At 70.1% G+C, this 57,671-nt stretch carries 51 protein-coding genes (1 of these 51 cut by a window edge); 27 read left to right on the top strand and 24 right to left on the bottom strand.

Annotated elements, in window-relative coordinates; all coding sequences use genetic code 11:
* Positions 1-445 precede the first annotated feature (445 nt).
* The 3 genes from ABNF93_RS07755 to ABNF93_RS07745 all read left to right on the top strand — a co-directional run bounded on the left by ABNF93_RS07755 (position 446) and on the right by ABNF93_RS07745 (position 4,649).
* On the top strand, positions 446-1,261 hold the full coding sequence (locus tag ABNF93_RS07755) for a hypothetical protein (RefSeq protein ID WP_349327037.1): 816 nt from the start codon (positions 446-448) through the stop codon (positions 1,259-1,261).
* 113 nt (positions 1,262-1,374) lie between these two features.
* Complete coding sequence (locus tag ABNF93_RS07750; protein WP_349327035.1) at positions 1,375-3,486, top strand: bifunctional polysaccharide deacetylase/glycosyltransferase family 2 protein; 2,112 nt, start codon at positions 1,375-1,377, stop codon at positions 3,484-3,486.
* Positions 3,486-4,649, top strand: a complete 1,164-nt coding sequence (locus ABNF93_RS07745) for an acyltransferase family protein (RefSeq protein ID WP_349327033.1) — start codon at positions 3,486-3,488, stop codon at positions 4,647-4,649. Before ABNF93_RS07750 ends, ABNF93_RS07745 begins: the two co-directional genes overlap by 1 nt.
* 60 nt (positions 4,650-4,709) lie before the next feature.
* On the opposite strand, the gene ABNF93_RS07740 is transcribed toward ABNF93_RS07745, so the two are convergent.
* From ABNF93_RS07740 to ABNF93_RS07705, 8 genes are all read right to left on the bottom strand, one after another.
* Positions 4,710-5,090, bottom strand: coding sequence for an antibiotic biosynthesis monooxygenase (locus ABNF93_RS07740; protein ID WP_349327032.1), 381 nt, complete (start codon positions 5,088-5,090; stop codon positions 4,710-4,712).
* Positions 5,087-6,079: a hypothetical protein gene (locus ABNF93_RS07735; RefSeq protein WP_349327031.1), complete on the bottom strand. Its 993-nt coding sequence runs from the start codon at positions 6,077-6,079 to the stop codon at positions 5,087-5,089. Before ABNF93_RS07735 ends, ABNF93_RS07740 begins: the two co-directional genes overlap by 4 nt.
* Positions 6,076-6,681, bottom strand: a complete 606-nt coding sequence (locus ABNF93_RS07730; protein WP_349327030.1) for a TetR/AcrR family transcriptional regulator — start codon at positions 6,679-6,681, stop codon at positions 6,076-6,078. Before ABNF93_RS07730 ends, ABNF93_RS07735 begins: the two co-directional genes overlap by 4 nt.
* 196 nt (positions 6,682-6,877) lie before the next feature.
* The gene (gene manA / locus ABNF93_RS07725) at positions 6,878-8,047 is read right to left on the bottom strand and encodes a mannose-6-phosphate isomerase, class I (protein ID WP_349327029.1); all 1,170 of its coding nucleotides are present in this window, start codon (positions 8,045-8,047) and stop codon (positions 6,878-6,880) included.
* Between the two features lie 17 nt (positions 8,048-8,064).
* On the bottom strand, positions 8,065-9,102 hold the full coding sequence (locus tag ABNF93_RS07720) for an SIS domain-containing protein (RefSeq protein ID WP_349327027.1): 1,038 nt from the start codon (positions 9,100-9,102) through the stop codon (positions 8,065-8,067).
* 6 nt (positions 9,103-9,108) lie between these two features.
* On the bottom strand, positions 9,109-9,438 hold the full coding sequence (locus ABNF93_RS34845; RefSeq protein WP_502877552.1) for a Trm112 family protein: 330 nt from the start codon (positions 9,436-9,438) through the stop codon (positions 9,109-9,111).
* Positions 9,439-9,493: 55 nt separating this feature from the next.
* Positions 9,494-10,855: a phosphomannomutase/phosphoglucomutase gene (locus ABNF93_RS07710; protein WP_349327026.1), complete on the bottom strand. Its 1,362-nt coding sequence runs from the start codon at positions 10,853-10,855 to the stop codon at positions 9,494-9,496.
* Between the two features lie 36 nt (positions 10,856-10,891).
* Positions 10,892-11,194, bottom strand: coding sequence for a DUF3499 domain-containing protein (locus tag ABNF93_RS07705; RefSeq protein ID WP_502877551.1), 303 nt, complete (start codon positions 11,192-11,194; stop codon positions 10,892-10,894).
* A 350-nt stretch (positions 11,195-11,544) separates the two neighbouring features.
* Between ABNF93_RS07705 and ABNF93_RS07700 the strand changes: the two genes are divergently transcribed.
* A complete protein-coding gene (locus tag ABNF93_RS07700; protein ID WP_349327024.1) occupies positions 11,545-12,081 on the top strand; it encodes a metallopeptidase family protein in 537 nt (178 codons plus the stop codon).
* 10 nt (positions 12,082-12,091) lie between these two features.
* On the opposite strand, the gene ABNF93_RS07695 is transcribed toward ABNF93_RS07700, so the two are convergent.
* From ABNF93_RS07695 to ABNF93_RS07680, 4 genes are all read right to left on the bottom strand, one after another.
* Entirely contained in the window at positions 12,092-13,618 is a 1,527-nt protein-coding gene (locus ABNF93_RS07695; protein ID WP_349327023.1) for a DUF5719 family protein, read from the bottom strand.
* Positions 13,615-16,935 (bottom strand): glycosyltransferase, encoded by a 3,321-nt coding sequence (locus ABNF93_RS07690; RefSeq protein WP_349327022.1) that lies wholly within the window; start codon positions 16,933-16,935, stop codon positions 13,615-13,617. Before ABNF93_RS07690 ends, ABNF93_RS07695 begins: the two co-directional genes overlap by 4 nt.
* A gap of 314 nt (positions 16,936-17,249) precedes the next feature.
* Positions 17,250-17,507 (bottom strand): WhiB family transcriptional regulator, encoded by a 258-nt coding sequence (locus ABNF93_RS07685; RefSeq protein ID WP_349327021.1) that lies wholly within the window; start codon positions 17,505-17,507, stop codon positions 17,250-17,252.
* 330 nt (positions 17,508-17,837) lie between these two features.
* Positions 17,838-19,508, bottom strand: a complete 1,671-nt coding sequence (locus ABNF93_RS07680) for a hypothetical protein (protein WP_349327020.1) — start codon at positions 19,506-19,508, stop codon at positions 17,838-17,840.
* A 161-nt stretch (positions 19,509-19,669) separates the two neighbouring features.
* Here ABNF93_RS07680 and cofD point away from each other — a divergent pair, with 161 nt between their 5' ends.
* Positions 19,670-20,647 (top strand): 2-phospho-L-lactate transferase, encoded by a 978-nt coding sequence (gene cofD, locus ABNF93_RS07675; protein WP_349327019.1) that lies wholly within the window; start codon positions 19,670-19,672, stop codon positions 20,645-20,647.
* A complete protein-coding gene (locus ABNF93_RS07670) occupies positions 20,644-21,858 on the top strand; it encodes a coenzyme F420-0:L-glutamate ligase (RefSeq protein ID WP_349327018.1) in 1,215 nt (404 codons plus the stop codon). Before cofD ends, ABNF93_RS07670 begins: the two co-directional genes overlap by 4 nt.
* A gap of 134 nt (positions 21,859-21,992) precedes the next feature.
* On the opposite strand, the gene ABNF93_RS07665 is transcribed toward ABNF93_RS07670, so the two are convergent.
* On the bottom strand, positions 21,993-22,925 hold the full coding sequence (locus tag ABNF93_RS07665) for a DNA-3-methyladenine glycosylase family protein (protein ID WP_349327017.1): 933 nt from the start codon (positions 22,923-22,925) through the stop codon (positions 21,993-21,995).
* 314 nt (positions 22,926-23,239) lie between these two features.
* Here ABNF93_RS07665 and ABNF93_RS07660 point away from each other — a divergent pair, with 314 nt between their 5' ends.
* Positions 23,240-23,947 carry a DUF3105 domain-containing protein gene (locus ABNF93_RS07660; protein ID WP_349327016.1) on the top strand — a complete coding sequence of 236 codons (708 nt, stop codon included), beginning with the start codon at positions 23,240-23,242 and terminating at the stop codon, positions 23,945-23,947.
* Between the two features lie 29 nt (positions 23,948-23,976).
* Here ABNF93_RS07660 and ABNF93_RS07655 read toward each other — a convergent pair whose 3' ends face one another.
* Positions 23,977-25,089 carry a mannose-1-phosphate guanylyltransferase gene (locus tag ABNF93_RS07655; protein ID WP_349327015.1) on the bottom strand — a complete coding sequence of 371 codons (1,113 nt, stop codon included), beginning with the start codon at positions 25,087-25,089 and terminating at the stop codon, positions 23,977-23,979.
* A gap of 186 nt (positions 25,090-25,275) precedes the next feature.
* Between ABNF93_RS07655 and ABNF93_RS07650 the strand changes: the two genes are divergently transcribed.
* The gene (locus ABNF93_RS07650) at positions 25,276-26,130 is read left to right on the top strand and encodes a TIGR03089 family protein (protein WP_349327014.1); all 855 of its coding nucleotides are present in this window, start codon (positions 25,276-25,278) and stop codon (positions 26,128-26,130) included.
* Here the strand turns inward: ABNF93_RS07650 and ABNF93_RS07645 are convergent.
* Positions 26,127-27,536: a SpoIID/LytB domain-containing protein gene (locus tag ABNF93_RS07645; protein ID WP_349327013.1), complete on the bottom strand. Its 1,410-nt coding sequence runs from the start codon at positions 27,534-27,536 to the stop codon at positions 26,127-26,129. The genes ABNF93_RS07650 and ABNF93_RS07645 overlap by 4 nt on opposite strands.
* A 118-nt stretch (positions 27,537-27,654) precedes the next feature.
* Between ABNF93_RS07645 and ABNF93_RS07640 the strand changes: the two genes are divergently transcribed.
* Complete coding sequence (locus ABNF93_RS07640; protein ID WP_349327012.1) at positions 27,655-29,139, top strand: M81 family metallopeptidase; 1,485 nt, start codon at positions 27,655-27,657, stop codon at positions 29,137-29,139.
* 27 nt (positions 29,140-29,166) lie between these two features.
* Here ABNF93_RS07640 and ABNF93_RS07635 read toward each other — a convergent pair whose 3' ends face one another.
* Positions 29,167-31,167 (bottom strand): acetoacetate--CoA ligase, encoded by a 2,001-nt coding sequence (locus ABNF93_RS07635; protein WP_349327011.1) that lies wholly within the window; start codon positions 31,165-31,167, stop codon positions 29,167-29,169.
* A gap of 38 nt (positions 31,168-31,205) precedes the next feature.
* Positions 31,206-32,195: a UDP-glucose 4-epimerase GalE gene (gene galE, locus ABNF93_RS07630; RefSeq protein WP_349327010.1), complete on the bottom strand. Its 990-nt coding sequence runs from the start codon at positions 32,193-32,195 to the stop codon at positions 31,206-31,208.
* A 108-nt stretch (positions 32,196-32,303) separates the two neighbouring features.
* Here galE and ABNF93_RS07625 point away from each other — a divergent pair, with 108 nt between their 5' ends.
* The 11 genes from ABNF93_RS07625 (at position 32,304) to ABNF93_RS07575 (ending at position 43,758) form a co-directional block, all read left to right on the top strand.
* Positions 32,304-32,822, top strand: coding sequence for a PadR family transcriptional regulator (locus ABNF93_RS07625; RefSeq protein WP_349327009.1), 519 nt, complete (start codon positions 32,304-32,306; stop codon positions 32,820-32,822).
* Positions 32,823-33,571: 749 nt separating this feature from the next.
* The gene (locus ABNF93_RS07620; protein WP_349327008.1) at positions 33,572-35,620 is read left to right on the top strand and encodes a DUF5941 domain-containing protein; all 2,049 of its coding nucleotides are present in this window, start codon (positions 33,572-33,574) and stop codon (positions 35,618-35,620) included.
* The gene (locus tag ABNF93_RS07615; RefSeq protein ID WP_349327007.1) at positions 35,617-36,399 is read left to right on the top strand and encodes a phosphocholine cytidylyltransferase family protein; all 783 of its coding nucleotides are present in this window, start codon (positions 35,617-35,619) and stop codon (positions 36,397-36,399) included. Before ABNF93_RS07620 ends, ABNF93_RS07615 begins: the two co-directional genes overlap by 4 nt.
* Before the next feature lie 61 nt (positions 36,400-36,460).
* Positions 36,461-37,540 carry an iron-containing alcohol dehydrogenase family protein gene (locus ABNF93_RS07610; protein ID WP_349327005.1) on the top strand — a complete coding sequence of 360 codons (1,080 nt, stop codon included), beginning with the start codon at positions 36,461-36,463 and terminating at the stop codon, positions 37,538-37,540.
* A gap of 18 nt (positions 37,541-37,558) precedes the next feature.
* Complete coding sequence (locus ABNF93_RS07605; protein WP_349327004.1) at positions 37,559-38,326, top strand: CDP-alcohol phosphatidyltransferase family protein; 768 nt, start codon at positions 37,559-37,561, stop codon at positions 38,324-38,326.
* Positions 38,323-39,189, top strand: a complete 867-nt coding sequence (locus ABNF93_RS07600; protein WP_349327003.1) for a glycosyltransferase family 2 protein — start codon at positions 38,323-38,325, stop codon at positions 39,187-39,189. Before ABNF93_RS07605 ends, ABNF93_RS07600 begins: the two co-directional genes overlap by 4 nt.
* Positions 39,186-40,103 carry an ABC transporter permease gene (locus ABNF93_RS07595; protein WP_349327001.1) on the top strand — a complete coding sequence of 306 codons (918 nt, stop codon included), beginning with the start codon at positions 39,186-39,188 and terminating at the stop codon, positions 40,101-40,103. The genes ABNF93_RS07600 and ABNF93_RS07595 overlap by 4 nt, the downstream gene beginning before the upstream one ends.
* Complete coding sequence (locus tag ABNF93_RS07590) at positions 40,096-40,935, top strand: ABC transporter ATP-binding protein (protein ID WP_349327000.1); 840 nt, start codon at positions 40,096-40,098, stop codon at positions 40,933-40,935. The genes ABNF93_RS07595 and ABNF93_RS07590 overlap by 8 nt, the downstream gene beginning before the upstream one ends.
* Positions 40,936-41,082: 147 nt before the next feature.
* The gene (locus tag ABNF93_RS07585) at positions 41,083-41,946 is read left to right on the top strand and encodes an ABC transporter ATP-binding protein (protein ID WP_349326999.1); all 864 of its coding nucleotides are present in this window, start codon (positions 41,083-41,085) and stop codon (positions 41,944-41,946) included.
* Between the two features lie 74 nt (positions 41,947-42,020).
* Complete coding sequence (locus ABNF93_RS07580; RefSeq protein ID WP_349326998.1) at positions 42,021-42,935, top strand: ABC transporter permease; 915 nt, start codon at positions 42,021-42,023, stop codon at positions 42,933-42,935.
* A gap of 88 nt (positions 42,936-43,023) precedes the next feature.
* Complete coding sequence (locus tag ABNF93_RS07575; RefSeq protein WP_349326997.1) at positions 43,024-43,758, top strand: ABC transporter ATP-binding protein; 735 nt, start codon at positions 43,024-43,026, stop codon at positions 43,756-43,758.
* 4 nt (positions 43,759-43,762) lie between these two features.
* On the opposite strand, the gene ABNF93_RS07570 is transcribed toward ABNF93_RS07575, so the two are convergent.
* Both ABNF93_RS07570 and ABNF93_RS07565 read right to left on the bottom strand, forming a co-directional pair.
* Positions 43,763-44,806, bottom strand: a complete 1,044-nt coding sequence (locus ABNF93_RS07570) for a glycosyltransferase family 2 protein (protein ID WP_349326995.1) — start codon at positions 44,804-44,806, stop codon at positions 43,763-43,765.
* Positions 44,807-44,839: 33 nt separating this feature from the next.
* Positions 44,840-46,342, bottom strand: a complete 1,503-nt coding sequence (locus ABNF93_RS07565) for an LCP family protein (RefSeq protein WP_349326994.1) — start codon at positions 46,340-46,342, stop codon at positions 44,840-44,842.
* A 99-nt stretch (positions 46,343-46,441) separates the two neighbouring features.
* Between ABNF93_RS07565 and ABNF93_RS07560 the strand changes: the two genes are divergently transcribed.
* Entirely contained in the window at positions 46,442-48,184 is a 1,743-nt protein-coding gene (locus ABNF93_RS07560) for an LCP family glycopolymer transferase (RefSeq protein ID WP_349326992.1), read from the top strand.
* Positions 48,181-49,053 carry a phosphotriesterase family protein gene (locus tag ABNF93_RS07555; protein ID WP_349326991.1) on the top strand — a complete coding sequence of 291 codons (873 nt, stop codon included), beginning with the start codon at positions 48,181-48,183 and terminating at the stop codon, positions 49,051-49,053. The genes ABNF93_RS07560 and ABNF93_RS07555 overlap by 4 nt, the downstream gene beginning before the upstream one ends.
* Before the next feature lie 241 nt (positions 49,054-49,294).
* Here ABNF93_RS07555 and ABNF93_RS07550 read toward each other — a convergent pair whose 3' ends face one another.
* Positions 49,295-50,482: an acyl-CoA dehydrogenase family protein gene (locus tag ABNF93_RS07550; RefSeq protein ID WP_349326990.1), complete on the bottom strand. Its 1,188-nt coding sequence runs from the start codon at positions 50,480-50,482 to the stop codon at positions 49,295-49,297.
* A 296-nt stretch (positions 50,483-50,778) separates the two neighbouring features.
* Between ABNF93_RS07550 and ABNF93_RS07545 the strand changes: the two genes are divergently transcribed.
* The 3 genes from ABNF93_RS07545 (at position 50,779) to ABNF93_RS07535 (ending at position 53,095) form a co-directional block, all read left to right on the top strand.
* Positions 50,779-52,101 carry a UDP-glucose dehydrogenase family protein gene (locus ABNF93_RS07545; RefSeq protein WP_349326989.1) on the top strand — a complete coding sequence of 441 codons (1,323 nt, stop codon included), beginning with the start codon at positions 50,779-50,781 and terminating at the stop codon, positions 52,099-52,101.
* A gap of 99 nt (positions 52,102-52,200) precedes the next feature.
* Positions 52,201-52,623: a CoA-binding protein gene (locus ABNF93_RS07540; RefSeq protein ID WP_349326988.1), complete on the top strand. Its 423-nt coding sequence runs from the start codon at positions 52,201-52,203 to the stop codon at positions 52,621-52,623.
* A gap of 46 nt (positions 52,624-52,669) precedes the next feature.
* The gene (locus tag ABNF93_RS07535) at positions 52,670-53,095 is read left to right on the top strand and encodes a TIGR03667 family PPOX class F420-dependent oxidoreductase (RefSeq protein ID WP_349326987.1); all 426 of its coding nucleotides are present in this window, start codon (positions 52,670-52,672) and stop codon (positions 53,093-53,095) included.
* Here ABNF93_RS07535 and purE read toward each other — a convergent pair whose 3' ends face one another.
* The 3 genes from purE to ABNF93_RS07520 are packed head-to-tail and all read right to left on the bottom strand — an operon-like array spanning position 53,096 to position 55,548.
* Entirely contained in the window at positions 53,096-53,638 is a 543-nt protein-coding gene (gene purE, locus ABNF93_RS07530) for a 5-(carboxyamino)imidazole ribonucleotide mutase (protein WP_349326986.1), read from the bottom strand. It lies immediately after the preceding gene.
* Entirely contained in the window at positions 53,631-54,755 is a 1,125-nt protein-coding gene (locus ABNF93_RS07525; protein ID WP_502877560.1) for a 5-(carboxyamino)imidazole ribonucleotide synthase, read from the bottom strand. The genes purE and ABNF93_RS07525 overlap by 8 nt, the downstream gene beginning before the upstream one ends.
* A gap of 43 nt (positions 54,756-54,798) precedes the next feature.
* Positions 54,799-55,548 carry a helix-turn-helix transcriptional regulator gene (locus ABNF93_RS07520; protein WP_349326984.1) on the bottom strand — a complete coding sequence of 250 codons (750 nt, stop codon included), beginning with the start codon at positions 55,546-55,548 and terminating at the stop codon, positions 54,799-54,801.
* A 121-nt stretch (positions 55,549-55,669) separates the two neighbouring features.
* Between ABNF93_RS07520 and folE the strand changes: the two genes are divergently transcribed.
* Positions 55,670-56,263: a GTP cyclohydrolase I FolE gene (gene folE / locus ABNF93_RS07515; protein ID WP_349326983.1), complete on the top strand. Its 594-nt coding sequence runs from the start codon at positions 55,670-55,672 to the stop codon at positions 56,261-56,263.
* 37 nt (positions 56,264-56,300) lie between these two features.
* Here folE and ABNF93_RS07510 read toward each other — a convergent pair whose 3' ends face one another.
* Positions 56,301-57,242, bottom strand: a complete 942-nt coding sequence (locus ABNF93_RS07510; protein ID WP_349326982.1) for an aminoglycoside phosphotransferase family protein — start codon at positions 57,240-57,242, stop codon at positions 56,301-56,303.
* A 142-nt stretch (positions 57,243-57,384) separates the two neighbouring features.
* Here ABNF93_RS07510 and ABNF93_RS07505 point away from each other — a divergent pair, with 142 nt between their 5' ends.
* Positions 57,385-57,671, top strand: partial view of a GtrA family protein gene (locus tag ABNF93_RS07505; RefSeq protein WP_349326981.1) — the 5' portion only. It continues 235 nt past the right edge of the window; the window shows 287 of its 522 coding nt (coding positions 1-287); it begins with the start codon at positions 57,385-57,387; the stop codon falls past the right edge of the window.

The raw sequence follows: 57,671 nt of genomic DNA, 5'->3' as shown, positions 1-57,671 counted from the left end.
GACCCTCGGATTATCACCCGCTCTCTCCATCCCCACGGCGATCTCGCTCATTATTCACCGACCACCACGGTGTGCAATCAGACCACCACGGCGGTTGGACCAATGCCCGGCCGAACTCGTGACAAAAGTCCCGCCCTTCACCCGTTATCCGCCATTTTGAATGGATCGCGACCGCCAGCCTCGCAGTTCGACACGGCCACCAGCTCGCCACAATTCGGGTCATTGGGTCGACCTGCGCCGACCTCACGAATGCCTGAACTGATACCCCAGACGCAATTCTCCGAAAGGTCCGACAAAAGCGTCTGGCCGCACCTAGTCTGAACAATCGATGGCGAGATGATCACGCCAACGACAAGCCAGCGACTCTCCTACCAACACCATGTCTCCATTACGCGTCCCGTAGTGGATCGAGCGATTCTCGAGCACACATCCGGGGGGATCTGTCGTGCCCAGTCCACGCAATGACGTCCATCATTCCGTACCGTCATCAAACGATTACGCATTCTTTGGTGAAGGCGCCGAAACACAGCGCGACCCGGTATTCGTCGACTCGACAGGTCGCCGCGCCCGCGTCGTACGCCTCGTCAAGTTTGGCGTCACCGGGTTGTGCGCGGCCTACACCACTGTGCTGGGCCTCAGCCTCGTCGGCGCCGCCGCCATCGCTCCCAGCACGCTCCTTCCCCTGCCCGGCGTGCCGTCGACGTCGTTTCGCATCGAGCCCGCGGACGAACCTGACAAGCCGCAGGCGGCGCCACTGCCCAAGAAGGCTGTCACCGCAGACGAAGCCGTGCCGGCCGCACCGGAACCCGTCGGCTCGTGGGACACGTACCCGGGAGCCGAGCCGGTAGCGACGACGACCGGGGGACCAGCTTTACCGACGAAGAGCGGCCCCGCACCGAAGCCGGCGCCAGCACCTGCGCCCAATCCCGGCCCAGGAAGGGATCCGGCGGAGCCGAACCTCCCACCGCAGGAGTCGGGCGGCGGTGCAGAGGAGCCCGAGCCCGCGGAAACTCCGACGCCGGAGCCGACGGTCACGCCGACGCCCGAACCAACCACGGAGCCCACTCCCACCGTCACGGAGCCACCGGACACCGACCCCGGCGAGAGCGGCAGCGAGCCCTCCGGCGGTACGGGCGAGGAGGACGGCGCAGGCGGCGAGACGACGGAACTGCCGATCCTCGGCGGCACTCTGGACGCCCTCACGACGTTCTCCGTTCCGTGGTTCGCCGTCGGGGCCCCCATTGATGGACGGGCAGGGTGAGCGGCCATCGCTTCGGGCTGGGTCGGTCGGAACGCATGGCACGACACCAGGACCCCGCACGACACCAGGACCCCCCTCAGGCACCTCGCATTCCGCCGACCCCGCGATGGCGGGTGCCGCGGCTGCGCCTCACCCCCGTCGTCGTCCTGGTCGCGTTCCTGTGCGTTCTGCTGCTCGAGGGCTACGTCCACGGTGAGTTCGCCGCGGACCACCGCGTCCACCCGCCGGTCGCCTACGACCGGGTCCCCGCCAAGGTGCTCGAGGGCGGGCCCATCCTCGACACGACCCACGCGCGGCCCCACCACCACCAGATCCCGGCGAAGACCGTCGTCCTCACCTTCGACGACGGCCCGGACCCCGTCTGGACGCCGAAGGTCCTTGCGGTGCTGGAGAAACACGGGGTGCACGCGACGTTCTTCGTCGTCGGGCAGATGGCGGCCCGGAATCCAGGGGTAGTCCGCGATCTCGTGGACTCGGGCCAGGAGATCGGGGTCCACACGTTCTCCCACCCCGACCTCGTCTACCAGTCGAAGGAACGCATCGACCGCGAGCTCGCGCAGACGCAGGTCGCACTCGCCGGGGCCGCGGGCATCAGGACATCCCTCTTCCGCCCGCCGTACTCCTCCTTCGCAGATGCACTCGACAACCTGTCCTGGCCGGTTGTGGAGTACCTCGGGACCAAGGGCTACATCACCGCGTTCAACGACACCGACAGCCTCGACTGGCAGCGGCCCGGCGTCGAGGCGATCGTCGAACGCGCGACACCGAAGTCCGACGACCACGGAGCCGTCGTACTCCTCCACGACTCCGGCGGCGACCGGTCTCAGACGGTCGCGGCGCTCGACGTCCTCATTCCCCAGCTGAAGGACCAGGGCTACCGGTTCACCACGGTGGCCGAGGCTCTGGGCGCTGAGAGCGTCCACCATGGCGTCACCGGCCTCGAACGCTGGCGCGGTCTCGCCCTCGTCGGGGCGGTCACCATCTCCGACGCGCTGGTGCCGGCACTGGTCGTGCTGCTCGTGCTCGTAGGCATCGCGATGTTCACCCGGTTCGCGACGATGCTCGTGCTTGCCCGTCGACACGCGCGGCAACGCAACAGTCCGGGCTTCACCTGGGGACCCGCGGTCACCGAACCGGTCAGCATCATCGTTCCCGCCTACAACGAACGCGAATGCATCGCCAACACCGTGCTCTCCCTGGCGCCCCGCGAGCATCCGCTCGAGATCATCGTGGTCGACGACGGCTCGACCGACGGTACGGCGGACATCGTGGAGGCGCTCGGCCTGCCCTCGGTCACCGTCGTACGCCAGGAGAACGCCGGCAAGGCGGCGGCGCTCAACACCGGGATCTCGTGGGCCTCGCACCAGATCATCGTGATGATGGACGGCGACACGGTCTTCGAGCCCACCACCGTGGGCGAGCTGATCAAGCCGTTCGCGGACGCACGGATCGGCGCGGTCGCCGGCAACGCGAAGGTCGGCAACCGCGACACGATGATCGGCCGTTGGCAGCACATCGAGTACGTCATGGGGTTCAACCTCGACCGCAGGATGTACGACGTCCTGCGCTGCATGCCGTGCATCCCCGGTGCGGTCGGCGCGTTTCGCCGGTCCGCCCTGCGCGACGCGGGGCTGATGAGCGACGACACGCTCGCCGAGGACACCGACGTCACGATGGCGCTGCACCGCGCAGGCTGGGACGTCGTCTACGCCGAGCACGCACGGGCCTGGACCGAGGCACCTGGCACGCTGAGCCAGTTGTGGCGGCAGCGCTACCGCTGGAGTTACGGCACGATGCAGGCGATGTGGAAGCACCGCCGGGCCGTGTTCGATCGCGGGCACTCCGGTCGGTTCGGCCGGGTGGGCCTGCCGCTGGTGGCGGTGTTCCAGGTGCTGATGCCGTTGTTCGCGCCACTGATCGACATCTTCACCCTCTACGGCCTGCTCTTCCAGGATCCGTTGCGTACCGCGCTCATCTGGTGCGGCGTGCTCGGTGTGCAGGCGGCGTGTGCGGTGTATGCGTTCCGGCTCGACGGCGAGAAGCTGCGGCCTCTTTGGGCACTGCCGTTGCAGCAGCTGTGCTATCGCCAGGTGATGTACCTCGTGCTGTTGCAGTCGTGCCTCACGGCGGTGACAGGGGGACGCCTCTACTGGCACAAGCTCCGGCGTACCGGTGAGGTCGGCGTGCCCGCCGGCCCTTCGTCCCGGCACAAGGTGTCCGCCTGATGACCGCCACGATGCCAATGTCGGCGACCTCTCCGGTGCCGCCGGCGGCGGCGCATGGCCGGCAACGGGATCCGTACCTCGACCTGTTGCGCGCCGTCGCGCTGGTCCGGGTCGTGACCTACCACGCCTTCGGGTGGGCCTGGCTCAGCCTGCTCTTCCCGTCGATGGGCGTGATGTTCGCCCTGGCCGGTTCGCTGATGGCGCGGTCGCTCGACCGCCCAGCGGTCAGCGTCGTACGCGGTCGGATGCGGCGGCTGCTGCTGCCGTTCTGGCTGTTCGGTGCGCTGGTCGTGGGCGCGATGCTGCTGCACGGTTGGGGCCCCGGACGAGAGGAGGACGGTCTCGCGTGGTGGTCGCGGCTGCTGTTCTGGATCGTGCCCCTCGCCGACCCGCCCGCCAATGCGTGGGCGTTCCAGGTGACCGGACCGCTGTGGTACGTGCGTACGTACGTCTGGTTCGTCCTGCTCTCCCCCGTGCTGCTGCCGACGTTCCGGCGGCTGCCCTGGGCGTCGGTGCTGGGATTTCTCGGCCTGGCGGTCGTCGCGCAGGCCGGGTCGTCGTTCGTGCCGGAGAGCTTGGAGACCGTGGCGACCAACCTCACCGACCTCGCGACGTTCGGTGCCTGCTGGCTGCTCGGCTTCGCCCACCGTGACGGCCTGGTCGACCGGCTGCCGGCCGCGTGGGTGTCGACACTCGCGGTGGTGGGCATGGCGATCGGCGGCTGGTTCGCGTTCACCCATCCCACCGAGGAGGGGTACGACCTGGGTGAGATCCCGCTCGGCCAGGCGTTCTGGTCGCTCGGATTCGTCTGGCTGTTGTTGAGATTCCGGCCCGACCCGCGCCGCTGGTTCGGGCACCTCGTCAGCTGGCGACCCGTGGCCGCGGCGGTGAACCTGTTCAACGCCCGCGCCGTGACGGTCTACCTCTGGCACGAGGTCGCGCTGGTCGCCAGTGTTCTCGTCATCGACACGATGTGGGACGTTCCGCTGTTCGAAGAGGTGTTGCCCCTCGACTCGGCATGGTTCTCCTTCGCGGTGGCGTGGCCCCTGATCGCGGTGGCGATCGTCGCCGTCGGGTGGGTCGAGGACCTCGCCGCCCGGCGCCGGCGCCGGCTCTGGCCGACGCGGGATCTCACCCTCACCCCATCTCCCCGTCTCGGGTGACGGACGGCTGTGCGGTGAAGGTCGACGCGCGCGCCGAGCCCCACCGCACGCCAGCCCCCGTCAGGCCGCCCGGGTGAATCCGGGCAGGGTTGCGGGCGAGACGGTCACGACAACCCCACGGTCCGCGTTGGCCCGGAGGGCTTTGGCGACCACGGGACCTGGCTCGCCGTACACCTCGACTCTGACCGGGCGGCTGAGTTCGCCCGCTCGAGCGAGCATTGGCTCGACCAGCTGAAGGTGCCGGTCGGCCGATGCGGCGTCCTTGTGTATCTGGACCAGGGAGACCTCGCTCCGCTCGGGATCGAGGTAGGTGTGATGCGCGAGCATGGTCGGTTCGTTGGCGCGTACGAACTCGGTGTACTCCGCGGTCAGTGCCCGGAATTCGTCCTGGCGCCGCGGGTCGACCTCGTGGGTGGTGACGAAGATGAACGGTGTCGTCATCGTGGATCCTTCCTGTTCTCGGTGATTGAGGGATTCGTGGCGACCTCTATCCCCGCGCGGGACAGTCCTTCGCGGAGGTCGTCGAGACGTGCCAGCTCGTCTGCGGCGTACACCCCGGGCGGGGCGGTCGCCAGGCGTTCGAGGCACAGCGCGGCGACGGTCGCCGTGGCGTCGACCTCGCGCCGACCGGTCGCCCACGCGCGTGTGCTGGTCGCATCGGAGACCACGACCGTCCACCGGTCCCGCTGCGCAAGCAGGGTCGCTGCCGGGCCGCTGAGCCGGTCGAGGTACGCGGCAGCGCCCGGCGCGATGCCGGCGACCGCGAGGAGGGCGGTGGCCCAGGCGGGGTCGAAACCCAGCCAGGTCGACACCGGTCGGTCCAGGCTCGTGGCGAGCTGGTCCTGCTCCCCGAACCCGGCACGAAGCAGCGTGCGGCGGCCGAGTCCTGGTACGTCGAACCGGCGGGCGGTTCGATAGACCCGCTGCTTGGTCCCGCCGGACGTGACCTGACGACCGCTGACGCTCCAGACCCAGGCGCGCGCCGCGTCCCCGTGTGGTTCGCCGATGCCAGCGACGATGCCGATGTGGAGAGGGCCCTCGCCCGACGCGGCGACTGCCAGCAGGTTCGTCAGCCCAGGTGCCAGGCCGATGCCGGCGGCGATGGGGCGCGCGGGTGCCAGCCGCGACAACTCGCCGAGATAGTCGCGCTCGGCGCTGATGTCCATGAACGCCGCACCGCCCTCCGTGCTCGCGAGAGCCAACTGCGAGTCCTCGACTCCGGTCGCGTTGACCACGACATCGTGGGCCGCCGCCATCCTGCGCACACCGGCCAGGTCCGTCATGCTCAGTCGGAGGTGATCGTGCGCGGGGACGCCGGACAACCGGGTGCCATCGCGGCCGACGGCCGTGACCGCGTGCCCGAGGGTGGCTGCCTCGACCGCGAGACGTCGACCCACAGCACCGTACGCACCGAGCACCGCCGCTTTCATCGGTCCACCCCACGTGCGGCCCGCTTCGCGGGTGGGCGGAAGAGGGCGTCGATGGTTCGCCACACCACCTGGTCGGCGCCGGCCTGGGCGAGGCGTCCGGATCGCACCTCCTCGGCCGCGCCGTGGAGCACGGCGTAGTAGCAGGTGACCAGCCAGTCCGCCGGCAGGTCCTTGCGGAAGGCACCAGTGCGCCGGCCCCGGCGCACCAGGCCACGCACACGTTCCATCGACTCGGCGTGGTGCCGCTTGACGGTGTCGAGCCCCAGTTCCTCCTCTGCGGCCTGCAGGACCAGCCGAGACTCGTCGACGATCCGCCACGAGGCGAGGACCAGCCGCTCGAGCGCGTCAAACGGCTCGCCGTCGAGGGCGAGACCCGAAAGGCTCGCCTCAGCCCGGGTCATCGCCCGGGCGAACGCCGCCTCGATGACCTCGCCACGCGAGGAGAAGTGGCCGTACAGCGTGACGCGGCCGACGCCGGCCCCCGCGGCTATCGCCGCCATGCTGGCTCGGGGGTTGACACTGAGGCAGCGCATCGCGGCGTCCAGGATCGCCTCCCGGTTCCGCTCGGCGTCGGCGCGCCGCGGTCGCTGGATCTCCGACATCCCAGTTCCTTATCTCGAACAGCTCCTGTACGAGATACACGGTAGCAACTCAAACAGCAAGCGTCCAACTTAGGAGTCGTTCCGTGTCCCGTGCCACCCGTCCGTCCGTGGGACGCGGGAAACGGCTGGGTGACGGATGTGGAGGTCGGGTCGATCGTGGCGGCCTCGGCCGCTCGTGCACTGGGGGCGACAGAGCTCAGCGGAGTCCGGAGGTGGCGCGGAACACCGTGCCCTCCCCCGCCAGGGAGACGACGCCCTCCCGTGCACCGGCGTACGCGGAATGACCGCGGGTCAACCCCACCTTGCCCAGCTCACTACGCGCGACGACGTTCCCCTCGACGCACAGCAGGATCTGCGGTCCCGCCGGGGCGAGAGTGATCTCCGTCCCGCCCGCCACCTCGAGCCTCGCCAGCCGGAACTGCGGTGCGGGTGTGTCGAAGTCGCCGTCCGCGTCGACCGTGAGGATCCGCGTCGAGCCCGGTGTGAAGTCGAGGACGCGGAGCAACTCGGGCAGGTCGACGTGCTTGGTCGTCAGACCGCCCCGGAGCACATTGTCGGAATTGGCGAGGAGCTCGACACCGACGCCTTCGAGGTAGGCGTGCAGGTTGCCGGGTGGCAGGTAGGCAGCCTCCCCCGGTGCAAGGTGGACGTGGTCGAGCAGGATGGCGGCCACCACGCCCGGATCACCCGGATACCGCTCGGCCAGCCGCACCACCAACCGGGCGGTCTCGAGCTCGTCCTGCCTGACCCGGCAGGCGTCGAGGACCGCTGCCACCACCGAGCGCTGTTGGTCGGCCGGCGCGGTCATCAGCAGCGTGAACACCGCCCGCAGACCCTCACCGTCGGGTTGCTCCCGCAGCACGGCCAGCAGCGGGTCCAGCGCCGCGACACCGAGCGCGTCCGCGACCGCGAGCGTCTCGGCCGGCGGCCGGAATCCCATCAGCGCCTCGATCGGAGTCAGTGCACAGATCATCTCCGGTTTGGCCGAGGGATCCTTGTAGTTGCGGTGCGGCGCGTCCAGGGGAATGCCGTCGGCGTTCTCGCGTTCGTAGCCCTCCTTCGCCTGCACCGGATCGGGATGGGCCTGCAACGACAGCGGGTCTCCGGCGGCCAGCACCTTCATCAGGAACGGCAGGCTGGGCCCGAACTCCGCCAGGCACGCCGCCCCCAGCTCCCCGGCAGGGTCGGCGGCGATCAGGTCCACGAGAGACGTCGACGTGCCACTGATGCGCGACGGCGCGGCGGGATGAGCACCCATCCACAGCTCCGCCTGCGGCTTACCGGACGGCTCCACGCCGAGAAGTTCCGGGATGGCGGTGTGCGAACCCCAGGCGTACGGCTGGATCGGGTTGTCGAGAAGCTGCATGGTGTCCTTAGTTCAGGTCACGGTGCCGGCATGTAGCGACCAAGGCCGACCGCGAGGTAGACCGCGGCATAGGTCCCGAGCGCCTGAAGGGCGGCGTAGCGGGCGACCTCCGGGCCCTCGGTCCAGCTGAGCGTACGGGTGTGAATGCCATGCGACTCCGCGGTGGCGAGGAGCCGGCCCCGGGCTTCACGGATGGTCGGTTGCTCCGCCCCGTCGTCGAGAACGAAGAGCGCGGAGCGAAGCGTCGGAGCCTCGGCGTCGGCGAACGGATCGGCGAACACGTCGCGCGGTGCCGAACCCTCCAGGACCGGCATGAGGTGGTCGGCATCGGCGGCCAGCGTGGGCCGGTTGGACGCACGACGCAGGGTCTCCGCCACCCGGCGCCCCGCTCGGGCGGCCAGCACTGAGCCGCCCCAGACGAGCGGGAGCGCGTCGGCGAGGACCAGCGCGAGGTCCTTCGCCGGGTTGGCCGCGAGGTCGGCGTACGGCGAGCACCGTGACGCGACGTCGTCGAGCGCCAGCGCGACGGACTCGGCCGCGACCTCCGGGCCGAGCTCGAGCACGTGCAGAAGCTGCAGGACGACGACAGCCAGCGCCAGCGGGTCACCGGTCTGCGCGGGGATCAGGGTGGTGTCGCGTCCCTGCCCCGCCTCGGCCAGCGGCGACTCCTGAGGGGCCGCGAGCAGGACGGAACTTCCCCGACGTACGGCGTCATGAACCGCCGACGCGGTCTCCGGGTCACCGCCGGTGGGGGCAAGGACGACCACGAGGTCCAGGGCGCCCACCCACCCGGGCAGGCCCGGTCCGGGCCATGCGACGAACGGCACCGGACACCAGGGCTCGAGGACGGCACGGAGCAGTCGAGCGTCAGCACCGGCCGCGACGACTGCCCGCGGCCTCCCCTGTCCCACGAGGTCGCAGGCGACCTCCTTGGCGGCGTCGGCCTCGCGGCGTACGCGGGCGCCGGCCTCGGCGAGGTGACGCAGCACCTCGTCGGCGTGCGCGAGCGCCTCCGCGTCGTCGAGGCGGGAGTCGTCGAAGGTGTCCGTACTCACAGCGTTTCAGTCCTTGCTCTGGCCGTTGCCGGATCCGTCCGTGTCACTCCCGGCGTCGGCGCTGGTGTCGGTGTTGGCGGCTGCGGTCTCGGCGGTGCCGGCACCGGCGTCCGCACCACCGGCGTCCGCGCCGCCAGCCTCCGCCGCGGCGTCAGAGGTCCCACCAGGTTTGCGCGCCTCGTCGACCAGGAGGACCGGGATGTCGTCACGGACGGGATAGGCCAACGCACAGTCGGCGTTGGTGCACACGAGCTCACCCGCCGGATCGTCGACCTCCAGCGGTGACTTGCACGCGGGGCACGCGAGGATCTCCAACAGTGCGGCGTCGAGGTTCACCGTCGTTCGTCCCTTCGGGAATGCGGATGCGGCCGGCGTCCGTGGGGTGGAGCGCCTAGGACGTGCCGGACGAGATGAGGCCGAGAACCTCGTCGCGGACACGTTCCATGGTGGGTTTGTCGACAGCCTCGGCATTGAGCCGGAGCACGGGCTCGGTGTTGGACGGGCGCAGGTTGAACCACCAGTCGGCGTCGCCGACCGTGAGACCGTCGAGCTCGTCGATGGTGGCGCCTTCGCGTCCGGCGTACGCCTTCCTGACCCGGGCCAGGGTGCCGGCCTGGTCCTTCACGCGGCTGTTGATCTCACCGGAGGCGGCATACCGGTCGTACGCCGCCATCAGGTGCGACAGGGGTGCGTCCTGCGCGCTCAGAGCCGCGAGCACGTGCAGCCCGGCGAGCATGCCGGAGTCGGCCCGCCAGAAGTCGCGGAAGTAGAAGTGCGCCGAGTGCTCCCCGCCGAAGATCGCCCCGGTCTTGGCCATGGTGGCCTTGATGAACGAATGGCCCACGCGGTCCCGAACCGGCACGCCGCCACGTTCGCGGACGATCTCCGGCACCGCGCGCGAGGTGATGAGGTTGTGGATGATCGTGGCGCCAGGCTCACGAACGAGCTCCCGGGTGGCGATCAGCGCGGTGATCGCCGACGGCGGCACCGACTCGGCGCGCTCGTCGATGACCCAGCAACGGTCGGCATCCCCGTCGAATGCCAGCCCCACGTCGGCGCCGACCTCCCGGACCTTGGCCTGCAGGTCGCGGAGGTTCGCGGGCTCGATCGGGTTGGCTTCATGGTTCGGGAACGTGCCGTCGAGCTCGAAATAGAGAGGAACGAGCTCCAGGTCGAGGTCGGCGAACACCGCCGGAACCGTCAGCCCGGCCATGCCGTTGCCCGCGTCGACGACGACGGTGAGCCGGCGACCGCCGGTGACGTCGACCAGGCTCAGCAGGTGCGCCGCGTACGCCGCCAGTACGTCCTGCCGGGTGACGGTGCCCTGGTGCGGCGCGGCGCCTTGCGGTCCGCCCTGCTCGGCGAGCGCCCTGATCTCGGCCAGGCCGGTGTCCTGACCGACCGGGGCGGCGCCGGACCGGCAAAGCTTGATCCCGCCGTACTCCGGTGGATTGTGGCTCGCGGTGAACATCGCCCCAGGAGCCTGGAGGTGTCCGCTCGCGAAGTACAGCTCGTCGGTGGAGGCGAGACCGATGTCGACGACGTCGGTCCCGCGGCTCGTCACGCCCTCGGCGAAAGCCGTCGCCAGCTCAGGCGAGGACGCCCGCATGTCGTAACCGACGACGACCGTCGCGGGATGGTCGAGCACCTCGACGAACGCCGCACCCACCGCGCGGGCGACGCCCGCGTCAAGCTGGTCGGGAACTACGCCGCGGACGTCGTACGCCTTGAAGATCGTTGCGAGATCGGGCACAGCGCCACCCTATCGGCGGGGCACCGCCAGAACCGGTCAGCGGTCAGGATTGCGCAACACGCGAAGATGACCGCGCCGGCCGACTTCGGTGGCCGGCTCTGAGCCGCCCTCGCGGGGGCGTGCCGCCTCGCGAACGGCGTTGGCGAGCGCTTCGAGATCATCGGCGGACGGGCGCAGCGACTCGGGGTCCGGGGCGAGCCGGATGACCTCCCAGCCGCGGGGCACCGTGAGCCGCTCGGAGTGCTGGGAGCACAGGTCGTAGCAGTGCGGCTCGGCATAGGTCGCCAGGGGGCCGAGCACCGCGGTGGAGTCGGCGTAGACGTAGGTCAGCGTCGTCACCGCAGGGCGCGCACACGCCGACCGAGAACACTTCCGCAGTGAGCCCACGAAGTCGGATGGTAGCGGGCCGCACCCCCGCAGGTCCCCCCGAACACGCATGATCGTGCGGGACGACCCGGATCAGCCAGGTCACCGGCTCGGCGCAGGGGCCGTTTCGCCCGGATTCAGCCATCCCGCCGTCACCTGATCGCGATGGGTGGCACTTCGCAACGATGCGCGGTGAACTTGCCGCGTGTCGTTGGGAATGATCACGCATACGTGATCATTCCCCGCGGGGACGGCCTTCCTGCGACGGAACACGGCACGCCCAGGAACGGCGACTGCCCGGTTCCAGGCTCTAAGCTCGGAGGGTGTTCGGACCGCAGCACGAAGCCGGGTCGCCCGAGGGTTCGCCCGGCTACCCCTTGCCACCCGCCGAGACGCGGGTCTCACGTCCCGGTCACGGTGCCGGCCTACCTGACCACCCCACGCGTCGCCGCGACCGACACGGCCGCGGGATGCGCGGTCCGCTCGCCATCCGAGGGCCCCTGGCGCCTGCCGGAGTCCCGGTGACGCGGAGTCGCGCCGAACGCTTTGACGAGCTGGTCCTCGATGCCGTCGAGGCGCTCGAACGCCGGTTCGCCGACGAGCTCGACGGCGTGGAGTTCGCCGTCGAGGAGGTCCCCGACCCGCGCCGGACCGCGGGGGACGATGTGCCACTCGGGTCCGCGCACACTTCCACCACCGGGGAACCGCACCGAGTCGTGGTCTACCGCCGGCCGATCGAGCTCCGCGCGGCCGGTACGTCCGATCTGTCCTCGCTTGTCCACGATGTCGTGGTGGAGCAGGTTGCCGAACTTCTCGGCCTGAGCCCGGACGAGGTCGACCCGGCCTACGGCGAGGACTGAGGCGGCTTCGCTACTGGAAGAGCGCGTCCGGAGTCGGCCCCGTGCCGACACCCGTACCGAGATCGGCGCGGGTCACCGGACGGATGGCTGTGGTCTCTCCTGACGCGAGGGGCCAGACCGACATCATCGGACCGTCGCCCGCCGCCTCCACGAGAAACCTCGCGCCGTACAGCGGGCCGCCGTCCTCGGGCTGTACGACGAGGACGTAGCGGTCCACCTTCTTCGACGGGGTGAGTGTGACGGCGATCGTCCTGCCCGGCTTCACGACCAGCTTCTGTGAGCCGAGCGACCGGCCATCGGCGTCGGAGAGTTCGGCACTCGCCCGGACCGCCCGGCTTCCCGGCGTCGACAGCACAAGCGTCGCCGTATGGTCCGGACCGCCGAGCGTGACCGGGACGACCGCCGGACCGGACAGTGAGCGGGACGCCGCGGTGTAGGCGACGTCGCGGACCCCGGTGCTCGGTCCGAGCTGACTACGCATCGTGGCGGTGATGGGGACGTCGGAGGTGAGGCGGATCGCGGCGGCCTGCCGCTGGGTCGCGCTGTCCAGGCGTACCTCCGCCACCGTGCCGGGCTTGACGTCGACACGACCGAGTTCAGCGGGTTGGAAGCTGCCTTCGGCGGCGAGCACCGACAGGTCGACGCTCGCGGTCGAGTCGCCGGGAGCGACGATGCTGAGGACCCGTTCGCCCCGGCCGGGCGCGACGCCGGGGATCACCACGTCCCGCCCGGGTCGCGCCGCCGTGGGAACCCAGTCGACGCCGACCGGAGTCTCGCCTTCGAGCGCGTCATCGCGAAGTGCGGCGACAACACGGCCGCGGGTGCTGACCACGGCCACCGCGAGGCGTTTGCTGGTCGGGGCGAGCTGGTCGAGTTCGACGACCGCTTGGCTGCGGGCTTTGACGGCGAGGCTGTGGATGCTGTCGGCGTCGACAGGACCGTTCTCGTCATAGAGCCGCAGCTCGACCTGGGCGTCGGCGTTGTCGGTGTTGGTGAGGTAGACCCGGCCGTGCCGTCCGAGCTGGCTGCTCGTGCCCACGAACCAGAACTCCGACCCCGGACTTGTGCACGCGGACTCCGCCAGACCTCGCAGCGGGCCCTCGCCGGTCCGCGTGATCTGGCCGGCGGTGGTGCCTGGAGCGATCGAACCCTGTGCGGACACGACGACCGGGGGTTCCTTGGGCTTGCGTACGGCATACGTCACGAGACGTTCGCGCCGGTCACCGGACGCCAACGGCGTGCGGGTGCCAAGAGGCGTGAGGTCGAGTCGGGGCTTCGCATTGCCGCGGGCGATCCGCAGGCCGGCATCGAGCAGCGATCCCTGTCCCGACGCCGCGACCGCCGCGACATCGGTCGATGTCGAACCCTTGGCGAAGCTCGATTCAGGGCAGATGAACGTCGCGCGCTCGAGCGGCAACCGAGTGGCCTGCAGGGCGGTTGTCGCCGGGCCCTGTCCGCTGGGCAGGAGGTTGGCCGCCAGTACGAGCGCGGCGAGGACGCCGATGACGAGACCGAGACGGATCACGACGCGGTTCACGGGCGTACCCCCTCACGAGGTCGCCTCGGACGCCCAGCCGGATTGGTCGGGTCGCGCGGCTCGCTCGGGTTCGCCGGGTCGCCCGGGCGGTCGCCCACCGGCTGCCTGGCTGCCCTCGAGGGGGTATCGGCCCGCCCCTGGACGAGCGATCGCCGTCCGGACCGGCCCCCGCCCCGAGCGTCACTTCGTCCCCGACCTCCGCCGCGCCGGCCAGACCCGGCATCGGCGCCGGGATAGCGTGCGCGGGCGCGGGTGGGCAGGGCGAAGATCAGGAACAGCAGGATGAGCGCACCTTGCACGACCAGCAGCTCGCCCTGCATCGCGGCCACGTGCGACAGCCTCAGCAACCCGCCCTCAGCGGGCAGCTCGAACGCCTGGGCCCAGCCGTCGTACCGGGCGGGGCGCAGGGGTTGCCCGTCGAGGTCGGCCTGCCAGCCCGGGTCGGCGGCTTCCGCGAGGACGAGCAGCCGCCCTGACGGACCGGCCGGGACCGAAAGAGTTCCCCGGCGGTCGTCGTGTCTCAGGATCTGTCCGAGGCCGTCGGTCGCCGCGGCGTTCCCGTCCCCGGCTCCCGCTCCGTCCCCGGCGACGACACGAGCGGCGCCGGCTGGGAGGTCGACCTGCCACGCTGCGGCACCCCGGGGCGCGCTCGCCCTGGACAGACCCGGGGTCGTGTCGAGCCGTTCGACCGAGCGCGTGTCCGCCGGCGGCGGGAGATAGACGTACCCGACCCCGTAGCCGGCAAGACGCGCCGCGACCGAGTCATGCTGGGCGTCGCTCAGCAGGTCACCCACGATGGCGTCGAGACCCGCGAGGGTCGTCGTGCTCGCGCCGACCTCGCCATCTCCGAGTCGGGAGACAGAGTTGCGGAGCGTGGCGTAGGAGACCGTTCCGCCGTCGGCCTGGATGACGAGCGTGCGCGGGTGGGTCTTCGAGTGCATCGCGTTCCGGATGTACGGAGGTACGGCGGAAGCCGGGGCACGGTCCAGCGGCCCGTCGGCACCACGGATCAGCCACCAGCCGGCGGCGACGACCGGGGTGGTGAACGCCACGACCGCGAGCAGCCCCGCAACCGGCTGGCGCCAGCTGAAGCTGTGCTGGCTGAAGACCCTTGTGGCCCCGTCGGCCGCCTGCCCGATCGCGAGAATCCAGCCGAGAGCGATCAGTGCCGCCGCGAGACCCGGCCAGGAGGGCACCGGCGTGGAGATCCACTCGGCCTGCAGAACCAGGCGGCTCTGTACCAGCCCCACGGCGAGGCTGACGAGACTCAGCAACCAGGCCGCGAGGACGCCGCGGCTCTGGTCGCGGCGGAGGATGGCGGTGAGAGCCACGAGGAGGAGCAGGGCGTAGATCCACGTCGGTGCGGCGTTCGGACCGCCGGGGCTGCCGAACAGCAGTGACATCGGAGCGAACTGGCTGTCCGCGAGGCCCGGGGAGGCGATCCCTGCCTCGCCCAGCAGCGACCGCGGGTTGTCGGCCAGGGTGGGCAGCCATGGGACCAGCGCCACCGGCGGGACGGCCAGCGCGAGTGCCACCCGGCCGCGGGAACCGCTGTGGCGAAGCCACGGGCCGATCGAGACGGCCAGGCCGAAGAGGAGGGCGACCCCGTAGGCCGCGGGGACGAACGCCACCATGACGGCGAGCAGCAGACCGGCCGCCCAGGCGGAGTTCCAGGAACCCACCATGGTGCGACGGGCGCCGACCATCCGGAGCACGGCGATGCCGAGGAGCGGCGTGACGACGATGGCGACGCAGGTACCGAGCCGGCCGCCGGCGATCGCGCCCGTCACGGCAGGGAGCAGGGCGTACGTTCCGGCCATCCACAGCCGGAGTGGCTGGGAGCCCACTACCGACCGGGCGAAGAGGAAACACGTGAGGCCGGCGAGCGGCACCGCGCCGAGAATCAGGACGTCGACAGCGAGCCACACCTTCCCGGCCAGGACCGTGGAGAGGATCGCCACCACGGCGAGGTAGGGCGGGGCGCCCCGGTCGCTGCCCAGATCGACCGGATGCCATGACTCGACGTAGCGCTGCCACAGGTCGACGACACTGGCCGGAGCCGGCAACAGCGCCGCACCGCCGAGTGACCCGCCACCCAGGAGGTCGCGCGCCGACGCGACGGCCAGGATCACCAGCGCGAGCAACAGGAGCACCGGGGGTCGGGTGACGAGCCAGCGCAGGACGCCCGGAGTTTCCTCGCTGAGGTCCTCCGCCTCCTCCGCGACCGGCCCCGACTCGACCGGCCGGCGGACCCGCTTTGCCGAGCCCGCGTGGGTGCCGGTCCGCACGCTCACGAGGGCGAGCAGAGCGTCGAACGCATGTTGGAGCCCGATCCACGGCGGCGGCATCAACCGGCGGATCACCCGGTGCGACACCCGCCGGAACTTCGCGCGGCGGCGACGACCGACGATGATCAGGTCCGGCCGCGAGAACACACCGACCGCCGCCATGAACTCGTCGTACGCCGCGTCCGGCCACTTCGCGATCAGCAGAGCGAGGACGCGCGACACCGCCCCGATGGCGAGCCGGAGCGCGACAAACGGGACCAGCCACAACGCGGAGTTGACGAGGAGCGTGTGCATCGCGTTGCGTCGGTCGACCCGGCGCGGGCGCCCGGAGACCGCGGGCGTCCGGCGGATTCCGCGGAAGCTCGCTTCGGCGTGGAAGACGAGGGCTTCGGGACAGACCATGACCCGGTGACCCGCGCGAACGGCGCGCCACCCGAAGTCGACGTCGTCGCGGTAGAGGCCGAACCGCTGGTCGAATCCGCCCAGCCGCTCGAAGACGTCGCGGCGGACGAGCATGCCGGCGGTGCTGACCGCGAGGACGTCGCGGACGGTGTCGTGCTGGCCCTGGTCGTACTCGCCGAACTCCAACCCCGTCTCGCGATTGCCGCTGCCGGCGATGGTGACGCCGAACTCGATCAGCCGACGGCCGTTCGGCCATTCGCGGAGCTTCGGCCCGAGAACGGCGGCCGAGGGCACCTCCGCCGCAAGCCGCAACAGTGCCGACAGGGCTTCCGGAGCGGGTGCGCAGTCATCGTGGAGCAACCACAACCACTCACCGGGCTGAGCCGGCGGAAGTATGCGTACAGCCTGGTCGACGGCGGCGCCGAAACCGGTGCGGGCCGGAGCGTCGATGACGACGCTGTGCCCGAAGGTCTCTGCGAGAAGCTCCCGCGAACCGTCGCGGCTTCCGGTGTCGACGGCGACCACGCGATCGGGCCTGCGGCGCTGGTCACGAAGCCCGGTGACCAGCTCGCCCAGCCACTGCGTTCCGTTGTGCGCGACGACCACGGCGGTGACGATCGCAGGCACGGGCGCCTGATGGCCGGGATGCGCGCTCATACGGGACGCTGAACCTCGTCGGGGCTGGGGGCCGATGCAAGGCCACACACTACGCGACGGTCACGACATATGGAGCCCGACCGTGGCAGTCCCGGGCGATCGCCGCAAGGCTCGCACCACCAGTCGTGTCGAACTCGACGAGAGTGTCGGGCGACGCAGAGCGGCGGTGCGGCTCGGGCCCGGATCCGACCCGCAGGTCAGATCCGGGCCCGAGTCAGCGCGAACGATCCGGCTGCTGTCCCGGTGAGGCCGGACAGCGCGGTCCAGGTCTCTGCTCGTGCGCCCTACCCGGCGCGTTTCTTCATCCGCCGACGTTCTCGCTCCGAGAGCCCACCCCAGATGCCGAAGCGTTCGTCATGCTCCAACGCGTAGGTCAGGCAGTTGGCGCGCACGTCACACACCATGCACACCTTCTTGGCCTCGCGGGTGGAGCCACCCTTCTCCGGAAAGAACGCCTCTGGATCCGTCTGCGCACACAGGGCGCGTTCCTGCCAGCTGAGCTCTTCCTCGGCGCCGCCGTGCAGCAGGCTCGGCTCTGCCACGGTCCTCGCCTCCTCGATCCACGTGTCCGTGGATTCAATCCCCGTTGACTGCTTCTCTGCTCGGATATCCATCCAGCCGGCCGACCGCACGGTCTCCCACCGGACTCCCGAACTCTGCTCATGTCCCACGCTTCAGGTGCTACCCCGGAAGAGTGCGAATGACACTGATGAAATTACATGCCGGAAATACCGTGAAGTCAACTCGTTGTCTGCTATACGCGACCCACGCAAATCCGGCGTGTCTGTGACGTACCAGGCCGGCTGGTTCGAAGTAGGGACTTTCGGCCCGGTCCGGCAAACCTTGCGTCGAGGGATACGGATGCTCCGCGCTCACCTCGGCGGCTGCGACCACCAGCCCTGCTGCCCAGCTTCACCCTGGGGTCGATCACGATCGGATGAGTCACCCTCGGTCTGCCCTGGGGTACGGCCGGTGCTCTCGCCTCCGCCCTGCTCGGGCGCCTCGTCACGACCGGCGTCCTGGCCAGTCGAACCGCGCGCCAGCATCCCGGAACCGTTGGCGTCCGATCCGCCGTGGTCCACCCCTTCGCCCGCCGCGCCCGTGGCCGGGCTGTCCGGACGGAGGAACGCGGTCTGGTCGACACCCTCAGTCCGGCCGCCCTGGTCACCCTGGGCGTACTGCTGACCGTAGGAGTTGAAGTCCTGGTGGGCGTATCCCGGGTAGGGCTGGTCCGTCGCCGGTGCGGAGTACGGCTGTCCGGGGGTCTGGTAGCTCTGGGCGCCGAAAGTGCCGTACTGGCCGTAGGCCTGCTGCTGATCCTGGCCGTAGGCCTGCTGCTGATCCTGGCCGTAGCCCTGCTGACCCTGCTGGTCCTGCCCGAAGCCCTGGTGCTGTTCCTGACCGTAGGCCTGCTGCGCCTGCTGGTCCGGCGCGTAGCCCTGCTGGTCCTGGTGGTACCCGGCGTAGGGGTTGTACTGCTGCTGGCCATAGCCCGGCTGTCCGTAGGCCTGCTGCTGCGGGTCCTGACCGTAGCCCTGCTGCATCTGCTGGTCCGGCGCGTAGCCCTGCTGGTCCTGACCGTATCCCTGCTGCGCGTGGTCCTGGCCCGCGTACTGCTGCTGCGGGTACTGCGGGCTCGCCTGGCCCTGCTCGCCTCCGGCGTACTGCTCCGTGCCCGCCTGCTGGCCGAACGCCTGGCCGGCGGAGACGTAGCCCGCGGAGTCGTGGCCGCCCTGCTGGCCAGGTGCCTGGCCGGCGGAGACGTACCCCGCGGACTCCTGGCCACCCTGCTGGCCGAATGCCTGCCCGGCAGACACATAGGCCGCGGGGTCCTGAGCCGCCTCCTGGCCAGGCGACGGGTACTGCGCCTGCTGGTATCCCTGCTGGGAATAGTCCTGCTGGCCGAAAGGCTGCTGGCCCTGCTGGCCGGCCTGGGCGACGGCCGCATAGTCGTGCGGGCCCGCCTGCTGACCCTGGGGACCTTGCTGGCCGTAGCCGGCGGCGCCGTACCCCTGCGGTGGGGCGCCGTAGGGCTGACCCGCGTACTGGCCGAACTGACCCGGCTGCCCCTGCGGCTGCCCGTGGAAGACCGGCTTGGCGGCCGGTGCCGGGAGCGCCTTGAACGACGAGATGACGAACAGCAGTGCCCCACCCAGCACCGCGAGATAGGCGACCTGCTGCCCGAAACGCGACCACTTGCCGAACGGTCCGGCGGCTTCGTTGATGGAGCTATCGACGCCGAGCGCCGAGGCCCACATCACCACGCCGAGGAGGCCCATGACGATGAGCGTCACCAGCACGATCAGGGTGAGGACGCGCGCGTTGGCGGTCGGTTCGCCGACGTGGGTGACGAGGACGACCGCGAGGACGAGCATCCCGACGAGGACCGGCGAGACGAAGCGATCCTGGAAGCTGAACGCCTTCAGCGTGAACTCGCCGTCGCCGACCAGAAGCAGGACGGCCACGACGCCCAGAACCACACCGGCGCCTACAAGCACCCACGCGAACAGCTCGCGTTGGGGCTTGGTTGTCTCCGAAACCACGGTGCTACCCCCTCATGGTGGTGATGTCGCACGGAAGCCTTCCACATCGGACACGTTCCCGCAGCCATGCCCCCCGCCACGGCTCCGGCCAGGAGGTGTGGGTCGAAGGGGACGATCTGGCGGCTGCCGGCGAGTTGGCGGGAGGGGGCACACTGGTCTGCGTGCGGATCACCGTTCTGGCCGGCGGCATCGGAGCTGCGCGCTTCCTCCGCGGTCTCATCGCCCAGGCACCCGAAGCCGAGATCACCGTCATCGGCAACACCGGCGACGATCTCACTCTCTACGGTCTGCGGGTCTCGCCCGACCTCGACACCGTGATGTACACCCTCGGCGGCGGCAACGACGAGGCGAAGGGCTGGGGTCGCGCCGACGAGTCCTGGAACGCGCTCGCCGAGATCCAGGCGTACGACGCCACGCCGTCGTGGTTCGGCCTGGGGGACCGCGACATCGGCACCCACCTGGTGCGGACCGCCCTCCTGGACGAGGGCCGGACGCTCTCGGAGGCCACGGCGGCGCTCACGGCGCGCTGGAACCTTCCGGTCCGGCTCGTGCCGATGACCGACCAGCGGGTCGAGACCCACGTGGTCGTCGAGGATCCCGACCAACCGGACGGGCGGCGGCGGCTGCACTTCCAGGAGTACTGGGTACGCCACCACGCCGAGCTGCCCGTCGTCGACGTGTGGTTCGACGGGATCGAGACGTCGGAGCCGGCGCCCGGGGTCCTCGACGCGATCGCCTCGGCGGACCTGCTGCTGCTGCCGCCGTCGAACCCGGTCGTGAGCATCGGGCCCATCCTCGCCGTGCCGGGTGTTCGGGATGCTGTCCTCGCCGCTCCGGCGCCGGTAGTCGGGTTGTCGCCGATCGTGGGCGGTGCGCCGGTTCGCGGGATGGCCGACAAGCTGCTGCCGGCGATCGGCGTCGACACCTCCGCGGCGGGCGTCGCCATGCACTTCGGTGGCCGGCGTTCGGGTGGGCTGCTCGACGGCTGGCTGGTCGACGAACGCGACGCCCATGCGGTCCCCCGGATCGAGCAGGCCGGGATCGCCGCCCGCGCGCTCCCGCTGCTGATGACCGACGTGCCGGCCGCCGCCGCGATGGCACGGGCCACGCTCGACCTCGCCGAGAAGGTACGCCGGTGAGCTCCGGCGCGCACCAGGGCGAGGTGGTGATCCGGCCGGTCCTCGGGATGCCAGAGGTCGAGGCCGGTGCGGATCTGGCCGGACTCATCGCCGCCCACACGGTGGACCTGCGCGACCACGACATCGTGGTGGTGTCGAGCAAGATCGTGAGCAAGGCCGAGGACCGGACCATCGCGGCGGCCGACGACGCGGCAGTCGATCCGCTGCAGGTCGCAGCGATGCGGGCCGACGCCATCCGCTCCGAGACCGTGCGGGTCGTCGCCGAACGCGGAGCGATGCGGATCGTCGAGACCCGGCACGGGTTCGTCATGGCGGCCGCCGGCGTCGACGCGTCCAACGTCGCGGCCGGGAGCGTACTCCTCCTGCCGGTCGACCCGGACGGCTCCGCGCGTGCCCTGCGTACCGCGCTGTCCGAACGCCTCGGCGTCACGGTCGGCGTGCTCATCACCGACACGTTCGGGCGTCCGTGGCGCTTGGGTCAAACCGACCTCGCGATCGGCGCCGCCGGCGTCCGCGTCATCGACAGCCACCGCGGCCGGCACGACGCCCATGGCAACGAACTCGCCGTCACCGCACCCGCGCACGGCGACGAGCTGGCCGGTGCCGCCGAGCTCGTGAAGGGCAAGATCGCGCAGGTGCCGGTGGCGATCATCCGCGGGCTCGCTGCGCTGGTGACGGAGGAAGACGGGCCGGGGGTGCGGGCTCTCGTGCGTACGGCCGAGGAGGACATGTTCCGGCTCGGCACCCGGGAGGCCGGCCGGGAGGCTGTGCGTTCCCGCCCGCGCGACGGGCTCACAGACGCGCTCCCGGACAGGCTCGCCGACGCGCCGGTCGACGTCGATGCCGTACGCCAGGCGGTTGCCGTGCTCCGTGTCCCCACCGGGCGAGGCGCTTCCAGTACGCGTGACTGGGGGCTGGCGGAGGTCGACGACGCGGAGGTCCGCAAACCCCTGCTCGACGTGGTCGGCCTACCGACGTCGGCGGCGTACGTCGCCGTGGCGTACGTCCGTACGCACGAATCGGCCGGTCGTACCGCGGCCCTCCTCGCACTGGGTGGGATCCGCGAGCGGCTAACACTGGCGTGTGCGGTCGAGGGAGTGGGTTCGGTCTGGATCCCCGCCGAGCGGTTCGGTGCGGCGCTTGTCCGGTCGATCCTTCCCGCCGACGCCGAGTCCGTCGGCATGCTCGCCATCGGCGCCGCACTTCCCTGAAGGGAGGGAACGCGGCCTGTTCTCACGTGGGCACGCCGCGCCCTCCCGCGGGCCCGCCGCGCCGGCCGATGATCATGAAGGAAAGTCGTCTATACGCCGCAAAATCTTCATGATCACGATCATGATCACGGGGGTCAGAGGCTGCGGTAGTCGCGGGGGGCGAAGCGAGGGCCGCGGCGCGGAGGCATGATCCCGGCGAGTTCGATCAACCGGGTGACCCGGTAGCGGTGACCAGGCCAGCGGGCGAGGACCGTCAGCATGGTTTCGTCGTCGTACGGCCGGCCGGCCAGCGCCCACCCCACCGCCTTGGCCAGGTGGAAGTCGCCGACCGACACCGCGTCGGGACACCCGTGCGCCCGCTGAAGCACCTCCGCGACGGTCCACGGTCCGACGCCCGGGATGGTGCGGAACGTGCGTTCGACCTCTGCGGGCGGGAGATCCAGGGTCCGCTCGAGCGTTTCCGCGAGCAGGGCGCACCGGACGAGGGTCCGCATGCGGTCTGGCCCCACGCCGGCGCGGTGCCACTCCCACGACGGTAAGGCCGCCAAGGTCGCCGCGTCGGGCGGCACCCGGAGAGTGACCGGTGCCGGGCCTGGCCCGGGCGCAGGCTCGCCGAACCTCCACACCAGCTCCCGCCAGGACCGCCACGCCTCCTTCGACGTGACCTTCTGCTCGAGGACCGCAGGCATGAGCGCCTCGAAAACCCGCCCGGTGCGGCACACCCGCCATCCGGCGAACCGTTTCGCCAGTGTCGCGACCAGCGGAAGGCCGGGCTCGAACCCGCTCGGGTCGTCCTCCGCGCCAACCAGCGCCGGCAGTCGGTCGAGCACCCAGGTCGCGCCGGGTCCCCATGCCCGCGCCTCGACCGCGGCGCGCCCCGGGTCCGCCGCGATGCGGACCGAGGCCGGCCCGTCCGGTGTTCGGGTGCCGCGCCACACCGCCCCGTCGGGCGTACACCGGTGCACCGGGTCGCCGGACCCCCGCCGCAACCCGGCGAGCGTCAGCGCTGGATCGACCGGCTGGTCGGTGATCAGGGTGCGTACGCGTTCAGTGGTTCGTTCCGGCACGCGGTCAGTGTCCCCGATCCCCTCCGCCGCGCCACCCCTGATCGGCACCCGCCGCGCCACTCCTGATCGGCGGCCCGCCCGTGATCATGATCGTGATCGTGAAGGTTTGTCGGCGAATCTGCCGCTATTCCTTCATGGTCATGGTGACAGAGCCCGATCTGCCGACTCATGATCATGGTGTCCGAGCCCGTTAGCCGACGCCAGTGGCTCGGCCCTCGGATGGGTGGTGCGGATCCCCGCTCACGCACACCTTCCGTACACTCTGGAGCTTCGGTCGCGTGGGTCGGCCGGCCCGAGGCGGAGGACGAGAAAACGTGGCAAAACGCAAGCCAGGCAGCCGACGCGAACGCATCGAGCAGATGCGGCGCGAGCAGCAGCGCGCCGAACGCCGTCGTACGGCGATCATCATCTCGGCCTGCGTACTTGTCGGCCTCGTCATCATCGGAGCGGCCGCGTTCGTGCCGGTCAAGAACTGGGTCACCAACCCCGCCCGCAAGCCGATGTCGGACTTCGGGGTGGCTGCGGCCCAGGCCAGTCTCAGCAAGGTCTCCAGCGACAGCGGCGCCGGCGTGTCCGACCACGTTCCCAACGGCCAGAAGGTCCCGTACAAGACGGTCCCGCCGTCGTCGGGTCCGCACTGGGAGCAGCCGGCGACGTTCGAGCGGAAGTTCTACTCCGCCGAGGACCGCCCGCCGCTGGAGATGCTGGTCCACAACCTCGAGCACGGCTACACGGTCGTGTGGTACGACGAAACCATCGCCAAGGACGCGGAGCAACTCGGCCAACTCAAGGACATCGCGCGCCGGTTCGAGTCGCGCCAGCCGGACAACTCCAAGAAGCTGATCGTGGCGCCGTGGAAGGTCGGCGAGGGGAAGTTCCCAGCTGGCAAGCATCTCGCGCTCACCCACTGGTCGAAGAGCAACGGCCACCGCCAGTACGCCGCCAAGGTCAGCGGGGCGGCGATCGAGGCGTTCATGAAGAAGTTCCCGGCGGCCGACTCACCCGAGCCCAACGCGATCTAGCCGGACCGGGCGGCGTGGGTCCGCCGGCCTCAGGCGTACCTGTTCCCGTGGGCATCGTGGACCCGCGCCACCAGGTCCTTCACCCGTTCGGCGGAACTCTTCGGGCAGACCATGGTGACGTCGCGGGTGTGCACGATGATCGTGTCCCGCAGGCCGACGGTGGCCACGAGGTGCTCGGGGTCGTCGCTCACGACGATGTTGCCCTCCGAGTCGACCAGGACGGTGACGGTGTTGGCGGCGTTGTGGGCGCTGTCGTTCTCCAGGGTCCGCGCCAGGGTCGGCCATGACCCGACGTCGAGCCAGTCGACCGCCATCGGTACGACGACGACCTTCGCGGCGCCGTCACCGCGCGCGGCCGGCTCCATCACCGCGTAGTCGATGCTGATCTTCGGCAGGTCGGCGTAGACCTCCTTGAGGACTACCGAACGGTCGGGACTGTCCCAGGCGTCGGCGATCCGCCGGACACCCGTAGCGGACTGGGGAAGGAACCGCTGCAGCTCCCCCAGCAGGGTGTCGGCACGCCAGACGAACATCCCCGAGTTCCAGAGGTGCCGGCCGGTCGCGAGGTAGGCGCTCGCGGTCGCCAGGTCGGGCTTCTCGGTGAACGCGGTCACGCCGAAGACCCGGGGCCTCCCGTGCTCGTCCCGGGGAGCGGCGACGGGCGCGGCGCGTTCGATGTAACCGAGGCCCGTGTGCGGGGCCGACGGCGGGATGCCGAACGTCGCAAGGACGGCGTGATCGCGCTCGACCGCCTCGAACGCGGTCTCCAACGCCTCTCGGAACGCCGGCATGGGCTCGATCACGTGGTCGGAGTTGACGAACGCCAGAACCGCATCAGGATCCCGCCGGGCGAGGACCGCACAGGCGAACCCGATCGCGTTGGCGGTGTCGCGGCCCAGCGGCTCGCCGAGATAGTTCTCCTCCGGAAGCTCCGGCAGGTGCTCGACGATCGCCTCGCGGTGGGCCGCGCCGGCGCAGACGAAGATCCGTTCGACGGGTACCAGGCCGAGGAGCCGTTCATAGGCCAGGCGGAGCAGGCTCTTGCCGCCGCCGACACTCAACAGCTGCTTCGGACGGGTTCCGCGCGACAGAGGCCACAGGCGGGTGCCCGTTCCCCCGGCGATGATGACGGCGTGCCGCATGTGACGGCAGCCTACGGCGCCCGATCGCGGCGCGGGTGCAGACCCGCGGATCAGTGCGCGAGCTCTGAGCCGCGCCAACCGTGGAGCGGGGAACCCGGCGATCCGGCGGGCGGGTCGCCGCGGACTGGCCCGCCACGGACTGGCCCGCCACGGTGCGCCGTGCCACCTCGCCTAAGCTCCGGACCTGTGGAGACCCGCTCGAGCCGCACGAACCCCCAACGCCCCACCACACCGGCCCGGCTGCTGGCCGCGGCTCTGGCGACCGACCCGGCGCGGCCGTTCCTGACGTTCTACGACGACGCCACCGGCGAACGCGTCGAACTCTCCCTCACCACGCTGGACAACTGGGTCGCCAAGACCGCCAACTTCTGCCAGGACGGGCTCGGCACCGAGCCTGGCGAACGGATCGCGCTCCTGCTTCCCCCGCACTGGCAGGGCGCCGTGTGGACGCTCGCCGCCTGGTCCGCCGGGCTCGTCGTCGACCTCGCCAGGACCGCCGGTGTCAGCGGCCCTGGCGCTACCGAGCCTGCGAGCGTCGCCGAGACTGCGTACGCCCCCACGATTGCGAGCGCCGCCGAGATCGTCGTGACAAGCCCGGAATGGTTGGCCGCGGCCGTGGCGGTGGGTGGGCGGGATACGGTCGCTCTCGCCCTGCGACCGCTAGGCGGCCCCTTCACCGACCCGCTCCCGGCGGGGGTGTGGGACTACGGCGCGGAGGTGGCGAGCTACGCCGACGAGTTCCATCCGTACGTCCCGGTCGATCCCGACGCGCCGTCCACGATCGTCGGCGACCCCGGAACGCCGGTGTCCGGCGCAGCCTTGGTCGCCGCCGCGCAGGCGCGCGCCGACCACCTCGGGTTGCAGCCGGGCTCCCGCCTGCTGACCGACACGAACCCGGCGGACCCCGGTGGTTACCTCGACGCCCTGCTGGCTCCCCTTGCCCGGAAGGCTTCGGTGGTCCTCGTCCGGAACCTCGACCGAAACCTTCTCGACCGGCGTACGCACGACGAGAAGGTCACCCACACCCACCTGGTCGCCTAGGACCCGAACGCGAAGTACGCCGAACGTAGGCCGAGCACCGACCGGACCCGGTCCTCTCCCCGGATCTCCTGCGTACCGCTGCTGCCGATGATCAACAGCCGGCTGACCCGGCCTCCCCACCGGCCGCCCCCTGACCTCTTGGCGACCCGGATCTCGACGATCGTGCCGATGGACGGATAGCGGTTTCTCAGGGACCGGGCGCTCACCGTGTCGGTCCAGGTGCGGTAGGGATTGGCGGTCGCCGCGCTGTCCCAGCCGTCCTGCGCGGCGCGCAGATACGGCAGGCCACCGTCCGCGGTCCAGCCCCCGTTCGACGAGCCGAACTCGGTGAAGGCGGCCTGGCTCCCGTAGCGCAGCGTCGTTCCGCGGGTCGCCTTGATCGCCTCGTTGGTGCCGGCGAACTCGTACTGCCGGATGACGTTCCAGGTCGCGCCGTAGCCCACCATGCCGGGATAGACCTGCGACGCCGACGTGTCGTAGACGTCGTAGTAGCTCGACGACCGGTTGGAGGAGGACCGGACCGCGTACGTGCGGGCCGCGATCGTCTGCGCCCGCAACGCCGCGCGGGGCCAACTGGCCGGCGACTCGGCGGGTACGACGGAGCGGAGGTAGTCCTCGTACGGCACGACGTTCACCGGGCGTACCCGCCCACTCCGCAGGACCACCCGCACGAAGCCGCGGTAGCCGCGCCGGATCCTGGTGCCGTCGCCGAGTTGCCGTTCGACCTGCACCTTGCCGTCCGTCGCGACGAACGACGCCCGCCCCGTCGCCGAGAGGCGGCCCGACCCCACGTAGGCGTGCCACCGTCCGCAGGTGTACGCATCGACCGCCATGTCGCGGCGGTACACGGCGCGGACCCGCCAGGTACTCACGCGGCAGCCGAGGTAGGAGACCGGCAGGCGGACCGGCCGGGTCTGGCCGCTCTCGTTGGTCCACCACAGGGTGAGTCCCGGTTCGGGGCGGACCCGGAACGCCCCAAGGTCGTGGCTGAGCCGGACCCTGATCTGAGCCGGCGTACTCCGGGCGACGAGCTTCGTCCCCGGGTAGTAGAAGCGGAGGATCTCGGGGTAGGTGCGCCCTGCCTTCGCCGCCGCGAACGCACCCCACTGGGACATGCCGCGCCCGTGCCCCCAGCCGTATCCGGTGACGCGGAACACGCCGTCGTCAGGGCGTACGCCCTGGGCGAGCGCTACCGGCGCCAGGGTCCCGGTCGAAGCCTCCGCGGCGTTCACCGGTCCGATCAGGGCACCGGCCACCGTCGCCAGGGCGGCCAGCGCCACCGCCGGCGGCCGTGTCCACCGCGCTCGTCCCGGGCGTCGCGCTCGTCCCGGGCGTCGCGAGCGACGTTGCGACTGCTCCGGTCCGCGGACAGCCTCGTCGGTCACGGTCAGCAGGCGTCGGTTCATGCGTCTCCCCCGATGGCGTGGCTTGGTTCGTCCCAGCCAGGCCACGGTGTCCGTCCGACATCTGACGACACACCGCATATGGGAGACATCTCAGTGACCTGCGTGCAGGCTGATGATCATGGTGCGACTCGCGGCGGTGGGCCTGGTCCACGAGGCGAACACCTTCGCGCCGTCGCGGGTCGACCTCGTGGACTTCGCCGCGGACGGGATCCTGCGCGGTCCCGAGATCGTCGACCGGCACGGTGATGCCGACACGACCATGGCGGGATTCCTCGCCGCCGGGTCCGCGCCCGGTGTCGAGGTCGTTCCGCTGGTCTTCACCACCACCACGCCGGGCGGTCCGATCACACCGGATGCCCTCGAGACCCTCGCGGACGAGATCCTCAGCACGCTTGCCGAGACCGGACCCTGGGACGGCGTCCTCGCCGCGCTCCATGGTGCCGCCGTCGCCGAGCACCGCGACGACGCGGACGGCTACCTCCTCCGGCAGGTCCGGGTGGCGGTAGGACCCGACACGGTGGTCGGAGCCGCACTCGACCTGCACGCCAACCTGAGCGCCGCGGTCTGTGCGTACGCCGACATCGTGACCACCCACCGCACGAACCCGCACCTGGACGCCCGACTGCGGGCCGAGGAGCTCGCGGCCCTCGTCGTACGCACCGCGCGGGACGAGATCCGCCCCAGCCAGGCGCTGGTCCAGGTGCCCGCGGCTCTTGGCATCCTCGCGCAGAACACCGGCGAGCCGCCGATGCGCGAGATCCTCGCCGGGCTCGACGAGGTGCTCGCGTCGCCGGGTGTCCTGACCGCCTCCGTCGCCCAGGGCTGCCCGTATGCCGACGTGCCCCACATGGGCATGGCCACCCTGGTCGTCACCGACGGCGATCCGAGCGCTGCCCGCTCCTGGGCCGCCGCCCTGGCGCGGCAGGTGTGGTCGCGGCGGCACGAGTTCAGCGGCCGGTCGGCACGGCTCGCCGAGGCGCTCCACCGGGCGGCGACGGCGAGGAAAGGGCCGGTCCTGTTACTGGACGTCGGCGACAACATCGGCGCCGGTGCTCCGGGCGACTCGGTGGTGATCGTCGCGGCCGCCCGGCAGGTCGGTCTCACCGGTCTGCTCGCGATCCTCGTCGACGCCGACGGGGTGACCCGCTGCCACCGGGCGGGCACGGGCGGGCGGGTCGAACTGCTCGTCGGCGCGCGGACCGATCCGCGCGTGGGCCCACCGCTCACCGTCGGTGGGGTCGTCCGTAGGTTGCACGCCGGACGGTACGAGGACCCTGGGCCGACCCATGCCGGGCATCGGCACTACGACGCCGGGCCGACCGCGGTCGTCGAGGTCGACGGTGGGCCGACGCTGGTGCTGACCACCCGGCCGACGCCGCCGACCAGCCTGGTGCAGCTCACCTGCCTCGGCCTGGATCCCACGGGTTTCCGCGCCATCGTGGCGAAGGGCGTGCACGCGCCGCTCGCGGCGTACGCACCTCTCGCCACCGAGATCATCGCGGTCGACACCCCCGGCGTGACGAGCGCGGACCTGCGGCGGTTGTCCTACCGGCGGCGGCGCTATCCCCTGTGGCCGTTCGAGCAGGACGTCACGTTTGGTTGAGTGGCTTTCACGACGGGTCTGCCGGCATCAGTGGTCGCGGCGCGTGTGGGCGAACTCTTCGTACGCCCGCAGTGCCGTGGGATCGGCGAGGGCGCCGGCGCTCGCCGCCTCCTCGGGCGGCCGGCCCTCCAGGATCCGCTTCACCGGGACCTCGAGCTTCTTGCCCGACAGGGTGCGGGGTACGGCGGCAACGCGGACGATCTGGTCCGGAACGTGCCGCGGGGACAGGTTCCGGCGCAGCTCCGTGGCCAGCTTCGCCCGCAACGCGTCGTCGAGCTGGACGCCTTCGGGAAGGACGACGAACAGCAACAGCTCCTCCGTACCCGCTGCCGGGTCGTCCAGGTGGATGACCAGACTGTCGACGATCTCCGGCAGAGCCTCGACGGCCGAGTAGAACTCCGCCGTGCCCATCCGGACCCCGCCCCGGTTGAGGGTCGCGTCGGACCGCCCGGTGATGACGCAGGTACCGCGCTCGGTGATCTCGATCCAGTCGCCGTGGCGCCACACGCCGGGGAAGTCCGCGAAGTACGCCGCGCGGTAACGGGAACCGTCGGTGTCGCCCCAGAAGCCGACGGGCATCGACGGCATCGGGCGTTCGATCACGAGCTCGCCGAGTTGCCCTACGACCCTGTGGCCGGCCGGGTCGTACGCCGCCACCGCCGCGCCCAGGCACGGGCACGCCAGCTCGCCGGCATAGACGGGTAGCAGGGGCGAGCCGCCGATGAAACCCGTGCACAGGTCCGTACCGCCGGAGAACGACTGCAGCAGCAGGTCGGGGTTGACGTTCTCGTAGACGTAGGTGAAGCCGTCCGCCGGCAGTGGCGCGCCGGTCGAGCCCAGGCCGCGGATCCGCGACAGGTCGGCGATGTCCGCGGGACGCAACCCGGCCTTGCGGCAGCTCATCAGGAACGGCGCGCTCGTCCCGAAGAACGTGACCCCGCACTCGTCGGCCAACCGCCAGAGGTAGCCGAGGTCGGGATGCGCGGGATTGCCGTCGACGAGCACCACCGTCGCTCCGACGAGCAGGCCCGAGACCAGGGCGTTCCACATCATCCAGCCGGTCGTCGAGAACCAGAAGAACCGGTCTCCCGGGCCCAGGTCGAAGTGCAGGGCCAGGGTCTTGAGGTGTTCGAGCAGGATCCCGCCGTGCCCGTGGACGATCGGCTTCGGCAGTCCGGTCGTCCCCGACGAGTAGAGAACGTAGAGCGGGTGGTCGAACGGCACCCGCTCGAACGTCAACTCCGGCGTCTCCCCGGCCGCGACTCCGCCACTGCCTCCACCCAGCAGGTCGTCCCACGCCAGGACGTCGGGGATCGCGGCGGCCCGCTCCGCCGAGAGGTACGGCACCACCACGACGTGCCGCAGCCCCGGCAGCGCGGCCCGGATCGCGGCTACCTCGGCGGTCCGGTCGATCTCCTTCGGGCCGTAGACGTAGCCGTCGACCGCGACCAGCACCGTCGGTTCGATCTGGCTCCACCGGTCGACGACGCTCCGCGTACCGAACTCGGGCGCGCACGAGGAGAACACCGCACCCAGGCTCGCGGTGGCGAGCAGGAGCACGAGCGCTTCGGGGATGTTCGGGAGGTACGCGGCAACCCGGTCACCCCGGCCGACACCGAGGCGCTGCAGGCCGGCGCGGGCCATGGCCACCGCGGCCCGCAACTCTGCGGCGGTGAGCTCGACCGGCTTCCGCGTCTGTGACCGCGCCACCACGACCGGGCCGGTCTCCTGCAGGTCGGCGAGCATGCGTTCGGCGTAGTTCAGTCCTACGCCGGGAAACCACTCCGCCCCCGGCATGGCGTCGCTCGCGAGCACGGACGTGACGCGGGAATCGGACGACACACCGAAGTAGTCCCAGATGCTGCCCCAGAACCCGGGGAGGTCGTCGACGGACCAGCGCCACAGGGCGTGGTAGTCGTCGAAGGCCAGGCCGCGTTCGCGTTCCAGCCAGGCGAGGTAGTGGCCGACCCGGCTCCGCTCACGAGCGTCGGCCGGCGGTTTCCAGCAGATCGTGCCCGGCTCCGTCATCCCTCGCCGACTCCCTCCGTCTCGCAGGCGTGGCGCCCTCAGTCCCGACGTGCCTCCGGATGGTGATGCAGCCAACCTTCCCACGCGGCCGCGACGATCGCGCGGCGATCATGTGCCGCCGACCAGCCGAGGACTTCGCGGATCCGGTCGGCCGAGGCGATCGAGGCGGCCGGATCGCCGGGACGCCGGTCGAGCACCTCGGGCGCGAGGTCGGAGTAACCGGACACGTCCAGGATCGTCTCGACGATCTCCCGGGTCGAGGACCCTCGACCGGTGCCGACGTTCAGTGTGAGCCGGGCCTCGCGGCCGTCCTGCAGGTGCCGGGCCGCGGCGACGTGGGCGGAGGCGATGTCCGCGACGTGGATGTAGTCGCGGATCGTCGTACCGTCGGGCGTCGGATAGTCGTCGCCGTAGATCTGCGGCGGCTTCCCCTCGGTCAGGCGGCTGAACACGATCGGGATGAGGTTGAACGCACCGGTGTCGGCGAGTGCCGGTCGTGCGGAGCCCGCGGCGTTGAAGTAGCGCAGGTTGGCGTAGCGCAGCCCGGTCGCGCGGGCGGTCGACGCGACGAGCCACTCGCTGACGAGCTTCGTTTCGCCGTACGGGTTCTCGGGGTGGCAGGCGAGGTCCTCGGTGAGCACGTCGACGTCCTGGTTGCCGTAGATCGCGGCACTCGAGGAGAAGACCAGCGCGTCGACGCCGACGTCTGTCATGGCGCGCAGGACGGACTCGAGCCCGCCGAGGTTCTCGCGGTAGTACAGCAGCGGCTTCTCGACCGACTCGCCCGGCTGTTTTCGGGCCGCGACGTGGACGACGCCTTCGATTTCGTACTCCCTGAGCAGCTTCGCCACCAGGCTGCTCGCCTGGACACTGCCACGGACCAGCGGGACGTCCTCCAGGCCGCTGATCCGCTCGGGGATGCCGGCGGACAGGTCGTCGAGGACGACCACCTGCTCCCCGGCCTCGTGCAGGGCATGGACGACATGTGCGCCGATGAAGCCGGCGCCTCCGGTGACAAGCCAGGTCATGGCAGCACAGCCTAGGGCTTTCACACAAAGCGTCACGGAGAGTCAGCGACAGCCGCGGTATGCCTGGCAACTTGCTCTGGGCCTACCCGGTATACATACTCAGTAGGCATGTCGATCCGCCACGGTCTTCTTGCCCTCCTCGACGAGGAGCCGAAGTACGGCTACCAGCTCCGCCAGGAGTTCGAGCGCGCCACCGGATCCACGTGGCCGCTCAACATCGGACAGGTCTACACGACCCTCAGCAGGCTCGAACGCGACGGCCTCGTGCACGGGACCGGCACAGACGACGCCGGTCGGATCAGCTACGGCCTCACCACGGCCGGACGTGAGGAACTGAGGCGCTGGTTCGCCACCCCCGTCGAGCGGGCGTCACGGCCGCGGGACGAGCTGGCCATCAAGTTCGCCCTTGCGGTGACCGTGCCCGGCGTCGACGTCGCGGCGATCGTGCAGGCCCAACGGACAGCCACCATGCGCGGTCTGCAGGAGCTCACCCGGCTGAAGAAGGGCACCGGCGACGACGACCTGCCTTGGCTGCTCGTCCTCGACTCGATGATCTTCGCCGCCGAGGCCGAGGTGCGCTGGCTCGATCACTGCGAGGCACGCCTGGCCCACCAACGGGTCGACTAGGGGCACGCCTCCGCCGTACCTGGGAACGCGTACGGCGGAGGCGGCGTCAGCCGGTGGTTCTCATCGGGCCGCGGAAGGATGCGCGGTCATTGCCGCTTCCTTGGCCCCACGTCGGACGGAGAGGCGGCGGCCGGCGCCTCCGCTCACCCGGGCGTACCCGGGCGCGCGATGGCGCCCGCCCCGGCTCCGTGCGGGTCTCCCCCACACGCGGGACATGGGGGACAGCCAGGCGTTCGCCCACACTGCTTCCGGACAGGTCCATTCCCGTCCGCAGTACAGACATCTGGCGCCCTCGACCTGCCGTCGTCCCCCCACGCGCCGGAACTTCGACCAACTCTGGTCGGGCCGGTGCAACAGCAGGAGATACCGGGCTTGGGCATCCAGGAGTGCTCTCGACCATTGCACCCAGCCGTAGCCGGGGACGAAGACTGGCGTCTCTCGTGTGGCCGAAGGCACGGTCGCCGACGCCGTCAGAGACGTCGCCATCGACATCGACCTTCCTTTCGTGGCCTTGCCTCTATGTGTCGGTTCGACCCGCCCGGCTCGGGCCTTCACCCCTTAACGATCAGCTACGCGTACACGTGACGGTACTGAGTGTTATTAGATCATCTCTTTACTCGGCAGCGGAACGCGGCCGCGCCGCCGCGCGCCGCTTCCCGTCGTACTGACGAGTTCGGACACTCCCGATGCGGCGCGCAGCCAACACCGCTACGGTCGGGGGGCCGAAAATGGGGGATCCGCCTTCTAAGATGAGCCGCTTCAACCAGTCAGGGGTGATGGCGCTGCCGACCGCGTTCCTCGTCGGACCCGTCGTGTCTGCCGAGCCAGGGGAACCCCCCGTGGCCGGGCAGTTGCACGCGCTCGGCTACACCGTGGTCGACGCGAGCACGGTCGACGATCTCGCCGCCGCCATCACGACGGCGACGGCCGGGCCGGTGGCCCTGGTCGACCGGCGCTACATCGGCCACCTACACGCTCTCCGCCGGGCGGTCTGCGACACCAGGAGCGACGTCAGGGCAGGGCCAGGGACGCTCACCGCGACGACGGTTGCCCGGGCGCGGCTGGTGTCGGTTCTCACCCGGATGCTGGCCGGCGCCGACGCCGGACCGCCCGGACGGCAGGAGACGCCCAGCAGTGCTTCCACCAGCAGTGCTTCCACCAGCAGTGCTTCCACCAGCAGTGCTTCCACCAGCAGTGCTCCCGCCAGCAGTGGTCCCACCAGCAGTGCTTCTACCAGCAGTGCTCCCACCAGCAGTGGTCCCACCAGCAGTGCTTCTACCGGCCCTGTTCCAGGCACCCGCATCGACGTCGGCGAGGTGACCGAGGCCCTCGCCGCCGACACCGACGTCGCCCGCACCGACCCGGCGCCGCTCGTCGCCGGACTCGCCGACACCCAGGCCGAACGCGACGCCCTCTTCGCCCGGGTCGCCGCCGTCGACGAGGAACCGATCCGGCTGCGTGGTGCGGTGAAGGCCGACGACACCGCGTTCACGACCTTCTTCGTACGCAGCTACTCGGGCTATGTGGCCCGCTGGTTCGCCCGCCTCGGATTCACCCCCAACCAGGTCACGATCATGTCCCTCGCCGTCGCGCTAGGAGCCGCGGGCTTCTGCGCCACCGGCTCGCGTACCGGCCTCGTCGTGGGTGCGGTGTTGTTCCACCTGTCGTTCGCCCTCGACTGCATCGACGGCGACCTGGCCCGCTACACCGTGCGGTTCAGCACGATCGGGAGCCGGCTCGACCTGAGCGCGGACCGGGTGAAGGAGTACGTCCTGTTCGCCGGCCTGGCGATCGGCGCCGCGCCCGCCGACAGTGCGATCTGGTGGCTCGCCGCGGCCGCGATGGCGGTCCAGACGGTCCGGCACCAGATGCACTTCGCGTACGACGAGGTCACGGCAGGACCCGAGGCGGCTCCCGCGCTGGCCGACCAGGTGCGCTCCCGACTCCGTGGCGGCAGGTGGAAGGTCTGGCTCCGGCGGGCCATCGTCCTGCCCCAGGGCGAGCGCTCGGCACTGATCTGCATGCTGGTGGCCTTCACGACACCGCGTGCCGTCTTCGTCGTCCTGCTGGTCGTCGGGTCGCTCGCGGCCACCTACGCCTTCCTGGGCCGGCTCCTGCGGAGCCTGCGTCGGCTGCACCGGCCGTGGTCGAAGCCGGCCGGGCAGGCTCTGGGCGCGATGGTGGACGTCGGTCCGATCGGCTGGGCGGTCCACCACGCCCTGCCGGGCCGTTCGCTTCCTGCCCCACTCACGACCCTGATCGCGCTGGCGGCGTTGACGTTCTCGCTGACGGTGATCCCCGTCGTGGGTGCGTCCTGGCTGATCGTCGGCGTGCTGTGGTACGTCCTGCTCGTGGGCTTCGCGAGCCAGCAACCGCTCAACGGCTGGGCCGACTGGGTGCTGCCGCCGTCGTTCCGCGCCGCGGAGTACGCCCTCGCCATCACCGTCACCACGCTCGTCGTGCCCAGCGCCCTGCCGGTGGCCTTCTGCTACGTCGCCGCCTGCGCCTTCCACCACTACGACGCGGTCTACCGCCTCCGCGAGTCCGGTGCGGTCCCGCGGAAGTGGTTCCTCATCGCGACCGGCGGCCATGACGGCCGGATGGTCCTGCTCGCCCTCCTCGCGACGGGTGGCGCCACCGTGCTGCACGTCGGCCTCGTCGTCGTGACCGCGGCACTCGCCGCGATCGTCGTCGGCGAGAGTGTGACGGCGACCCTCGCCGACGTCCGTGCCGAACGCACGCCTCCCGCCGTTGATGCGCTCGGCGCAGCGGCGAGCCAGAGCGAGGTGATCCGATGATCGGCCTCGTCCTCGCGGCCGGCACCGGCCGCCGCCTGCACCCTTACACCGAGGACCTGCCGAAGACGCTCGTCCCCCTGGGCGCTCCCGCCGACCCGTCGGATCCCGACGAAGCGCTCACGCCGCTCGACGTCATCCTCGGCAACTTCGCCAAGGTCGGCGTGAGCGACGTCGCCGTGGTGGTCGGCCACGCAGCCGAGGCGGTCCGCGAGCGGAAGCGGACCCTCGAGCGTCGCTACGGCGTGAGCCTCGAGCTCATCCACAACGAGCACGCGCTTCGGTGGAACAACTGCTACTCGTTGTGGTGCGCCCGACAGTGGTTCAGCGGCCAGGACGTCCTGATGGCCAACGGAGACACCGTGCACCCGGTCTCCGTCGAGCACGTGCTGATCGACGGCATGGCCGACTCCTCGCTGCTGCTTGCCGTCGACACCACGAAGGATCTCGGGGCCGAGGAGATGAAGGTCACCGTCCCCGACAAGCGCAGCGTCACCCGCATCACCAAGCTGATGGACCCGGCGGAGGCATACGGCGAGTACATCGGGGTGGCCCTCCTCCGCGCCGAGGTCGGCCCCGCGCTGACGGGGGCGCTCGAGGCGACGTGGCGGCGCGACCCGAGCCTGTACTACGAGGACGGGTTCCAGGAGTTCGTCGACCGGCGTGACTTCACGATCGACGTCGCGCCGATCGGCGACGTGCCGTGGGTCGAGATCGACGACACCGCCGACCTCGCCCGCGCCATGAGCGTCGTCGCCGCGATCAGGGAGGCCCAGCGATGATCAGGGGCCACATGCGTACAGTGAGGCATCCAGCGACGAGCACGGGGATGACGGAGCCAGAGTGCCGCTGCTAGCGCGGATGATCACCACGCCGGTGGTGATCGACGTACGCCGTGGTGCCATCGCCGACCTCGGTGAGCTCCTCGCCGACCAGCGGATCTCCACCGCCGGGCGGGTCGCGGTCGCGGTCGGTCCGCGCTCAGGCGCCCGCATCGCCGAGGACCTTCGCACCCACCTGGTCGAGGCCGACTTCTACACCGTCGACGGCGGCACGGTCGACGCGGCCCTCGACCTCGCGACCCGGGCCCGCACCCGGTCCTACGACGCGATCGTCGGCATTGGCGGCGGTCGGATGATCGACGTGACGAAGTACGCCGCCGCCCGGCTCGGCCTGCCGATGGTCGCCGTCGCCACCAACCTCGCCCATGACGGGATCGCCTCGCCGGTGAGCACCCTCGACAACGACGCGGGCCGCGGCTCCTACGGTGTGCCGGCGCCGATCGCGGTGGTGGTCGACCTCGACGTCGTACGCCAGGCACCGGTGCGTTCGGTGCGCGCCGGCGTCGGTGAAGTGGCGTCCAACCTGTCCGCGATCGCCGACTGGGAGCTTTCCCACGATCTGCGCGGCGAGCCGATCGACGGGCTGGCGGTGACGCTGGCCCGCACCGCGGCCGAGGCGGTCGTCCACCATCCGGGCACGATCGCCGACGACGACTTCCTGCGGGTGCTCGCCGAGGGTCTCGTCCTGTCCGGACTGGCGATGGTCGTCGCCGGCACGTCGCGCCCGAGCAGTGGCGCCTGCCACGAGATCTCCCACGCGATCGATCTGCTCTATCCCGACCGGGCGTGCTACCACGGCGAGCAGGTAGGTGTCGGTGCGGCGTTCGCGTCGACGCTGTGGGAGGATCCCGCGAGCCGCGCCAGGGGTGCCCTGATCGCGGAGTGTCTCGCCCGCCACGATCTACCGGTCGGACCGGACGAGCTGGGCTTCTCGCTGGAGGAGTTCGCCGCCGCCGTGGTGCGGGCACCCGACACCCGCCCCGGTCGTTTCACCATCCTGGAGCACCGCGACCTGGACAAGGACGCGGTGATGGCAGCCGTCCACGACTACGCCGCCGCCGGACCCGCCCAGCCGGAATGAGGAGAGCAGAAGCGACTCATGACTTCCCTGCCGTCCATCGCTGAGCTGCGGACCAAGACCCAGCCGCCCGGCCTGCTCGAGAGGCGCAGTGGCGAGCACTGGGCCGGTCGGCTGTACATGCGCAGGATCTCGCCGTACGCCACCCGGCTGTTCGCCGCCTGGGGGTTCGCTCCGAACCAGCTCACCGGGCTGATGATCGTCGCCGGCATTGCGGCCGGTTTTGCCGTGCTCCTGCCCGGCCTTCCCGGCGCGCTCCTCGCCGCGGTGCTCGTCCAGCTCTACCTCCTGCTCGACTGCAGCGACGGCGAGCTCGCCCGGTGGACCGGCAAGACCAGCGTCACCGGCAAGTACCTCGACCGGGTGGGCCACTACCTCTGTGAGGCCGCCCTGCTCGTCGGCCTCGGCTTCCGGGCGGCCGAGCTGGAGGCGAACGGCTACGCCGTGCTGGGCCTGGCGGCCGCTCTCGGTGCCGTGCTGATCAAGTCCGAGACGGACCTGGTCGACATCGCGCGGGTGCAGTCCGGCCTGCCTGCGGTGACCGAGGACGCTGCCGAGCCGCGCAGCCCACGGCTGGCGAGCCTGCGACGGGTCGCGCTGGTGATGAAGTTCTACCGGATCATCCTGGCCATCGAGCTGTCCCTGATCATCGTGCTGGCGGCCGTCGTCGACGCGCTCACCGACAGCCTCGTCGCCACCCAGGTGCTCACCGTGACGGTCGCCGTCGTCGCCGCCGTCCAGGTGGTGCTGCACCTGGTCAGCGTGCTGGTCTCGAGGCGACTCGGATGAGCCCACCGCGGCTTGCCTGCGTGTTCCTCACGATGGGTGACCGCCCCGACGAACTCCAGCGCGCGATCCACAGCGTGCAGGACCAGATCGGCGACCCGATCGAGATCATCGTCGTCGCCAACGGCGTCGAGGCGCCGAAGGTACCGGGCGGCGTCCAGGTGGTCGAGCTCCCGACCAACGCCGGTATCCCGGGCGGTCGCAACGCCGGCGTGCAGGCGGCCAACGCCGACGTCCTCATGTTCGTCGACGACGACGGTTGGCTCCCGGCCCCGGACACGGCCGAGCGGCTGCGCGAGCTCTTCACCAACGATCCCAGGCTGGGCATCGTGTCGTTCTGCATCACCGACCCCGAGAGCGGTGTGATTGCCCGCCGGCACGTCCCGCGGATCCGGGTCGGCGATCCCCTCGCGCCGTCGGAGGTCACGACGTTCCTCGGCGGCGCGTCCGCGATCCACCGGCGGGTCTTCGACGAGGTGGGTGTCTTCCCGGCGGCGTTCTTCTACGCCCACGAGGAGACCGACTTCGCCTGGCGGGCGCTCGATGCCGGCTGGCGGATCCGCTACGACACGCACTGCGTCCTCGCCCATCCGGCGACCTCGCCGACCCGGCATCCGACGTACTTCCGGTTCAATGCCCGCAACCGCGTGTGGTTGGCCAAACGCAACCTTCCGCTCCCGGTCGCGGTGGTCTACCTGGCGACCTGGATTCTCCTCACCTTCGGTCGTACGCGTAGTCTCACTGGGCTGAGGGCCTGGTGCGGCGGTCTGGTCGAGGGTGTCCGGCAGCCGTGCGGCCGTCGCAAACCGATCGCCTGGCGTACCGTCTGGCGAATGACCCGTCTAGGAAGGCCACCTCTGGTATGACGCTGGTCCCACCTCCGGAGTCTCCGGTCGCACTGGCCGAAAGCTACGGCTTGAAGGCGAGTTCGGCACGGCCGCCGCTGTTGACCTACGTCAAGCAGCTCTGGGAGCGCCGGCACTTCATCCGGGTCTACGCCACGTCCCGGTCGGTCACGAAGTATTCCCAGTCGATGCTGGGCGGACTCTGGCACGTGCTGACGCCGCTGTTCAACGCCGGCGTCTACCTGCTGATCTTCGGGCTCGTGCTGCGGGTGGACCGCGGCATCCCCAACTATCTGGCTTTCCTGGTCACCGGAGTCTTCGTGATGAACTACAGCACGAGCTCGGTGACCTCCGGCGCCCGCTCGATCTCGGGCAACCTCTCGCTCATCCGCGCGCTGCACTTCCCGCGCGCGTCCCTCCCGCTGTCGTCGACACTGATCGAGCTCCGTCAGCTGATGTTCTCGATGCTTGTCCTGGTCACGATCGTCCTGGTCACGCCGGTCAACCTGGTCGGCGACGAACCCATGACGGCGCCGGAGCCGATCACCTGGCTCTGGCTGCTCCTCGTTCCCGCGCTGTTCCTGCAAACGGTGTTCAACATCGGGCTCGCTTTCATCATGGCGCGGGTCGGCGCTGCCGTCACCGACATCCAGCAGCTGCTGCCGTTCGCGCTCCGGGTCTGGTTGTACTCCTCCGGCGTGATCTTTCCCCTGGGTCCACGGCTGGAAGGCAGGGTCCCGGAATGGGCGATCGACGTCGTCATGGCCAACCCTGCTGCCGTCTACATCGAGCTGGTCCGATCCTTGCTGATGCAGACCCACGACGCGTGGTTCGGGCAGTTCACCTGGCTGCTCGCCGCGGTCTGGGCGTTGGTGCTGTTCGGCGCGGGGTTCGTGTATTTCTGGGGTGCCGAGGAGAAGTACGGGCGTGGCTGAGCAGATGGTGCGAGACGACCAGACGACGATCGAGGCCCCCAAGCGGGTGCCCACGATCGTCGCCCATGACCTGCACATCACCTACCGGGTGTACGGCAGCACCTCCGGCAAGGGGAGCGCCACCAAGGCGCTCAAGCGGGTGCTGACGCGGGCGAACTCGCCGGCCCTGCGCGAGGTGAAGGCGATCCGCGGCGTTTCGTTCACCGCCTACGAGGGTGAGTCGATCGGCCTGATCGGGCGGAACGGCTCCGGCAAGTCCACGCTGCTGCGGGCGATCGCCGGTCTGCTGCCACCGACACAGGGCGCGGTCTACACCAGCGCCCAACCGTCCCTGCTCGGCGTCAATGCCGCGCTGCTGAACTCCCTCACCGGCGAACGCAACGTCGTGCTCGGCTGCCTGGCCATGGGCATGACACCGGCCGAGGCCAAGGAGAAGTACGACGACATCGTGGAGTTCTCCGGTCTCGGCGAGTTCATCGACCTGCCCATGCGGACGTACTCGGCGGGCATGGCCTCACGGTTACGGTTCGCCATCGCCGCAGCCAAGTCGCACGACGTCCTGCTCATCGACGAGGCCCTTGCCACCGGCGACGCCGACTTCCGGCGGCGCAGTCAGGAACGGATCGAACAGCTGCGTGATGAGGCCGGCACGATCTTCCTGGTCAGTCACAGCCTCAAGACAGTCGTAGCCACCTGCAACCGCGCGATCTGGCTGGACCGCGGCAAGATCCAGCAGGACGGCGATGCCGCATCGGTCGTGGAGGCCTACCAAGAGGCAGTAGCCGAGAAGACCCTGGGGAAGGCCGTCGGAAGAGCTCCGAGAGCCCGCTGAACCGGGGCGTCACACGACGCACCGGGACGGCGCCTGCCGACACGCCCGCCGCTACGTGGTAACTGAGGCGCTGGCTGCGTCATCATCGCCATCTGCGCGGCCTTCGTTCCAGCTGCGCCGGTGCGGAAGCCGAGGAGAAAGATGGTCGTGGCCGAGCAGTTCGTCACCAACGCCGATCGCCGCGAGATCGCCGGCAGCGCCGCCGTCGCCGCAGGCGGCGGCGTCGGCCCGGCCGGTGTACGTCCTGGTGACAGCGGCGAGGTCAGGCGGCCGACGGTGATCGTGGATGACCTGCACATCATCTACCGCGTCCTCGGCGCCACCGCCGGCCGCGGCAACGCCCCCGCCGCCTTCACACGCCTCCTCCGCCGAGAAAAATCACCCGCACAACGCGAAGTCCACGCCGTCCGCGGCGTCTCCTTCACCGCCCACCGCGGCGAATCCATCGGCCTCATCGGCCGCAACGGCTCCGGAAAATCCACCCTCCTCAAAGCCGTCGCCGGCCTCCTCCCCGCCACCCGAGGAGCCGTCTACACCGACGGCCAACCCACCCTCCTCGGCGTCAACGCCGCCCTCATGAACGACCTCACCGGCGAACGCAACATCCTCCTCGGCTGCCTCGCCATGGGACTCACCCCCACCCAAGCAAAAGCCCGCTACGACGACATCGTCGAATTCTCCGGCCTCGAAGACTTCATCGACCTCCCCATGCGCACCTACTCCTCCGGCATGTCCCAACGCCTCCGCTTCGCCATCGCCGCCGTCAAATCCCACGACGTCCTCCTCATCGACGAAGCCCTCGCCACCGGCGACGCAGAATTCCGCCGCCGCAGCGAACAACGCATCCGCGAACTCCGCGACGAAGCCGGCACCGTCTTCCTCGTCAGCCACAGCCTCGACACCATCACCAAAACCTGCACCCGCGCCATCTGGCTCGACAAAGGCACCATCAAAATGGACGACGACGCAGAAACCGTCACCAAGGCCTACAACAACGCCACCAGCAGGTGACCCGCCTCATCCGACATGCACCCTCGAAACGGACCGTGTTCGCCGCGCCCGGCTAACCGGGTAGGCCACCTTGCATGTCGTACTCTCGTCGCCATGAGATCGGCGCGCGACCGGGGCTGCCTGTGACCACGATCACCAGCCCAGCCCCGGCGGCGGAGCTGGCCGAGCGCCACGGTCTCTCGCCGAGCTCGGCCCGACCGTCGTTCGGCGCCTACCTCGCCCAGCTGTGGCAACGCCGGCACTTCATCACGGCATTCGCGACCTCGCGGACGGTCTCGCAGTACTCCAGCTCCACGCTGGGGCAGCTGTGGCAGGTGTTGACGCCGCTGATGAATGCCGCCGTCTACTTCCTGATCTTCGGAATCCTCTTCCAGACCGCGAAGAGCGTCGAGAACTTCGTCGCGTTCCTGGTGACTGGTGTGTTCGTCTTCACGTTCACGCAGCGGTCGGTGACCTCGGGCGCACGGTCGATCTCAGGAAACCTTGCGCTGATCCGTGCGCTGCACTTCCCGCGGGCGGCGCTGCCGCTGGCCTTCACCATCGTGGAGCTTCAGCAGCTGCTGGTCTCGATGGTCGTGCTGTGCATCATCGTGCTGGCGACCGGCGAGCCGTTGACGTTCGCCTGGCTGCTCGCCATTCCGGCCCTGGCGCTGCAGACGGTCTTCAACCTCGGCCTGAGCCTGTTCATCGCGCGGGTCGGGTCGAGACTGCCTGACATCAGCCAGCTGCTGCCGTTCATCACGCGTACCTGGCTCTACATGTCAGGGGTCTTCTTCGTCATCCCCGACCGCATTCCGGCGGGACCGTTGCGCGACATCATGCAGGCCAACCCGGGTGCGATCTACATCGAGCTGGTCCGCGACGCGCTCATCGACACCCACTCCGCCCCGCAGCTGGCCTGGGTGCTCGCGGCCGGCTGGGCGGTCGTCGCGTTCTGCGCCGGCATCATGTACTTCTGGGCCGGGGAGGAGCGGTACGGCCGTGGCTGACGACCCGGGCCACAGCGCCGGCCTCACCGACCCTGACGGTCTCGCAGGAACGGGCAGCCTGACCGACCTGCACGATCCGGCGCCGACGGTGATCGTGGATGACCTGCACATCATCTACCGCGTCCTCGGCGCCACCGCCGGCCGCGGCAACGCCCCCGCCGCCTTCACACGCCTCCTCCGCCGAGAAAAATCACCCGCACAACGCGAAGTCCACGCCGTCCGCGGCGTCTCCTTCACCGCCCACCGCGGCGAATCCATCGGCCTCATCGGCCGCAACGGCTCCGGAAAATCCACCCTCCTCAAAGCCGTCGCCGGCCTCCTCCCCGCCACCCGAGGAGCCGTCTACACCGACGGCCAACCCACCCTCCTCGGCGTCAACGCCGCCCTCATGAACGACCTCACCGGCGAACGCAACATCCTCCTCGGCTGCCTCGCCATGGGACTCACCCCCACCCAAGCAAAAGCCCGCTACGACGACATCGTCGAATTCTCCGGCCTCGAAGACTTCATCGACCTCCCCATGCGCACCTACTCCTCCGGCATGTCCCAACGCCTCCGCTTCGCCATCGCCGCCGTCAAATCCCACGACGTCCTCCTCATCGACGAAGCCCTCGCCACCGGCGACGCAGAATTCCGCCGCCGCAGCGAACAACGCATCCGCGAACTCCGCGACGAAGCCGGCACCGTCTTCCTCGTCAGCCACAGCCTCGACACCATCACCAAAACCTGCACCCGCGCCATCTGGCTCGACAAAGGCACCATCAAAATGGACGACGACGCAGAAACCGTCACCAAGGCCTACAACAACGCCACCAGCAAATGAGGCGTCAGGGAGTGCGAGCCGCCCCCGAGCCGCGGGGGGCGAGGGAGCGAGGGCTCAGGAGGAAACCCAGCCCCCAGCTCATGTGCATGGTGGTCACCACGACCGGCAACCAGAGCTTCGCCCGCGAGTCAAGGCCGCGTCCCGCCAGGACGGATCCGGCCAGTACGCACAGCAGGTAGCCCGCCGGCATCACCAACGCCGCCACCAGCAGCGGGATCCCGGCGAGCAACCCCAATAGGCCGGCGACGATGCCGACGGCGCATCCGACGACCGCGGTCGGCGCGGCGAGGTAGCGGATGTTGAACGTACCCGGGTGCAGTCGGCCGATCACCCGGCGCCAGCGGCCGGTGAGGTAGAACTGCCGGGCCAGCGCCCGAAGGTCAGGTCGCGGCCGGTAGGTCACCTGGAGCTCAGGGGTGAACCAGACCGTGCCACCGCCGGCCCGGATGCGGAAGTTGAGCTCCCAGTCCTGGGCGCGGACGAACGTCTCGTCGAAGCCGCCGAGCTTCTCGAGCGTCTCGCGCCGGAAGACACCGAGGTAGACCGAGTCGACCGGCCCCGGCTCGCCACCGACGTGAAACCGCCCTCCACCCAGCCCGAGCGGGCTGGTGTAGGCCCGCGCCGCCGCCCGCTCGAACGGCGTCTCGCCCTCGGCCGCCATCACGCCACCGACGTTGTCCGCACCGGTCGCCCGGAGCACCTCGACCGCACGCCTGAGATAACCCGCCGACAGGATGCCGTGCCCGTCGACCCGCACGATCACGTCGTACGCCGCCTCCTTGATGGCGACGTTGAGCCCGCTGGGCGTGATGCCGGCCGGGTTGGCGATCACCCGAACCCGGTCATCGGCGGCGTCGATCTCGCGGGCGATCTCCTCGGTCCGGTCCTCCGACGGGCCGACCGCGACCACGAGTTCCACCGCGCCCGGATAGTCCTGGGTGAGGACCTGGCCGACCGCCGCTCGAAGGTGCCGCTCCTCGTTGCGGACCGGCATGATGACCGAGACCGGTGGCCAGTCGGCGCCGGAGTCGTCGGGTTCGCGGCTCACGGGCTACAACCTACCGATCGCCGCGGGCCGCTCCTATCCGGCCGTGCACACCTGATCGAGGTCATCGACGTGGGAGCTCGGTGTCCTGCTCGGGCCAGGCGTCGCGGCGTCGTCCCGCCGCCCGTCCGACGACGCAGGGCTCCCGGCGCCGTCGGTCGCGGCCGATGCCTTGGGTGACGATGACCGGGCCGAGCTCTGCGACTCTCCGCGGTCCTTCGACTCGTCGATCGCGGCCCGGATCGTACGCCTGATCAGCGGGTAGTCAGGTCGGGCGGTCATGATGAGCGGCGGGACGAACTGCACGGACGTGATCTTCGCCCGCTTCGCCTTCATCGCCAGCCCGGTCATGGTGTCGAGCTCGCTCGCCGGGATGTCGGTCGACACGATCTGCTCACCTGCCCGCGCGATCTCCCGGAACTTCAACAGGACGTTTCCTGGCTCCAGTTGGTGCAGCATCGCCGCCATCACACACCGTTGCCGGGCCATCCGGTCATAGTCGCTCGAGTCGCTGCGCGACCGTGCGTACCACAGGGCGTGGTAACCATCGAGTCGCTGCGGCCCGGCCTTGATCGTGGCGCGGAGCTCGCCGCCCGGGCCGGTGATCGGCACGTCCCGCTTGACGTCGATGGTCACTCCACCCACCGCGTCGACGAGTTCCTGGAAGCCCTTGAGGTCGATGAGCGCGTAGTAGTTGACGTCGAGGCCGGTGATCCCGCGTACGGCGTCCTTCATCGCCTCGATGCCCGGGTCCGCCACCTGGTTGCCGAACAACGACTTGTGCTCGGTCGCCCACATGTAGATGGCATTGAGCAGGCACTCGTTCCCACAGCTGAAACCGTTCGGGAACGCCTTGTGCATGACGGTGCCGCGCGGGAACGGCACCCGTTGCAGGTTGCGGGGGAAGCTGAACAGCGTCGTCCGGCCGCTCTTCTCGTCGATGGAGGCCAGCGTGATGCTGTCGGGACGCAGGCCCACCCGGTCGGCGTCGGCGTCCGCTCCGAGCAGCAGGACGTTGTAGCGGCCGGCGTACGGATCCACCACCTTGGTCCCCGCGAACACGCCCTTGAGGGACTGGCGCGCCACCGCGACGTAGTGCGACGAGGTGAGTACGAGGCTCACCGCGAGGACGGACAGGCCGAGCGTCATGACCGTCGACGTCAGGCGCTGCTTCTGCGGCAGGCCCAGTGGCCCGCCGAGCCGCCAGGCGTCCAGGAACAGCCCGAGCCAGCCGAGCGCCAGCCCGACCAGCAGGAGCTGGAGGACGCGCAGAAGTCCGGGATCGGCAAGGATCGAGACGAGAGCGCGTGGCGACACGAGGCCGATGAACGCCAGCAGCGCGCCCACCGCGACGGCACCGGCCGCGACGCGCAGGGCGATCCGTCCCACCTGTCTGTTGCCGGCGACGAGTTGCGCCGAGCCGGGGACCACCAGGGTCATCAGCAGCAGCGTCACCGCACGCCGGAAGTGCCGGCCCTCCCCACGTTCGACCATGATCCGGCGTCGCTCCCCCATGTGTTGCTGTCGGCCACTGGTCATACCAACACACGGGATACGACGGCCAGAATCGCCACGCCGCTCCATGTCGACCTGTCACCGATCGTGCTACTTCGACGTTCAGCCGGTACCGTGCCCCTCATGCCGAACCGCGGCTATCACCCAGAACCCGACGAATCCGGCGAACCGGGACAGAGCCCACGGTACGACTGGCTCTACGACGAGTCCGGACGTCCGAGCGCGACAGGACGTCGTACCCGCCCACCGCGTTCCAGCGCGTCCCCGTACGACCAGACGCAGCCCGCCCCACGCCCGGCCGGGGAAAACCAGGGTGGTTACCCGCAGGGCCAGTCCGGTGCGTACGACCGGGGTGGGTACGGCCAGGGTGCGTACGACCAGCCCGGCTACGGTCAGCAGGGCTACGGTCAGTCCGGCTCTGGTCAGCAGGGCTACAGTCAGGACGCCTACGGCCAGCATGGTTACGGCCAGGGCTACGGCCAACAGGGCTATGGCCAGGACCCCTACGGGCAGGACAGCTACGGCCAGGGGGGTTACGACCAGCGCGCCGGCTACGGCCAACAGGGTTACGACCAGCAGGGTTACGACCAGCAGGGCTACGGCGAGGGTGGCTACGGTCAGGGGGGTTACGACCAGCGCGCCGGCTATGACCAGCAGGGCTACGGCCAGGGTGGCTACGACCAACGCGGCTACGGCCAGGACGGCTACGGCCAGGCGAGCCCGCAGGGCGGCTACAGCCAGGGTGGTTACGGCGCCCGCCGAAGGTCTCCCTACGACGAGCTGTCAGAGGACTACAACGAGCCGCCTCCGGGACGTTCGCCGCTGCGGCCGCCGGGCGGACCTGGGTCGGATGGACCACGACTCACCCGGATCCCGCGACGCAGGCGGCGGATCGGTCCGTTCCGCGTCATCCTGTTGATCATCCTGGCGTACGTCCTGATCCTCGTCGGTGTACCTGTCCTCGCCTGGGGACGGGTCGACAAGGTGGCGTTCGAACCGACCGACGAGCGGGCAGAGGACGGCTCCGGCACCAACTACCTCATCGTCGGCTCCGACAGCAGGGAAGGTCTCACGCCGGAGGAGAAGAACCGACTGGGCACCGGGAGTGCCGGCGGCCGGCGCACGGACACCATCATGGTGCTGCACGTGCCCAACACCACTGCGCCCCCGACGCTGGTCTCGCTCCCCCGCGACTCCTACGTCCCCATCCCGGGCCATGGCCGGAACAAGATCAATGCCGCGTTCAGCTTCGGCGGGCCGAAGCTCCTCGCCCAGACCGTGGAGGATGTCACCGGACTGCGGGTCGACGGATACGTCGAGATCGGGTTCGGCGGCTTCGTCAGTGTGGTCGACGGGCTGGGCGGCGTGGAGATGTGCCTGCCCAAGGCGGTCAAGGACGAGAAGGCGCACATCGACCTGCCGAAGGGATGCCAGGAGCTCGACGGACCGAACGCGCTCGGCTACGTCCGTGCCCGCTACTTCGACCCGCTCGGCGACCTCGGTCGGGTCGAACGACAGCGGCAGTTCATGTCCGCGGTGATGAAGGAGACCCTCACCGCCTCGACCATCTTCAACCCGGTCCGCTACACGCGCGTCGGCATGGCCTACGGCGACGCCCTCACCGTCGGCGACTCGACAGGGGTCTTCGACCTGGCGCGGTTCGCGCTCGCGATGCGGGCGGTGTCGTCCGGCAAGGGGACCACACTCACGGTGCCTATCGCCGACCCGGGACTCAGCACACGGGTCGGCAGCGCGGTGAAGTGGGACACGGAGAAGGCTCTCGCGTTGTTCAACGCACTGAAGGAAGACGCGATCATCCCACCAAGTCTGATCCCCAAGGTGCCGAAGTCGGAGGAGGGGAATTGAGTGAGCCGATCGTCGTCCCTGACGCGGTGCTCGCCCACGAACACGTCCTCGTCGACTTCGGCGGAGTGGTGAGTCCCGGCAGCTACGACGCCGACGAGGTGTTCGGGCTCGCGCTGCCCAAGCTCGCCGAGGCGTACTCCCTCGGCTGCCGGCGACTGCTGGAGTGCACGCCGAACCATCTCGGTCGCGACCCCGCGCTGCTCGCCCGGCTCGCCGACGCGAGCGGGATCGACATCTGGACGAACACCGGTGTCTACGGCGCGGCCGACCGGGTGGGAGTTCCGTCCTACGCACGAGAACTCACCGCGGAGCAGCTGGCGGCGCGGTTCGTGGCCGAGCATCGGGACGGGATCGCCGGAATGCGGCCGCGGTTCATCAAGACGGCGGTCCGCGACGGAGCGCTCGAGGACCTCGACCGGACCCTGGTCCGCGCGGCGGCACTGGCCTCGCGCGAGACCGGACTCACCGTGGCGTCACACACGACGGCCGGTGTCGCGGCGGTGCAGCAGCTGGAGCTGTTCGCCGAGGTCGGCGTACCGGCCGAACGCTTTGTCTGGGTGCACGCGCAGGCCGAGCAGAACCCGGAGTTCCACGAGCGCGTCGCGCGGGCAGGCGCGTGGGTGGAGTTCGACGGCCTACGGCCTGGTGCCGTCGAGTGGCAGCGCCGCTGCGTCGAACGGATGGCGGCGGCCGGTCTGTTGGGCCGCACGCTCGTCGCCAACGACAGCGGGTGGTACCACGTCGGCGAGGAGGGTGGCGGGGAGTTCCTCGGCTACACGTTCCTGCACACCGACCTGCTGCCGCTCCTCGACCGTTCCTGGCACCGCCAGCTGCTGGTCGACAACCCGACCGCCGCGTTCGGCGCGTGAGTCGGCCGCGCCATCGGCGTGGCGACCGGCCTCTCTAACGGTCGGCAAAGAGGTCACGCAACGGTAACGCGAATACGTGTCCATGAGCGGTCGCCGAAGTAACCGTTGATCGCCGTCGAGCGTTACCCACCCTGTCGGGCCCGTTGATCCTTGCCGGTGGTCCCCCCGTGCCACCGCGGAAGGCAACGGGCCCGGCCTATGTCTTCAAGGCGTCGATCGCGTCAGCGCCCGACATGCGCAGTCACTTCAGCAGGTGGCGGGCGAGGACGACGCGCTGGATCTGGTTCGTACCCTCGTAGATCTGGGTGATCTTGGCGTCGCGCATCATGCGTTCGACGGGATAGTCCTGGACGTAGCCGTATCCGCCGAGCAGCTGTACGGCGTCTGTCGTGACCTCCATCGCGACGTCGGAGGCGAAGCACTTGGCGGCGGCGCCGAAGTACGCCAGGTCCGTGTCGGAGCGCTCACTGCGGGCGGCGGCGGCGTAGGTGAGCTGCCGGGCGGCCTCGAGCTTCATGGCCATGTCGGCGAGCATGAACTGCACGCCCTGGAAGTCGGCGACGGGGCGGCCGAACTGCCGGCGTTCCTTCACGTAGCCGATCGCGTAGTCGAGGGATCCCTGCGCGATGCCGATGGCCTGCGCGGCGATCGTCACCCGCGTGTGGTCGAGGGTACGCAGCGCGAGCCTGAAGCCCTCCCCCTCGGTGCCGATGAGACGGTCCGCGGGGAGACGAACGTCGTCGAAGTAGACCTCACAGGTCGGTGAGCCCTTGATGCCGAGCTTCTTCTCCGGGGCGCCGAAGCTCACCCCGGGGTCGGACTTCTCGACGACGAACACGGAGATCGGTGCGCGCGTCGCCTCCGCGGACGTCGTACCACCGCTCGAATCCCCCGCCGGCGGATCGGTGACGGCGAACACCGTGTAGTAGTCCGACACTCCGGCGCCGGTGATCCAACGTTTGACGCCGTTCAACACCCAGCCGTCCCCGTCCCGACGGGCGCGGGTCTTCATCGCGCCGGCGTCGCTTCCGGCGTCGGGCTCGGACAGGCAGTACGAGAACATGGCGTCGCCCCGGGCCACCGGCGGGAGGTAGCGCCGCTTGAGCGGCTCGGAGCCGGCCAGCAGCAACGGCATCGTGCCGAGCTTGTTGACCGCCGGGATGAGCGAGCTGGAAGCGCAGGCCGCCGCCACTTCCTCGATGACGATGGCGGTGGCGAGAGCGTCGGCGCCGGCTCCGTCGTAGGCCTCGGGGATGTGCGGGGCGTGGAAGTCAGCGGCCCGTAGCGCGTCGTAGGCAGCCGCCGGAAAGGCCGCCTCCCGGTCGACCTCGGCTGCGTGCGGAGCAACCTTGTCTCGGCACAACGCCCGGCAGGCTTCGCGGATCGCCTCGTGCTCCGGGGTGACGGCGAACAGTGGGGTGTCGTTCACGGGACTACCTCCTGATGGGACGTCCGCGTTCTGCCGAATACTACTTCGAGGTAACTTGCGTGGTCGGCGTTGTGCCGGCCGTCGGCCATCCCATGGTCGCGCGCACGTTACCGAGTTGTCACCACAGCGCCACCAACCGATCACGCCGAGCAGCGGGACGCTTGACGCGCTCGTGCGGTAGCCTGCCGGTCGGCGGGGCCAACGCCCCACATGTGCCCCTTGCACCGCCATTCGAGAGCGCGGCCGCTGCCCTGACGATCGCATCGCGTCCGCGGACCTGCTGGAGGCTTGAGCCCGTGACCTACCGCATCACCGTCCTCGGTACCGGTTACCTCGGCGCGACCCACGCGGCGTGTCTGGCCGAGCTGGGCTTCGAGGTGCTGGGTGTCGATGTCGACCCGGCCAAAGTCGCTGCCCTGTCAGAAGGACAGGTGCCGTTCTTCGAGCCCGAGCTCGAGCCGCTGCTGCGCAAGCACGTGGAGTCTGGCCGGCTGCGCTTCACCACCTCCTTCGACGAAGCGGCGGAGTTCGGCGACGTCCACTTCGTCTGCGTCGGCACTCCGCAGCGAGACGGCGAGTACGCCGCCGACATGTCCTATGTCGATCGGGTCATCCTCAGCGACCTGGTGCCGCGGCTCACTCGGTCGGCGCTCATCGTGATCAAGTCCACGGTGCCGGTGGGGACGACCGGACGCCTCGCCGAGGGGGTCGCGGGCCTGGTGGGCGACCAAGGGGATGTGGAGCTGGCCTTCAGCCCGGAGTTCACCCGCGAGGGACTTGCCGTCGAGGACACGCTTCGGCCCAACCGTCTGGTCTTCGGCGTACGTACCGAGCGGACGGAGAAGATGCTGCGTGACGTCTTCGCGGCACAGATCGAGGCGGGGACCCCGGTAGTGGTGTCCGACTACGCCACGGCCGAGCTGGTCAAGGCGGCGGCGAACGCGTTCCTCGCGACCAAGATCTCCTACATCAACACGATGGCCGAGCTGTGCGACGTCTCCGGCGGCGACGTCACGGTGCTCGCCGACGCGCTCGGCTACGACGACCGGATCGGGCGGAAGTTCCTCGACGCCGGCCTCGGTTACGGCGGAGGCTGCCTGCCCAAGGACCTGCGGGCGTTCATGGCCCGCGCGGGTGAGCTGGGTGCCGAGGAGGCGTTGACGTTCCTGCGGGAGGTCGACGCGATCAACCTACGGCGGCGGCAGAAGGTCGTCGACGTCGCCGCGGAGATCCTCGACAACCAGTGGATCGGCAAGAAGGTCGCCGTGCTCGGCGCTGCTTTCAAGGCCAACACCGACGACATCCGTGACTCCCCCGCGCTGAACGTCGCCGGCCGGATCCACCTGCACGGCGCGCTGGTCAGCGTCTACGACCCGAAGGCGATGGACAACGCGCGCCGGTCGTTCCCGACGTTGCGCTACGCGAGTTCGGTGATGGAGGCGTGCCGCGGCGCGCACCTGGTCCTGCACCTCACCGCGTGGCAGGAGTTCCGCGAGCTCGACCCGGCGGTGTTGTCGCAGGTCGTCGCCGACAAGAAGGTCCTCGACGGGCAGAACTGCCTCGACCGGGAGACCTGGCGAGGGGCCGGCTGGACCTACCGCGGCCTCGGCCGCCCCTAGGGTCTCGCCGCCGCCCACAGGGGCCCGCCGCCGAGGCGAGGGTAGAACAAGGTCGCGGATTGTTGGCACAAGACCGGAGCTGGACGCAGGATCGAGAACATGAGCCGATCCTGGGGCGACCCTGACGTTATCCGCCGGATCCTTACCGGATGCCAGACCTGGGCGGTGGTGGGGCTTTCGACCAACACCGACCGGGCCGCGTACTCCGTGGCGAGGTTCCTTCAGGAACGCGGGAAGCGGATCGTACCCATCCATCCGTCGGCGCCGACCGTCCACGGCGAGCAGGGGTACGCAAGCCTTGCCGACGTACCGTTCGGGATCGACTGTGTCGACGTCTTCGTACGTTCCGAACTCGCCGGCCCGATCGCGAAGGAGGCCGTCGAGGCGGGGGCGAAAGCGGTGTGGTTCCAGCTCGGCGTGGTCGATCCCGACGCGTTCGCCGAGACGACCGACGCCGGCCTCGCGATGGTGATGGATCGGTGCCCGGCAATCGAATGGCCGCGCCACTTCGGACGCGAGTGACCCGAACGGCGCGGGCGACCAGCCACATATCCAGGGGGGAACCACCATGCTGACTCTTGACACGTCGACCGAGTTCGGCTCCCACGTCGAGAAGCGCCTCGATCACGACACGCTGGCCTGGCTCGTCACGGTGAGCCCGGACGGTATGCCTCATCCGACACCGGTCTGGTTCCTCTGGAACGGCCGGGAGCTCGTCCTGTCCAGCCAGCCGGACAAGCCGAAGCTGAGCAACATCGCCGCCAACCCGCGCGTCGCGCTCCACCTGGACAGCGACGGTCAGGGCGGCAACATCGTGATCGTGAACGGTACGGCGCGCATCGACCCGGCCGGTCCCAGCGACGCCGAGCGGGAGGCGTTCGTGCCGAAGTACGCCGACCACCTCGAACGCCTCGGCGTGACGTACGACGAGTTCGCCGACACCTACTCCGTCACCATCCGCATCACACCGGAGAAGCTTCGCGGCTGGACCTGATCAGCTGCCGAATCCGACGCGCCTCACCCGCTTGGCGGCGAGCGCGTCGCCCTTGGCCCGGGCCTGGGATTCGAGGTCGGCCTGGAAACCGGCCATCCGGTCGCGCAGGGCGACATCGCCCGCTCCCAGGATCCGAACCGCGAGCAGGCCGGCGTTGCGGGCGTTGCCGACCGCCACGGTCGCGACCGGGACCCCGGCCGGCATCTGCACGATCGACAGCAGCGAGTCGAGGCCGTCGAGATGCTGGAGTGCCACGGGTACGCCGATCACCGGAAGCGGCGTCACGCTCGCCAGCATGCCGGGAAGAGCGGCGGCGCCACCGGCGCCGGCAATGAGGACCTGGAGCCCCCGCGACGCCGCGGTCTCGCCGTAGTCGAGCATCGCCTTCGCCATCCGGTGTGCCGAGACGACGCGTACTTCGTACGCCACGTCGAACTCGTCCAGGACCTTCGCCGCAGCCTGCATCGTCGGCCAGTCGGAGTCCGAGCCCATCGCGATGCCGACGACGGCAGACTCCGCTGGTCCGGTCGTACCGTCACTCATCGATCTCTCCCGTGAGGTAGGCCGCGGCGTGCCGGGCACGTGCGCGGACGTCGTCGAGGTCGGCGCCGTAGGCGGTGACGTGCCCGACCTTGCGCCCAGGCCGGACCTCCTTGCCGTACAGGTGGATGCGCAGGTCGGGATCGCGTGCCTGGCAGTGCAGGAAACCCTTGTGCATGTCGGCGTACGGACCGCCCAGGATGTTGACCATCATGGTCCACGGTGCCCGCGGCCGCGGCGAGCCGAGCGGCAGGTCGAGGATGGCGCGCAGGTGGTTCTCGAACTGGCTGGTGACCGCGCCGTCGATACTCCAGTGCCCGGTGTTGTGGGGGCGCATCGCCAGTTCGTTGACGAGGATGCGGCCGTCGCGGGTCTCGAACAGCTCCACCGCGAGGATCCCCACGACACCCAGCTCACCGGCGATCCGGAGCGCGATGCGCTGCGCCTCGACTGCACGGTCCTCCGGCAGTCCGGGCGCGGGGGCGATCACCTCGTAGCAAACGCCGCCGCGTTGGACAGATTCGACGATGGGGTACGCGATGGCCTGTCCGGACGGCGACCTGGCCACCACGGCGGACAGCTCCCTGGCGAAGTCGACCCGCTCTTCGGCGATCATGGGCTGACCGGCGGCGAAGATCTCTCCGATGTCGCCGGCGTAGGCGTTGTCGATCACCCACACACCCTTGCCGTCGTACCCTCCACGCGCGGTCTTGAGGACCACCGGCCAGCCGCCGAGGGCCTTGGCCACCACGTCGAGGTCGTCCTCGTTCCTGACCGCGCGGTAGCGCGGGCACGGTAGGCCGAGCGCGGTGAGACGGTCGCGCATCGCGCCCTTGTCTTGGGCGTGGACGAGGGCGTCCGGCCCGGGCCGGCACACGACGCCGTCCGCTTCGAGCCGATGCAGGTGCTCGGTCGGCACGTGCTCGTGGTCGAACGTCACCACGTCACACCCCGCGACGAACGTCCGAAGGGTCCGGAGGTCGCGATAGTCACCTACCTGCACATCGCGGACGACCTGGGCCGCGGAGACATCCGGGCCTTCGGCGAGCAAGCGGAAGTTGACACCCAGGGCGATTCCCGCCTGGTGGGTCATGCGGGCGAGCTGCCCGCCCCCGATCATGCCGACCGTGGGTACGCCGACGAGCTTGGACACGCACCGGAGGCTAACCCATGCGATGCCCACGGGTTGCCGCCGGCTCAGCGCGACACTCCCCGCGGACCTCGACGCAGCAGTGCCCAGGACGGGGTGCGAGATCGACGACGAGGCCGCTGGTCCCCAACCCGGAGAGCAGACCACGGACGAACGCGACATTGAGGCTGCAGACCAGCTCCGGTTGGCACTGCGCGAGTGCGTGGAACGGGCAGTTGCGGACGGAAAGGCGGCCGGGCGAGTCGGAATCCTCCGCCGGAGTGAGGGCCGGCTCGAAGCCCAGCTCGGCGAGCAACGCGACGACCTGCTCCAGCGGTCCGTCGGCTGGGCCGCGTTCGAGGGTCTGCCCGCGAACGAGGCTCCCGAGTTGTTCCCCGCGTTCGTACGCACCCTGCAGCGCAGCCGTCCGAGCGTCCTTGGGAGCCTCCGCGACGGCGGTGGCGAGGATCTCGCCGACCAGCGCGTACCTGCGTTCGGGGATCGTGAGCGCGACACCCTGGCTGGTGGCTTCGTACACCTTGGGTGCCCGTCCCCGGCCGCGCGGCTGCCCGGCGGGCGCTTCGTACCGTGCCCGCAGCAGCCCGGCGTCCACCAGCTTGTCGAGGTGGAAGGCGACCAGGTTGTGCGACATCGACGTGGCGCCGGCCGCCTCGTCGCGGGTCACCGGATGGTCCTGGCCGCGGACGTAGTCATAGAGAGCGCGCCGGCCGTGGTCGACCAACGTCGCCACGGCGAGCCACGTACGGTCATCGGGGCCGGCCATGTCAGCAGATTATCACCAACAGTCATTGTTGAAATTCTTCCCTCGCCAGGGCACGATGGACCCCGGCCACCACCACCAACCACGACCACCACCACCCACCGAGAGTTGCGTAGGGATCGCCGTGACAGCGCCATTGCGAGTCGTCCGCGAAAACACCGGACGTGACATCGACGCCGCCGAGCGGGCGGCCCGGGCGTTCCTCGAAGCGCTCGGCATGCCGCTGGACTCCGAAGGAGTCCGTGACACGCCGCGCCGGATGGCCCGCGCCTATGCCGAGCTCCTCACCCCGCGCGAGTTCGACCTCACGACGTTCCCGAACGACGAGGGGTACGACGAGTTGGTGCTGGCCCGCGACATCCCGATCAAGTCGGTCTGCGAACACCACCTGCTGCCGTTCGTCGGGGTCGCGCACGTCGGCTACCTTCCCGGCGACCGCATCCTCGGGCTGTCGAAACTTGCCCGCGTGGTCGAGCTCTTCGCCCATGGCGCGCAGGTGCAGGAACGCCTGACCAAGCAGGTCGCCGACTGGCTGGCGACCGAACTCTCGCCCAAGGGCGTCGGCGTCGTCATCGAGGCCGAACACCTGTGCATGACGTTACGCGGCGTTCAGGCGGTCGGCTCGAAGACCATCACCTCGACCCTGCTGGGCGTCCTGCGTGACGACAACCGCTCCCGCAGCGAGTTCCTCGCGCTGGCTGGTACGCACCAGAGCTAGAACGCACCGGGCACGGGCGCCGGCGGCATCAAGCCAATCAAGCCAACAGTTCGGCCGTGTCGAGGAAGGGGCGGGAGAGTTCCTCGGCACCGAAGTTGAGCGTGTAAAGGCCCGTCGACACGCGTTCGAGGAAGCCCCACTCCCAGATCGCGGTCTCGTCGACCCCGGTGGCGGCGGAGAGATGCCGGCAGTAGCGGCGAGCGAGGCGGGGCGCGTCATCCGCCGCGAGCAGTTGCGGGCACCAGTCCCGAAGGACGACACCGAGGTCGTACGCCGGGTCGGCGAGGAACCCGTCCGGGTCCACGAAGACGAACCCCGACTCCGCCCCGGCCCGATCCGCCAGCACCCGTAGGGCGTTGGCGGGATGAGGATCACCGTGGACGACCACACACCGGTCGAGATCGAACGCGGCGGCGCGTCGCTCGGCGTACTCCAGTGCGCGCGCCACGACGCGTTCCGGACAAGGGCGGTCGAGGCGTTCCCACAACCGCTCGACGAGGCCGGCGAGCCCGCGCGCCTTCTCCTCGGCCGGCGTGACCGTGAGGCCGGGCGGCTTTCGCGCCTTCCACGCCTGGCGCAGCGTCGCGCACAGCGTCTCGATCTGGCGTTCCGGTGGCAGGTCGGACTGGTCCATGGACGGACCGAGGGCCTCCAGCAGCATCGCGTGACGGTCGACATCGTGGGCGAGGAGTTCAACGTAGCCCCTGCCCGCCGCATCCTCGATCGTCCGAACCTGGCTGGTGACGTCGTGCTCGGGGACGGCGAGCTTGAGCACGGCGGCGCGGTCGTCTGCGGTGCGCACCCGCGCGACGTACGACGCGGTCCCGCCGGCAAGCGCCGGACCCACGGTGATTCCCCACCGTCGTTCGAGGTGGGCGATGAGCTCCGGCAACTCCGTCAGCCACCGTTCACCCGGCTCGCCGAGGTGGGCCGCCTTGCGCCGGACCACATCCTGGACCTCGATCGCGCGCTCCGCCACGAGCTGGATACTCACATGGCGGCCGGGGCCGGGGTGAGGCGGGTCGGGAACGTCCGGCCGGTAGGCTCGGCGGTCTTGCCCGCCCACCTGGCTCGGGGCCTGACAAGCCTGGCCAGCCCACCCCACCTCTCGAGGTCGCCTCGTGTCGCTCCTGCACCGGCTCGCTCGCCGGATGCGCCACCTCGCCCATGAGGTGGCGAAGTTCGGCATCGTCGGTGCGGTCGCGTTCGTCGTGGACATGGGCGGGTTCAGCCTGCTGCGCTACGGGATCGACGGCGACGGCATCCTCCACGAGAAGCCGCTGACGGCGCGCACCATCTCCGTCGTCCTCGCGACGGTCGTCGCCTATCTCGGAAACCGGCACTGGACCTGGCGACACACCGAACGCCGGAAGGTCATCGGCGAGTACACCCTCTTCTTCGTGCTGAA

The sequence above is a fragment of the Actinopolymorpha sp. B9G3 genome (assembly GCF_040120725.1).
Lineage (GTDB): Bacteria > Actinomycetota > Actinomycetes > Propionibacteriales > Actinopolymorphaceae > Thermasporomyces.
This window is presented reverse-complemented; position numbering and strand designations above follow the sequence as displayed.

Excerpts from the sequence above, each read along its gene's own strand:
- ABNF93_RS07525 (WP_502877560.1), bottom strand. The coding sequence starts at position 54,755 with ATGATCGGGGGCGGGCAGCTCGCCCGCATGACCCACCAGGCGGGAATC.
- ABNF93_RS07535 (WP_349326987.1), top strand. The coding sequence starts at position 52,670 with ATGCTGACTCTTGACACGTCGACCGAGTTCGGCTCCCACGTCGAGAAG.
- ABNF93_RS07620 (WP_349327008.1), top strand. The coding sequence starts at position 33,572 with ATGAGCCGCTTCAACCAGTCAGGGGTGATGGCGCTGCCGACCGCGTTC.
- ABNF93_RS07735 (WP_349327031.1), bottom strand. The coding sequence starts at position 6,079 with ATGAAAGCGGCGGTGCTCGGTGCGTACGGTGCTGTGGGTCGACGTCTC.
- ABNF93_RS07520 (WP_349326984.1), bottom strand. The coding sequence starts at position 55,548 with ATGGCCGGCCCCGATGACCGTACGTGGCTCGCCGTGGCGACGTTGGTC.
- ABNF93_RS07635 (WP_349327011.1), bottom strand. The coding sequence starts at position 31,167 with ATGACGGAGCCGGGCACGATCTGCTGGAAACCGCCGGCCGACGCTCGT.
- purE (WP_349326986.1), bottom strand. The coding sequence starts at position 53,638 with ATGAGTGACGGTACGACCGGACCAGCGGAGTCTGCCGTCGTCGGCATC.
- ABNF93_RS07625 (WP_349327009.1), top strand. The coding sequence starts at position 32,304 with ATGTCGATCCGCCACGGTCTTCTTGCCCTCCTCGACGAGGAGCCGAAG.
- ABNF93_RS07595 (WP_349327001.1), top strand. The coding sequence starts at position 39,186 with ATGACGCTGGTCCCACCTCCGGAGTCTCCGGTCGCACTGGCCGAAAGC.
- ABNF93_RS07600 (WP_349327003.1), top strand. The coding sequence starts at position 38,323 with ATGAGCCCACCGCGGCTTGCCTGCGTGTTCCTCACGATGGGTGACCGC.
- ABNF93_RS07560 (WP_349326992.1), top strand. The coding sequence starts at position 46,442 with ATGCCGAACCGCGGCTATCACCCAGAACCCGACGAATCCGGCGAACCG.
- ABNF93_RS07740 (WP_349327032.1), bottom strand. The coding sequence starts at position 5,090 with ATGACGACACCGTTCATCTTCGTCACCACCCACGAGGTCGACCCGCGG.
- ABNF93_RS07745 (WP_349327033.1), top strand. The coding sequence starts at position 3,486 with ATGACCGCCACGATGCCAATGTCGGCGACCTCTCCGGTGCCGCCGGCG.
- manA (WP_349327029.1), bottom strand. The coding sequence starts at position 8,047 with ATGCAGCTTCTCGACAACCCGATCCAGCCGTACGCCTGGGGTTCGCAC.
- galE (WP_349327010.1), bottom strand. The coding sequence starts at position 32,195 with ATGACCTGGCTTGTCACCGGAGGCGCCGGCTTCATCGGCGCACATGTC.
- ABNF93_RS07565 (WP_349326994.1), bottom strand. The coding sequence starts at position 46,342 with ATGACCAGTGGCCGACAGCAACACATGGGGGAGCGACGCCGGATCATG.
- ABNF93_RS07730 (WP_349327030.1), bottom strand. The coding sequence starts at position 6,681 with ATGTCGGAGATCCAGCGACCGCGGCGCGCCGACGCCGAGCGGAACCGG.
- ABNF93_RS07645 (WP_349327013.1), bottom strand. The coding sequence starts at position 27,536 with ATGAACCGACGCCTGCTGACCGTGACCGACGAGGCTGTCCGCGGACCG.
- ABNF93_RS07655 (WP_349327015.1), bottom strand. The coding sequence starts at position 25,089 with ATGCGGCACGCCGTCATCATCGCCGGGGGAACGGGCACCCGCCTGTGG.
- ABNF93_RS07540 (WP_349326988.1), top strand. The coding sequence starts at position 52,201 with ATGAGCCGATCCTGGGGCGACCCTGACGTTATCCGCCGGATCCTTACC.
- ABNF93_RS07615 (WP_349327007.1), top strand. The coding sequence starts at position 35,617 with ATGATCGGCCTCGTCCTCGCGGCCGGCACCGGCCGCCGCCTGCACCCT.
- ABNF93_RS07580 (WP_349326998.1), top strand. The coding sequence starts at position 42,021 with ATGTCGTACTCTCGTCGCCATGAGATCGGCGCGCGACCGGGGCTGCCT.
- ABNF93_RS07605 (WP_349327004.1), top strand. The coding sequence starts at position 37,559 with ATGACTTCCCTGCCGTCCATCGCTGAGCTGCGGACCAAGACCCAGCCG.
- ABNF93_RS07640 (WP_349327012.1), top strand. The coding sequence starts at position 27,655 with ATGGTGCGACTCGCGGCGGTGGGCCTGGTCCACGAGGCGAACACCTTC.